At 63.8% G+C, this 57,119-nt stretch carries 45 protein-coding genes, 2 tRNA genes, 3 rRNA genes and 2 pseudogenes (2 of these 52 only partly in view); 22 read left to right on the top strand and 30 right to left on the bottom strand.

Translation table 11 applies throughout. The features are described 5' to 3' along the window. Positions 1 to 27, top strand: partial view of a hypothetical protein gene (locus POS17_RS03865; RefSeq protein ID WP_060837439.1) — the 3' portion only. Its footprint begins 432 nt before the window's first position; only the last 27 of its 459 coding nucleotides appear in the window; its start codon lies beyond the left edge, outside the window; its stop codon occupies positions 25 to 27. A gap of 42 nt (positions 28 to 69) precedes the next feature. On the opposite strand, the gene POS17_RS03860 is transcribed toward POS17_RS03865, so the two are convergent. Beyond that, on the bottom strand, positions 70 to 627 hold the full coding sequence (locus POS17_RS03860) for a pesticin C-terminus-like muramidase (RefSeq protein ID WP_060837438.1): 558 nt from the start codon (positions 625 to 627) through the stop codon (positions 70 to 72). A gap of 168 nt (positions 628 to 795) precedes the next feature. Here POS17_RS03860 and POS17_RS03855 point away from each other — a divergent pair, with 168 nt between their 5' ends. The 3 genes from POS17_RS03855 to POS17_RS03845 all read left to right on the top strand — a co-directional run bounded on the left by POS17_RS03855 (position 796) and on the right by POS17_RS03845 (position 2,586). Beyond that, positions 796 to 1,179 (top strand): hypothetical protein, encoded by a 384-nt coding sequence (locus POS17_RS03855; protein ID WP_016965010.1) that lies wholly within the window; start codon positions 796 to 798, stop codon positions 1,177 to 1,179. 82 nt (positions 1,180 to 1,261) lie between these two features. Then, the gene (locus POS17_RS03850; protein WP_047283839.1) at positions 1,262 to 1,921 is read left to right on the top strand and encodes a DUF2589 domain-containing protein; all 660 of its coding nucleotides are present in this window, start codon (positions 1,262 to 1,264) and stop codon (positions 1,919 to 1,921) included. 80 nt (positions 1,922 to 2,001) lie between these two features. Further along, positions 2,002 to 2,586, top strand: coding sequence for a DUF2589 domain-containing protein (locus POS17_RS03845; protein ID WP_060837437.1), 585 nt, complete (start codon positions 2,002 to 2,004; stop codon positions 2,584 to 2,586). Between the two features lie 46 nt (positions 2,587 to 2,632). Here POS17_RS03845 and POS17_RS03840 read toward each other — a convergent pair whose 3' ends face one another. Beyond that, positions 2,633 to 3,310, bottom strand: a complete 678-nt coding sequence (locus tag POS17_RS03840; RefSeq protein WP_060837436.1) for a histidine phosphatase family protein — start codon at positions 3,308 to 3,310, stop codon at positions 2,633 to 2,635. Between the two features lie 359 nt (positions 3,311 to 3,669). Here POS17_RS03840 and POS17_RS32600 point away from each other — a divergent pair. The 3 genes and pseudogenes from POS17_RS32600 to gliR all read left to right on the top strand — a co-directional run. Then, a pseudogene (locus tag POS17_RS32600) lies at positions 3,670 to 4,734 on the top strand (methyl-accepting chemotaxis protein); the annotation flags it as partial. Then, positions 4,729 to 5,592: a methyl-accepting chemotaxis protein gene (locus tag POS17_RS32595; protein WP_371920251.1), complete on the top strand. Its 864-nt coding sequence runs from the start codon at positions 4,729 to 4,731 to the stop codon at positions 5,590 to 5,592. The pseudogene POS17_RS32600 and the gene POS17_RS32595, both read left to right, overlap by 6 nt. A 628-nt stretch (positions 5,593 to 6,220) precedes the next feature. Beyond that, the gene (gene gliR, locus POS17_RS03830; protein ID WP_060837434.1) at positions 6,221 to 7,249 is read left to right on the top strand and encodes an AraC family transcriptional regulator GliR; all 1,029 of its coding nucleotides are present in this window, start codon (positions 6,221 to 6,223) and stop codon (positions 7,247 to 7,249) included. A 6-nt stretch (positions 7,250 to 7,255) separates the two neighbouring features. On the opposite strand, the gene POS17_RS03825 is transcribed toward gliR, so the two are convergent. The 8 genes from POS17_RS03825 to POS17_RS03790 all read right to left on the bottom strand — a co-directional run bounded on the left by POS17_RS03825 (position 7,256) and on the right by POS17_RS03790 (position 17,493). Further along, on the bottom strand, positions 7,256 to 7,624 hold the full coding sequence (locus tag POS17_RS03825) for a glyoxalase superfamily protein (RefSeq protein ID WP_060837433.1): 369 nt from the start codon (positions 7,622 to 7,624) through the stop codon (positions 7,256 to 7,258). A gap of 116 nt (positions 7,625 to 7,740) precedes the next feature. After that, entirely contained in the window at positions 7,741 to 9,207 is a 1,467-nt protein-coding gene (locus POS17_RS03820; RefSeq protein ID WP_060837432.1) for an N-acyl-D-amino-acid deacylase family protein, read from the bottom strand. Between the two features lies 1 nt (position 9,208). Continuing rightward, a complete protein-coding gene (locus POS17_RS03815; protein WP_060837431.1) occupies positions 9,209 to 10,069 on the bottom strand; it encodes a MurR/RpiR family transcriptional regulator in 861 nt (286 codons plus the stop codon). Beyond that, complete coding sequence (locus POS17_RS03810) at positions 10,070 to 11,419, bottom strand: GntT/GntP/DsdX family permease (protein ID WP_060837430.1); 1,350 nt, start codon at positions 11,417 to 11,419, stop codon at positions 10,070 to 10,072. Between the two features lie 215 nt (positions 11,420 to 11,634). Then, positions 11,635 to 13,080 carry a SulP family inorganic anion transporter gene (locus POS17_RS03805; protein WP_060837429.1) on the bottom strand — a complete coding sequence of 482 codons (1,446 nt, stop codon included), beginning with the start codon at positions 13,078 to 13,080 and terminating at the stop codon, positions 11,635 to 11,637. Between the two features lie 212 nt (positions 13,081 to 13,292). Further along, positions 13,293 to 14,960, bottom strand: coding sequence for a gamma-glutamyltransferase (ggt, locus tag POS17_RS03800; RefSeq protein WP_060837428.1), 1,668 nt, complete (start codon positions 14,958 to 14,960; stop codon positions 13,293 to 13,295). 955 nt (positions 14,961 to 15,915) lie between these two features. Next, positions 15,916 to 16,827, bottom strand: coding sequence for a LysR family transcriptional regulator (locus POS17_RS03795; RefSeq protein WP_060837427.1), 912 nt, complete (start codon positions 16,825 to 16,827; stop codon positions 15,916 to 15,918). A gap of 75 nt (positions 16,828 to 16,902) precedes the next feature. Further along, complete coding sequence (locus POS17_RS03790; RefSeq protein ID WP_060837426.1) at positions 16,903 to 17,493, bottom strand: NAD(P)H-dependent oxidoreductase; 591 nt, start codon at positions 17,491 to 17,493, stop codon at positions 16,903 to 16,905. 203 nt (positions 17,494 to 17,696) lie between these two features. Here POS17_RS03790 and POS17_RS03785 point away from each other — a divergent pair, with 203 nt between their 5' ends. Continuing rightward, positions 17,697 to 18,011 (top strand): putative quinol monooxygenase, encoded by a 315-nt coding sequence (locus tag POS17_RS03785; protein ID WP_060837425.1) that lies wholly within the window; start codon positions 17,697 to 17,699, stop codon positions 18,009 to 18,011. A 9-nt stretch (positions 18,012 to 18,020) separates the two neighbouring features. Here the strand turns inward: POS17_RS03785 and POS17_RS03780 are convergent, their stop codons facing one another. Further along, positions 18,021 to 18,785 carry a sulfite exporter TauE/SafE family protein gene (locus POS17_RS03780; RefSeq protein WP_060837424.1) on the bottom strand — a complete coding sequence of 255 codons (765 nt, stop codon included), beginning with the start codon at positions 18,783 to 18,785 and terminating at the stop codon, positions 18,021 to 18,023. Positions 18,786 to 19,000: 215 nt separating this feature from the next. On the opposite strand from POS17_RS03780, the gene POS17_RS03775 reads away from it, so the two are divergent. The 3 genes from POS17_RS03775 (at position 19,001) to POS17_RS03765 (ending at position 20,950) form a co-directional block, all read left to right on the top strand. Further along, positions 19,001 to 19,882 (top strand): LysR substrate-binding domain-containing protein, encoded by an 882-nt coding sequence (locus tag POS17_RS03775; RefSeq protein WP_060837423.1) that lies wholly within the window; start codon positions 19,001 to 19,003, stop codon positions 19,880 to 19,882. Between the two features lie 56 nt (positions 19,883 to 19,938). Continuing rightward, the gene (locus tag POS17_RS03770; RefSeq protein WP_060837422.1) at positions 19,939 to 20,514 is read left to right on the top strand and encodes an NAD(P)H-dependent oxidoreductase; all 576 of its coding nucleotides are present in this window, start codon (positions 19,939 to 19,941) and stop codon (positions 20,512 to 20,514) included. A 64-nt stretch (positions 20,515 to 20,578) separates the two neighbouring features. Further along, positions 20,579 to 20,950: a MerR family transcriptional regulator gene (locus tag POS17_RS03765; protein WP_060837421.1), complete on the top strand. Its 372-nt coding sequence runs from the start codon at positions 20,579 to 20,581 to the stop codon at positions 20,948 to 20,950. Here POS17_RS03765 and POS17_RS03760 read toward each other — a convergent pair. Then, positions 20,947 to 22,375, bottom strand: a pseudogene (locus POS17_RS03760) (amino acid permease). The gene POS17_RS03765 and the pseudogene POS17_RS03760 overlap by 4 nt on opposite strands. A 110-nt stretch (positions 22,376 to 22,485) precedes the next feature. Continuing rightward, positions 22,486 to 23,736 (bottom strand): kynureninase, encoded by a 1,251-nt coding sequence (kynU, locus tag POS17_RS03755; RefSeq protein WP_060837419.1) that lies wholly within the window; start codon positions 23,734 to 23,736, stop codon positions 22,486 to 22,488. 188 nt (positions 23,737 to 23,924) lie between these two features. Here kynU and POS17_RS03750 point away from each other — a divergent pair, with 188 nt between their 5' ends. Next, on the top strand, positions 23,925 to 24,398 hold the full coding sequence (locus tag POS17_RS03750) for an Lrp/AsnC family transcriptional regulator (RefSeq protein ID WP_016964416.1): 474 nt from the start codon (positions 23,925 to 23,927) through the stop codon (positions 24,396 to 24,398). A gap of 6 nt (positions 24,399 to 24,404) precedes the next feature. Here the strand turns inward: POS17_RS03750 and POS17_RS03745 are convergent, their stop codons facing one another. Beyond that, entirely contained in the window at positions 24,405 to 25,418 is a 1,014-nt protein-coding gene (locus POS17_RS03745) for an AraC family transcriptional regulator (RefSeq protein ID WP_060837418.1), read from the bottom strand. A gap of 338 nt (positions 25,419 to 25,756) precedes the next feature. On the opposite strand from POS17_RS03745, the gene antA reads away from it, so the two are divergent. The 5 genes from antA to POS17_RS03720 all read left to right on the top strand — a co-directional run bounded on the left by antA (position 25,757) and on the right by POS17_RS03720 (position 31,552). Continuing rightward, the gene (gene antA / locus POS17_RS03740; RefSeq protein WP_060837417.1) at positions 25,757 to 27,145 is read left to right on the top strand and encodes an anthranilate 1,2-dioxygenase large subunit; all 1,389 of its coding nucleotides are present in this window, start codon (positions 25,757 to 25,759) and stop codon (positions 27,143 to 27,145) included. Between the two features lie 2 nt (positions 27,146 to 27,147). Then, positions 27,148 to 27,639, top strand: coding sequence for an anthranilate 1,2-dioxygenase small subunit (gene antB / locus POS17_RS03735; RefSeq protein WP_060837416.1), 492 nt, complete (start codon positions 27,148 to 27,150; stop codon positions 27,637 to 27,639). An 18-nt stretch (positions 27,640 to 27,657) separates the two neighbouring features. Beyond that, positions 27,658 to 28,680 carry an anthranilate 1,2-dioxygenase electron transfer component AntC gene (gene antC / locus POS17_RS03730; protein WP_060837415.1) on the top strand — a complete coding sequence of 341 codons (1,023 nt, stop codon included), beginning with the start codon at positions 27,658 to 27,660 and terminating at the stop codon, positions 28,678 to 28,680. A gap of 79 nt (positions 28,681 to 28,759) precedes the next feature. Next, on the top strand, positions 28,760 to 30,160 hold the full coding sequence (locus POS17_RS03725) for an amino acid permease (RefSeq protein WP_060837414.1): 1,401 nt from the start codon (positions 28,760 to 28,762) through the stop codon (positions 30,158 to 30,160). Between the two features lie 183 nt (positions 30,161 to 30,343). Then, positions 30,344 to 31,552, top strand: coding sequence for a benzoate/H(+) symporter BenE family transporter (locus POS17_RS03720; protein WP_060837413.1), 1,209 nt, complete (start codon positions 30,344 to 30,346; stop codon positions 31,550 to 31,552). A gap of 14 nt (positions 31,553 to 31,566) precedes the next feature. Here the strand turns inward: POS17_RS03720 and pdxR are convergent, their stop codons facing one another. The 3 genes from pdxR to kynB all read right to left on the bottom strand — a co-directional run bounded on the left by pdxR (position 31,567) and on the right by kynB (position 34,980). Further along, complete coding sequence (gene pdxR / locus POS17_RS03715) at positions 31,567 to 33,066, bottom strand: MocR-like pyridoxine biosynthesis transcription factor PdxR (protein WP_060837412.1); 1,500 nt, start codon at positions 33,064 to 33,066, stop codon at positions 31,567 to 31,569. Between the two features lie 314 nt (positions 33,067 to 33,380). Next, on the bottom strand, positions 33,381 to 34,232 hold the full coding sequence (gene kynA, locus POS17_RS03710) for a tryptophan 2,3-dioxygenase (protein WP_060837411.1): 852 nt from the start codon (positions 34,230 to 34,232) through the stop codon (positions 33,381 to 33,383). A gap of 106 nt (positions 34,233 to 34,338) precedes the next feature. Then, on the bottom strand, positions 34,339 to 34,980 hold the full coding sequence (kynB, locus tag POS17_RS03705) for an arylformamidase (RefSeq protein ID WP_060837410.1): 642 nt from the start codon (positions 34,978 to 34,980) through the stop codon (positions 34,339 to 34,341). A gap of 296 nt (positions 34,981 to 35,276) precedes the next feature. On the opposite strand from kynB, the gene POS17_RS03700 reads away from it, so the two are divergent. The 3 genes from POS17_RS03700 to POS17_RS03690 all read left to right on the top strand — a co-directional run bounded on the left by POS17_RS03700 (position 35,277) and on the right by POS17_RS03690 (position 36,746). Beyond that, positions 35,277 to 35,621, top strand: a complete 345-nt coding sequence (locus POS17_RS03700; protein ID WP_060837409.1) for a cupin domain-containing protein — start codon at positions 35,277 to 35,279, stop codon at positions 35,619 to 35,621. A 124-nt stretch (positions 35,622 to 35,745) separates the two neighbouring features. Next, complete coding sequence (parS, locus tag POS17_RS03695; protein WP_060837408.1) at positions 35,746 to 36,231, top strand: type II RES/Xre toxin-antitoxin system antitoxin; 486 nt, start codon at positions 35,746 to 35,748, stop codon at positions 36,229 to 36,231. Next, positions 36,228 to 36,746 (top strand): RES family NAD+ phosphorylase, encoded by a 519-nt coding sequence (locus POS17_RS03690; protein ID WP_060837407.1) that lies wholly within the window; start codon positions 36,228 to 36,230, stop codon positions 36,744 to 36,746. Before parS ends, POS17_RS03690 begins: the two co-directional genes overlap by 4 nt. Positions 36,747 to 37,017: 271 nt before the next feature. Here POS17_RS03690 and mmsB read toward each other — a convergent pair whose 3' ends face one another. Both mmsB and POS17_RS03680 read right to left on the bottom strand, forming a co-directional pair. Next, positions 37,018 to 37,905 carry a 3-hydroxyisobutyrate dehydrogenase gene (mmsB, locus tag POS17_RS03685; RefSeq protein ID WP_060837406.1) on the bottom strand — a complete coding sequence of 296 codons (888 nt, stop codon included), beginning with the start codon at positions 37,903 to 37,905 and terminating at the stop codon, positions 37,018 to 37,020. 10 nt (positions 37,906 to 37,915) lie between these two features. Next, positions 37,916 to 39,442, bottom strand: a complete 1,527-nt coding sequence (locus POS17_RS03680; protein WP_060837405.1) for a CoA-acylating methylmalonate-semialdehyde dehydrogenase — start codon at positions 39,440 to 39,442, stop codon at positions 37,916 to 37,918. 148 nt (positions 39,443 to 39,590) lie between these two features. Here POS17_RS03680 and POS17_RS03675 point away from each other — a divergent pair, with 148 nt between their 5' ends. Beyond that, a complete protein-coding gene (locus POS17_RS03675) occupies positions 39,591 to 40,541 on the top strand; it encodes a LysR family transcriptional regulator (RefSeq protein WP_016965434.1) in 951 nt (316 codons plus the stop codon). Positions 40,542 to 40,579: 38 nt separating this feature from the next. Then, positions 40,580 to 41,017: a hypothetical protein gene (locus tag POS17_RS03670; protein ID WP_060837404.1), complete on the top strand. Its 438-nt coding sequence runs from the start codon at positions 40,580 to 40,582 to the stop codon at positions 41,015 to 41,017. Positions 41,018 to 41,054: 37 nt separating this feature from the next. Here the strand turns inward: POS17_RS03670 and POS17_RS03665 are convergent, their stop codons facing one another. The 11 genes from POS17_RS03665 to POS17_RS03615 all read right to left on the bottom strand — a co-directional run. Beyond that, positions 41,055 to 41,549: an OmpA family protein gene (locus tag POS17_RS03665; RefSeq protein WP_060841871.1), complete on the bottom strand. Its 495-nt coding sequence runs from the start codon at positions 41,547 to 41,549 to the stop codon at positions 41,055 to 41,057. 14 nt (positions 41,550 to 41,563) lie between these two features. After that, positions 41,564 to 42,832, bottom strand: coding sequence for a diguanylate cyclase domain-containing protein (locus tag POS17_RS03660; protein ID WP_060837403.1), 1,269 nt, complete (start codon positions 42,830 to 42,832; stop codon positions 41,564 to 41,566). Then, positions 42,829 to 43,410 carry a YfiR family protein gene (locus tag POS17_RS03655; protein WP_060841870.1) on the bottom strand — a complete coding sequence of 194 codons (582 nt, stop codon included), beginning with the start codon at positions 43,408 to 43,410 and terminating at the stop codon, positions 42,829 to 42,831. Before POS17_RS03655 ends, POS17_RS03660 begins: the two co-directional genes overlap by 4 nt. 116 nt (positions 43,411 to 43,526) lie before the next feature. After that, on the bottom strand, positions 43,527 to 45,608 hold the full coding sequence (gene recD / locus POS17_RS03650; RefSeq protein WP_060837402.1) for an exodeoxyribonuclease V subunit alpha: 2,082 nt from the start codon (positions 45,606 to 45,608) through the stop codon (positions 43,527 to 43,529). Then, positions 45,605 to 49,297, bottom strand: a complete 3,693-nt coding sequence (recB, locus tag POS17_RS03645) for an exodeoxyribonuclease V subunit beta (RefSeq protein WP_060837401.1) — start codon at positions 49,295 to 49,297, stop codon at positions 45,605 to 45,607. Before recB ends, recD begins: the two co-directional genes overlap by 4 nt. Then, positions 49,294 to 52,746: an exodeoxyribonuclease V subunit gamma gene (gene recC, locus POS17_RS03640; protein WP_060837400.1), complete on the bottom strand. Its 3,453-nt coding sequence runs from the start codon at positions 52,744 to 52,746 to the stop codon at positions 49,294 to 49,296. Before recC ends, recB begins: the two co-directional genes overlap by 4 nt. 165 nt (positions 52,747 to 52,911) lie before the next feature. Next, positions 52,912 to 53,027 (bottom strand): 5S ribosomal RNA (rrf, locus tag POS17_RS03635). A 138-nt stretch (positions 53,028 to 53,165) separates the two neighbouring features. Next, positions 53,166 to 56,057 (bottom strand): 23S ribosomal RNA (locus POS17_RS03630). A 221-nt stretch (positions 56,058 to 56,278) separates the two neighbouring features. Beyond that, positions 56,279 to 56,354, bottom strand: a tRNA-Ala gene (locus POS17_RS03625). Positions 56,355 to 56,364: 10 nt separating this feature from the next. Then, positions 56,365 to 56,441, bottom strand: a tRNA-Ile gene (locus POS17_RS03620). Between the two features lie 123 nt (positions 56,442 to 56,564). Continuing rightward, a 16S ribosomal RNA gene (locus POS17_RS03615) occupies positions 56,565 to 57,119 on the bottom strand (it continues 985 nt past the right edge of the window). The 16S, 23S and 5S rRNA genes sit together here with 2 tRNA genes alongside, the layout of an rRNA operon.

Here is a 57,119-nt window from a genome sequence, read left to right as displayed (position 1 = left end):
CTGCTGCACACCTACCCCTGCCCTTGAAACCGGCCAGCCGCCCAGGCCCGGGGCCTGGGCGGCAACCGCTCATGAGCCGAGCTGCGAGCCCAGCAGATCGGCCTCCTTGCGCCGCCGAGTGCCGTAGCTGTCGCCAAAATTGCGCAGGTTGGCCAGGGCACTCTTCCAGTCGCGAGCCACCACCTGGGCCCAGAACTTCGGCGTGCGGCTGGCCAGGCTGCCGTACTGAAAGGCCACCGAGGCGATCACGGTCTGCATCGGCGCCGGCAGCTGGGCGAAATCCACCCCGCTGGCCTGGGTGTAGGCCGCGGCCAGGCGATCGACGAAGGGCGCCTTGTACGCCTCATCGATCAGCTCGGCCTCGGCGCTGCTGATGCTCAGGGGCTGGTCAACCAGAAACTGCTTGGCCTTGAGTCCCGTCAGCCCCAGGTAGGGCGTCAGCCGCCGCACCAGATCCGCCGGCAGGTTGAGCGCCTGCAGATCCTGGACCCCGCGCTGCCCCAGGTCGAACCCGGTGCCCACCGTCACCCCGCTCTTGCTGTTGGCCGCATCGGGCACATAACCGCGAGTCATGGCACCGCCTTCGAGGGCGGCGATAAAACTGAAATCAATCGCATAACGTGACATGGATATTTCCTCCAACGGTTGAAGAAAATCCAGTGCACCACCCGCGACCGATACAACATCAGAATGTAATAGTTCCCTTTAATAGGGGGGAAATTTCCCACTGAACAACGGACGAGGCACCTCCTTAGGATCGAACCAGCGTTATCCATAATTCCAAGGAGGTACCAAATGGACGTGAAAGACCTCAGTCTCATTGATGTTCGCCAACTACCCCACTCGCTCCAGGCCCTCATCGACTGCATCGGCCTGGAGAACGCCTACCGCCTGACCCGGGAATACGGCGGCCGTCCCAAGTACATTCCCAAGCACGCCGAACGCACCTCGCTGGCCCTGATCCTGCCCCCCGACGCCCTCAACGCCCTGATCGAACGCTTTGCCGGCCTGGCCCTGGAAATCCCCAAGGCCGATCACTTCTGCCGGCAGATCCGCAACCAGCACATCCAGCTGGAAAGCCTGGGCGGCATCTCCCGCAGCGTGCTGGCGGACAAGTACGGCCTGAGCCTGCGGCAGATCGGCAATATCCGTCGCCTGGAAGCCAACACTCACCGGTAATCGATTCCCGCTGAATCGGCCGTCACGGCTTTCTTAAGGTGCAGGGGCGCATTTCGCGCAACGAAGAACAAGGAGCTAGACCATGGCAGATATTGATAAGGGCTTGATCGGCGGCGTGATTGCCGCGCTGCCCCTGGACAAGATGATCACCGGCCCACTGATGGCGATGATTCAGGCGCAGGTCGCCGCGAGCAAAGCCTATGCGGACTTCCTCATGGGCGTGTGCATCAAGGACGGCCAGGCGGTATCGGTGCAGTTCGACTACGACGAAACCCTGGTGGATGAACAGGGCGTCTACAAGGGCACGGTGAAGAAGTCGATGCGCATTCCGCTGCTGGCGGCCATCAGTCACCCCAACATCACCATCGAGGAAGGCTCCATCGAGTTCGAGCTGACCATCAGCCAGATGGCCGAGGACACCAGCTCCACCGAAGCCTCCGGCAGCTTCGAGGCGAAGCTGGGCTGGGGCCCGTTCAGTGTGTCGGTCAAGGGTGCGGCAAGCCACAAATCCACCCAGACCCGCAAGACCGACACCCGCGCGCGCTACGCCATCAGCACCAAGATCGTCCGCCAGGACCCACCGGAAGCCCTGATGCGCGTCATCGACTTCCTCACCGACGCCGCCACCAAGCCGGTGCGGCTGCCGAGCACTCAACCAACCGACCCGGACAAGCTGCCAACCGCTAATACGCTGGCAATGCCGGGCGCTGCGGCCGAGAAGAAAACCGGCACCGGCGGTTGATCCACGCGGCACCTTCGACCCAGTAACCCGCCCCGCCTTCACGGCGGGGCTCTCCAGCCACCGAACAAGGAGCGTGATCCATGGCATTCTTTTCCCGCCGCAAGGAGCCCATGTCGGCCAGCGACCTGAGCCACATCACCCGGGGCATGCACCAGGCCGCCGCCGCCACCCACAACCTGATCGCCCAGCAGTACATCAAGCTGTTCGACCAGTTCTTCGATTACAACGTCAACGACCTGGGCACGCCGATGAAGGCCAAGATGGTCGAGGTGGCGCTCAACGAGCAGCACATCATCAATGTGCCGCTGATCGCCCTGGTTTCGCCCAAGGGCCTGGCCCTGCACAAGATGACCGTCGACCTGTCGGTACGCATGCATGGCACCGAACTGCAGAAGGCTAGCCACGACCTGGAGAATGGCGAACTGCAAAGCGAGAAGTTCTTCGTCACCTTCGGCAGCGGCAAGCGCGAGGGCCAGGAACGCGACCCGGACGAAGTGCAGATCAGCATGGAGTTTCGCGACTGCGAGCCGCCGGAAGCGATCCAGCGCCTGATCGAAGAGTTCACCAACCTGATCAGTCCGCAACGGATCGAGGACGGCCCCGCGCCGACGGCGATCGCGCCCGCCGGCAGCCCGCCAGCCGATCCGGACCTGCTGGCCCCCTGAGCCCGGGGCGCGCCCGGCTGACCGCAGCGGTCAGCCCCGAGGCGCCTCAAGGCTTGAGGTTCACCGAACGCCAGTCGCTGGCCTCGATCATGCCAAGCATCTTCGGCGCGCCATTGAGGGTATCGGTGGTGATGAACAGGGAAGCGCCATAGCCCAGGGTCGGGGTCGCCAGCTTCAGTTCCTGTTCCAGTTCATCCATGCATTCACTGTGGGTCACCAGCACAAGATTGCGCCCGGCCACCTTGTGCGCCAGCACGTCGCGCAACAGATTGCCCTTGCAGTCGTACAGCCAGCCATCGCCACTGCTGACCTTGCTGAACATGTAGCCCGCAGTCTGCGCGGTACGGGTCATGGGGCTGTTGTAGAGGTCGGTGCGTTCCAGGCCCAACTGCTCGAATCGCGCGCCGATGGCTACCGCCACCTCCCGGGCACGATCGGTAATGCCATCGGCGGGCCCCAGGCAGGGCGCGCTGGAACGGTCGCAGCGCTCCACATGCCGCACCAGGACAATGGTGTCGCCCTTGGCCCAACTGCTGGTCACCGCCTTGATCCCGGCCACATTGCCGTGAGCCAGGTCGGGCACCGCCGTCGGCTGCAACAGCAGCAGGCCAAGGGGAATCAGCAAAAAGGCCGCCAGCAGCAACCCCAGGCGGTTCTTGTAACGCGTCAGGCCGCCCATCGCGAATGAGCGTTTGACCGGCGGCAAAGCGAGTCTTGTGGCCACTGTCCAACCGCCCCTCTGAGAATGATCCGATGTGTTGAGCGACGCGCCATCAGGCTAGCGCCTGCTGATGACAAACGAGCGCCGCCGAATGCCGGCGGCATCGACTCGTCGGACTCTAGGGCGGCAAGCGTGGGGCGCGGGTGAAATGAATGTGAAAAAAAGCTCAACGGACCGACGGTGATCCCGCAAAATGACCGTCCATCGCATCAAACATTGTCCTGGGACAATACCGACGAAATCGTTTCAGCTATGGAACGTCCCGCCGATACACCCCCTACAAAACACCTTGCTGGTCACCAACAACAACAATCTTCCAGCCAACTCAAGATCAAGAAGAGCTACGTTCCTGGAGGAATTCAATGAGTAGTTGGTTTGCCAACATCAGCGTCAACCTTAAGCTGGGCCTGGGTTTCGGCCTCGTCCTGGCCCTGACCACCGTCCTTGCACTGACCGGCTGGACCAGCCTGGGCAACCTGATCGACCGCAGCAACTGGATGAGCGACATCACCCAGCTCAACAGCGGCCTGACCAAACTGCGGGTCACCCGCCTGCAGTACATGCTGGCCAACGGCGACGAAACCGCCGCCCAGGGCGTGCAGAGCACCCTGGACGATTTCAGCGCGCAGCAGAAAAAGCTCCTGGCCTCGTTCCAGAGCCCGGACAACATCAAGCTCCTGCAAGGCCTGGGCACGACCATCAGCGCCTACCAGGACTCGCTGAACAAGATGCGCAATGCCTACCGCACCGGCGACGCCGCGCGCCAGGCGATGAACCAGAACGCCGAGCGCGCCAACGACCTGATCAACGCCATCAACGCCCGGGTCAAGCAGATGCCCCTGAGCGACGAGCGCTTCGAGCAGTTCCAGGCCATCACCCAGGCCAAGGACGCCTTCCAGCTGGCCCGCTATGAAGTGCGCGGCTACGTCACCACCACCAGCAACCCGGACACCGAACGGAAAGCCTTCAACGAGCTCAACGCGTCGATTGCCGAAATGGGTCAGCTCAAGAGCCATTTCAGCAGCACCCAAGGTGATGCCCTGCAACAGCTGGATACGGCCCTGAATGGCTACCGCGACTCGCTGCAGGCATTCAAGCTGGCCTACGCCGACGCCGTGCAGGCGCGCAAGGAAATGACCGACCAGGGCGCCGACATCGTCAGCCGCAGCGACGCCCTGTACCAGATCCAGCTGGACCGTCGCGATATCGAAAGCGCCCAGGCCCGCAGCCTGCAGTTGATCAGCACCCTGCTGGCGCTGCTGGTGGGCGTACTGGCCGCCGTGATCATCACCCGGCAGATCACCCGCCCGCTGCAGGAAACCCTGGCCGTGGTCGAGCGCATCGCTTCCGGCGATCTCACCGAAAACCTGCGGGTCACCCGTCGCGATGAACTGGGCGTGCTGCAACAGGGCATCGCCCGCATGGGCGTGACCCTGCGCGAGCTGATCGGCGGCATCCGCGACGGCGTGACCCAGATCGCCAGCGCCGCCGAAGAACTGTCGGCCGTGACCGAGGAAACCAGCGCTGGGGTCAACAGCCAGAAAGTCGAGACCGACCAAGTGGCCACCGCCATGCACGAGATGACCGCCACCGTGCAGGAAGTCGCACGCAACGCCGAAGAGGCCTCCCAGGCCGCGGCCGCCGCCGACGGCGAAGCCCGCCAGGGTGACAAGGTGGTGGCCCAGGCTATCGAACAGATCGAGCGCCTGGCCAGCGAAGTGGTGCGCTCCACCGACGCCATGACCGTGCTGCAACAGGAAAGCGACAAGATCGGCAGCGTCATGGACGTGATCAAGGCCGTGGCCGAACAGACCAACCTGCTGGCGCTGAACGCCGCCATCGAAGCGGCCCGGGCCGGTGAAGCCGGGCGTGGTTTTGCCGTGGTCGCCGACGAAGTGCGGGCCCTGGCCCAGCGCACCCAGAAGTCCACCGAAGAGATCGAGGAACTGGTGGCCGGCCTGCAGAACGGCACCCAGCAAGTGGCCACGGTGATGAACAACAGCCGCAGCCTGACCGACAGCAGCGTCGAGCTGACCCGCAAGGCCGGTGCCTCGCTGGAAAGCATCACCCGCACCGTGTCCAACATCCAATCGATGAACCAGCAGATCGCCGCGGCCGCCGAGCAGCAGAGCGCCGTGGCCGAAGAGATCAGCCGCAGTATCATCAACGTGCGCGACGTGTCCGAACAGACCGCCGCCGCCAGCGATGAAACCGCGGCCTCCAGTGTTGAACTGGCGCGCCTGGGCGGCCAGTTGCAGATGATGGTCAGCCACTTCCGCGTTTGATTTGCGCCCCGTCGCCGCCCCCCTTGAACCAGGGTGGCGGCCACACGCGGGTTGGTAGACCGGTACTCCAGACAACCGGCGCACGCAAGGTGCCCCGCGCATGGACGCCCTACCTCTGTAGCCGCTGCCGCAGGCTCAGCGGCTGCTTTTTATGAAAGCCGCCAGCATCACTTGCAGATGATGGGGGCGGCGACGTGCGAGCCTGCAAGACCGGGAAGAAGCAAACCCGGTAGACCCGAAGATCTCCCGCACGCCGCCACCATAAATCGAACTGAACAATCAGTAATCCTGAGTGGACGCAGACTAGCCCCGGACAAATGGAAGGTTCAAGCCACTCGGACGGCTGAAATGTAGCGGGAGAATTCTCGCGAAATCGCCCTACAAACCAAAACGAAAATCCGCCATCAGCGCTGGAAGTAATCCCGATGTAGCCGCTGCCGCAGGCTGCGACAAGGCCCGCAGGGCCTTCCTGGGCCCTCAAGAGCGGCGTCCCCTTCGGGGCCGGTCGCAGCCTGCGGCAGCGGCTACAAGAAGCGGGGCGCCGGCCATTTACAGCACTTGGGGTTTGCCCTTACCTTTCCCGGTCTTCGTCCTGCTGTCCTAGGGATTAGTCACCAGGAACCCGTACATGCCCAGCCTCGGTTTTACTTCGGTCCCGCCCCTGCTGAAATACCTGCTCTATGCCGAGCAACTGGGTATTGCCACCGAGCCGGCGCTGGCGGCGGCCGGGCTGCAAGCCGCGCAGTTGAACGACACCAGCCTGCGCCTGCCCATGGAGGTGCATGAACGGCTGCTGGATTATTTCTGCCAGCACTCGGGCGATCCGCTGTTCGGGCTCAATTCGGCGCGCTTCGTCAAACCCAGCTCCTGGAACGTGCTGGGCTACATCACCATGAACTGCGCGACCCTGGGCGAAGCCATGGGCCGCATCATGCCGTTCGAAAAACTGGTGGGGGACATGGGCACCAGTCGCGCCGAGGCGGCAGGCGATCAGGTGCGGCTGATCTGGAATTGCCGCCATCAGCGCCCGGACATTCGCCGGCACCTGGTGGAAAACGTCCTGGCCTCCTGGCTGTTGTACGCGCGCTGGATCGCCGACTCGCAGTTGTCGCCCAGCGCGGTGTGGTTCGAGCACGCCCTGCCGGACCAGGCCGAGACGGCGCAGTACGAGGCGTTGTTCGGCTGCCCGGTGCTGTTCCAGCAACCCTGCTCGGCGCTGGTGGCGCCACTGGACTACCTGCAGTTGCCCCTGCGCCAGGCCGACGCACGCCTGCTCAAGACCCTGGAAGAACATGCCCAGGCGATGATGGCGTCCCTGGGCGATGCGCCCCTGGCGTTGCAGGTGCAGAACCTGTTGCGCCAGTTGCTCAAGGACGGTCTGCCGCGCAAGGAGCAGGTGGCGGAGCAGTTGCAGATGTCGGAACGCACCCTGCAGCGCCAGCTGCAACAGGCCGGCACCTCCTACCAGCAGATTCTCGATGACTTGCGCCAGGAGTTGGCCGAGCACCACTTGCGCCACAGCGCCCTGTCGATCCAGGACATCGCCGATTGCCTGGGCTACAGCGAATCCCGTTCCTTTCACCGCAGCTTCAAGAACCGCACCGGGCTGACCCCGGGGCAATTCCGTCAGGCCACGCTGAGCACCGGCAAGGCCTGAGCCCCCTCAGACGCAAATGGCGTTGGTGAACACCAGTCGATTGCCGAATGGATCGCTGACGGTCATGTCCTGGCTGCCCCAGGGCATGGCCTGGATCTGCGGATGGGAGAAACGGTAGTTCTTGGCCAGCAATTGCTGCTGGAAGGCTTCCAGCTCGTCGGTCTCGATCCGCAGCGCCGCACCCGGGGTGCTATCGCCGTGATGCTCGGACAGATGCAGCACGCATTCGCCCCGGGACACCTGCATGTACAGCGGAAAGTCATCCTCGAAACGATGCTGCCAATCCAGGTTGAACCCCAGGAAGTCGAGGTAAAACTCCCGGGCCTTGGCTTCATCGAAGATCCGCAGGATGGGGGTGGTTTTGCCAAAGCTCATTGCACGACTCCCTGACCGAAATAAGCCGCCTGTACCGACGGCGGTTCCCAGCACTTCGGCGCCACTCAGGGATTCTTTAATAGCACCGCGCCATCACTGTGACGAAGATCAAAGAATCAGCCCGCGGTACGAAAGCCCCGGCACAAATCCCCCTCCCGCGGCAGGAAGCGCCCGGCGCGCTGAGCGTTGGCCCGGCCCTGGGCATAACTGCACACCCCGTTGACCCAAACCCCGTCGATCCCTTGCGCCGCTTGCTGCGGGTGCTTGAAGTCGGCCACGTCGCGCACCCGCGCCGGGTCGAACAGCACCAGATCCGCCCAGTGCCCTTCGCGGATCTCGCCGCGCTGCTGCAGGCCGAAGCGCGCGGCGGAAAGCCCGGTCATCTTGTGCACCGCGGTGTGCAGCGGGAACAGGCCCAGATCGCGACTGAAGTGCCCGAGCACCCGGGGAAAGGCGCCCCACAGGCGCGGATGGGGGAAGGGATCGTCCGGCAGGCCATCGGAGCCGATCATCGACAGCGGATGGGCGAGGATGCGCCGCACATCGCTTTCATCCATGCCGTAGTACACCGCCCCCGCCGGTTGCAGGCGCTCGGCGGCGGCCAGCAGGCTGACGCCCCACTCGTCGGCAATCTCGTTCAGATCACGACCGCCCTGTTCGGGGTGCGGCGTGGACCAGGTGATGGTGATGCGGTACGCATCGGTGACCTGCTTGAGATCCAGGGTCGAAGAGCTGGCGGCGTAGGGATAACAATCGCAGCCCACCGGATGATCCTGGGCCGCCCGCTCCAGGGCCGCCAGCAGTTGCGGGCTGCGTCCCCAGTTGCCGGCCCCGGCGCATTTGAGGTGGGAGACGATCACCGGCGCCCGGGCCGCGCGACCAATGAGGAAGGCCTCGTCCATGGCCTCCAGCACCGGCTCGAACTCACTGCGCAGGTGGGTGGTGTACACCGCGCCGAATGCCGTCAGTTCCTGGGCCAGTTGCAGCACTTCATCGGTGTCGGCGCTAAACGCGCTGGCGTAGGCCAGCCCGCTGGACAGGCCCAGGGCCCCCTGCTCAAGGCTCTCGCGCAACTGCCCGCGCATGGCCGCGATCTGATCGGCGCTGGCGCTGCGGTACAGGTCCGGCAGGTGGTTGCTGCGCAGCGCCGTGTGCCCCACCAGGGCCGCGACATTCACCGCTGGCTGCGCCTGGTCCACCGCCGCGCGGTAGTCGCAAAACCGCGGGTAGACAAACATGCCGCGCTCGCCCAGCAGGTTCATCGGGTCCGGCGGGTCGCCCTTGAGGCTCACCGGCGCGGCGCTGATCCCGCAGTTGCCGACAATCACCGTGGTCACGCCCTGACTGAGCTTGGGCAACATCTGCGGCTGGCGGATCACCACCGTGTCGTCGTGGGTGTGCACGTCGATGAAACCCGGGGCCAGCACACGCCCGGCGGCATCGATATCGACCTCGGCCGTGGCCGTGGACAGATCGCCAATACAGGCGATGCGGCCGTCGCCGATCGCCAGGTCGGCGGGGTAACCCGGGCGGTCGCTGCCGTCGATGATCAGGGCGTTGCGGATCAGCGTGTCGTAGCGCATGTCAGTCTCCCAGGGGCAGGCAGTCTTCGCCGCCACGGTAATGGTCCAGGGCCAGCTTGATCCGCCGCAGGCGCTCCTGGTTGTCGTCCGGCTGGGCCAGGGCCAGCTCGGTGGCCAGCACGTCGATGGCCAGGAGCATGCCGTAGCGGGCGGCGGTGGGCTTGTAGATGAACGGGGTTTCGGCGCTGTGCAGGGGCAGCAGCACATCCGCCAGTTGCGCCAGGGGCGAGTCGGGCAAGGTGATGGCCAGGATCCCCGCGCCGTAGGTGCGCGCCAGGGTCACCGCCTCCAGCAGCTCGGGGGTGATGCCGGTCAGGGAACAGGCGATCACCGCGTTTTGCGGCCCCAGGGCGGCGGCGGTGACCCGCATCATCACCGGGTCGTGACAGGCGGCGATGGGGTAGCCCAGGCGCACCAGGCGCACCTGCAGTTCATCGCTGCACAGGGTCGAACAGCCGCCGCTGCCGAAGGCGTGAATCATCCGCGCGCGCCCCAGCAAGCGCACCGCGTCGGCGAACTGCGCCTGGGTGAAACCGGCCAGGTGCCGATGCAGCACAGACTCGATGTCGCCGACGATCTGCCGGTAGAAACCGGACTGCTCGGGCGTACTGCCCGGGTCGAGAAAGCGGCTGCCGACGCCGCTGGCCTGGGCCAGTTGCAGGCGCAGTTGACGCAGGTCGCGGCACCCGACGCTGCGGGCAAACCGCGACAGGGTGGCGGCGCTGACTTCGGCGCGTCGGGCCAGTTCGTCGAGGCTGGCGGAGGCGCCAAAGCCGACGTCGTCCAGCAGCAGACGGGCGATCCGCTGCTCCCCGGCGCTGAAGTCGTTCAGCCCCGAACGGATCTTGTAAAGAATGTCCATCTACAGCAGCTCCGCGAGACCCAGGGTCAGGCCGAAGGCGATCAGCGAGATCAGCGTCTCCAGCACGGTCCAGGTCTTGAAGGTTTGAGTGACGGTCATATTGAAGTATTCCTTCACCAGCCAGAAGCCACCGTCGTTGACGTGGGACAGAATCACCGAGCCGGCGCCGGTGGCGATCACCAGCAGTTCCGGGTGCGGGTAGCCCAGGCCGACGGCCACCGGCGCCACCACCCCCGAGGCGGTGGTCAGGGCCACGGTGGCGGAGCCGGTAGCGACCCGCATCAGCACCGCGAACAGCCAGCCCATCCACAGCGGCGACAGCTGGAACTCATGGGCCAGGCCGACGATCTGCTCGGTGACCCCGGAGTCGATCAGAATCCGGTTCAGGCCGCCCCCGGCCCCCACCAGCAGGGTGATGCTGGCCGTGGGCGCCAGGCACTCGTTGGTGAACTTGAGGATCGATTCACGGTTGATGCCCTGGGCCAGCCCCAGGGTCCAGAAACTCACCAGGGTCGCCACCAGCAGAGCGATCACCGAGTTGCCGATAAACAGCAGGAACTGATTGAGCCCGGTGCCGGGCTCGGCCAGCAGGTTGGCCCAGCCGCCGATCAGCATCAGCACCACCGGCAGCAGGATGGTGAACATGGTCAGGCCAAAGCTGGGCAGGCGCGCCCGGGGTTCGCGAGCAATGAACTGACGCTCCAGGGGGTTCTCGGCCGGCAGATGGATGTGCGGCACGATGAACCGGGCATACACCGGACCGGCGATGATCGCCGTGGGCACGCCGATCAGGATCGCGTACAGCAGGGTCTGCCCCACCGACGCCTGATAGGCCTGCACCGCCAGCATCGCCCCCGGGTGCGGCGGCACCAGGGCGTGGACCACCGACAGCCCGGCGACCATGGGCAGGCCCACCATCAGCAGCGACACCCCCACCCGCCGTGCCACGGTGAAGGCAATGGGGATGAGCAGTACAAAACCCACTTCGAAAAACAGCGGCAGCCCCACCAGAAAGGCGATACAGACCATGGCCCAATGGGCGTTGCGCTCGCCGAAGCGGTCGATCAAGGTCCGCGCCACTTGTTCGGCGCCGCCGGATTCGGCCATCAGCTTGCCGAGCATGGTGCCCAGGGCCACCACCAGGGCGATATGGCCCAGGGTCTTGCCGACCCCGGCTTCATAGGCACCCACCACGCCGGACGGCGGCATGCCGGCCATCAGCGCCAGGCCGACGGACACCAGGGTGATGACGATAAAGGGATTGAGCCGGTAGCGGGCGATCAACACGATCAACGCAATGATGGCGACTGCGGCGTAGCCCAGCAGCCAAAAACCCGATGCAGGAGCCATGGGACCCTCCTTGAAGACAGCGTCACTTCGAATGGTTGTGAAACGCTTTAATCACTTAAGGAGGAGGGTTTCAAACCCAGTGAAACTAATTTTCGTAAAGAGGCAGGCCTTGTCGCGAACAGCTAAGTAAAACGCCGCTCGATGAAAATCGGCAGTGGATATTTTCACTCCACGGCCCTGACAAACCGCCGAGCGGAACGACTCGCCCGAGGGCTTCAGTCGGGCTGCACCCGAGCCCGTTTCAGCAACTGCCTGCAACGTTCGGACAGGTGCAGCACCTGCAGGTGCTTGCCGGCCTTGGCATAACGCTCGCGCAGGGTTTTCAGGGCGGCGATGGCCGAGTAATCCACGAAGCTCAGGTGGCGACAGTCGATGGTGACGTGCTGCGGATCGCCCGCCGGGTCGAACTGGTTGAGAAACGGCGTGGTGGAGGCGAAGAACAAAGTGCCGTGCAACTGATAGCGCTTGCTGCCGTCGGCCTCCAGGTGAGCGTCGGCATACAGTTCCCGGGCCTGCTGCCAGGCGAAGTTGAGGGCGGCGATGACAATGCCGCAGAACACCGCCATGGCCAGGTCGGTGAACACCGTGATCACGCTCACCGCCAAGATCACCAGCACATCGTTCAGCGGCACCTTGCGGATCACCCGCAACGAGGCCCAGGCAAAGGTCTGCTGTGACACCACGAACATCACCCCCACCAGCGCCGCCAGGGGAATGCCTTCGATCAGCGGCGCCGCAAACAGCACGAACAGCAGGATCAGGCCACCGGCCACCACCCCGGACAAGCGCCCGCGGCCGCCGGAACTGAGGTTGATCACGGTCTGCCCGATCATCGCGCAGCCACCCATGCCGCCGAACATCCCCGAGACCATGTTGGCCGCCCCCAGGGCCACGCATTCACGGTCCGGATGGCCACGGCTCTCGGTGATTTCATCGGTGAGGTTGAGGGTCAGCAGGGTTTCCAGCAGGCCGACCATGGCCATCAGCAGCGCGTAGGGCGCGACGATCGACAGCGTCTCCAGGTTCCACGGCACCTGGGGCACGGCCAGGCCCGGCAGGCTGCCGGCGATGTGCGCCATGTCGCCCAGGGTGCGGGTCGGCAGGTCCAGCAGATACACCAGCAAACCGACGCCGAGGATCGCCACCAGGGCCGGCGGCACGGCGCGGGTCAGGCGCGGCAGCAGATAGACGATGGCCATGGTCAGCGCCACCAGGCCGCCCATCAGGTACAGCGGCCGGCCGCTGAGCCAGTGTTCGCCGCTCTTGAAATGCTCCAGCTGGGCCAGGGCAATCACGATCGCCAGGCCGTTGACGAAGCCCAGCATCACCGGGTACGGCACCATGCGCACCAGCTTGCCCAGGCGCAGCAGGCCGAAGGCGACCATCACCAACCCGCCCAGCAACACCGTGGCCAGCAGGTACTGCACCCCGTGCTGCACCACCAGGGCGACGATCACCACCGCCATGGAACCGGCAGCACCGGAGATCATCCCGGGGCGACCGCCGAACAGCGCGGTCAGGGTGCAGATGAAGAAGGCGCCGTACAGGCCCATCAACGGGTTGAGGTGAGCCACCAGGGCGAAGGCGATGCATTCGGGGAGCAAGGCAAAGGACGTGGTGAGTCCGGCCAGGACATCGGCGCGCAGACGTTTTGCTTTCATGGTTGACCTGATCGACGGACCGGCGGACGCGGTCCTGGGGGAGAGCGGAAAAAGGCGCGCAATGGTACGGAATTGAAGCGCCGCCGAACAGCCGCTCGTCGGCGCGTGAACAACAAAGGTAGGAGCTGGCTTGCCAGCGAAGCGGCGCTCGATCGGGCGCCAGGCTGACGGGCCCGTTCGCCGGCAAGCCGGCTCCTACAGAGGTTCAGCGGTTATTTGACGACCTTGCCGACGCCGCGACCACGGGGGTCGGAAGCGGTTTCAAGCGCGGTGCCGTTGACCCGGATCGCCTGGATGTCGCCCATCTCCCAGCCCTGGTCTTCCAGGGTGTAGCCCATGGCTTTGAGCTCGTCGGCGACCTTGCCGGTGAGCGGCGCGTAGGCGTCGTAGTAGATCGTGTCCTTGGGCAGCAACTGGTGATGCACGCGCTGCGCGGCCACGGCCTTCTCCAGGGGCAGGTGGTAGTCGTAGAGGTTGTTCAGCACCTGGAAGATCGAGGTGAAGATCCGCGAACCACCGGGGGTGCCCAGCACCAGGGTGACCTTGCCGTCACGGGTCACCAGGCTCGGGCTCATGGACGACAGCATGCGCTTGCCGGGAGCAATGGCGTTGGCGTCACCGCCGACCACGCCAAAGGCGTTGGCGACGCCGGGCTTGGCGCTGAAGTCGTCCATTTCGTCGTTGAGCAAAAAGCCCGCGCCCTTGACCACCACGCCGCTGCCGTAATCCCAGTTCAGGGTGTAGGTGTTGCTCACCGCGTTGCCCTGGGCATCGACGATGGAGAAGTGGGTGGTCTGGTGCCGCTCAAGCCCGGGACGCACCTTCTCGGTGGCCGAGATGGCATTCGGGTTGACTTCGGCGGCGCGTTTTTTCAGGTACGCCGGGTCGGTCAGCTGCTTGACCGGCACCTCGGAAAACGCCGGGTCGCCCAGGTAGTCGGCGCGGTCGGCGAATACGCGTTTCTCGATTTCCGCCAGCAGGTGGATGTACTTGGCCGAGTTCAGCTCGACGCCCTTGAAGTCCGCGGCGCGCTCTTCCTTGAGGCTGATCAGCTGCGCCAGGGCGACCCCGCCGGAGCTGGGCGGCGGCGCGGTGTACAGGGTGTTGCCCCGGAAGGTCACCTGCAGCGGCTGGCGCCACTGGACCTTGTAGTCCTGCAGGTCCTGCTTGGTGATCAGGCCCTTGTCGGCCTGCATCTGGGCCACCAGCAAGTCGGCGGTCTTGCCGCTGTAGAACTCCTTGGCGCCCTGGTCGGCGATGCGCTCCAGGGTCGCGGCCAGCTCCGGCTGACGGAAGGTTTCACCGGGTTTCATGCTGCCGAAGTAGTCGCCGAAGTTGGTGCTGCCGTTGAACAGCTTCAGCGCATCTTCGCGGTACTGGTACTGCTTGTCCGCCACCTTGAAACCGTTTTTCGCGTAGCCCACGGCCGGGGTGATCAGCTCGCTCCACGGCAACTTGCCGAACTTCTGGTGGGCTTCCCACAGGCCCATCACGGTGCCCGGCACCCCGGCGGCGCGGGCGCCCACCAGGCTCAGGTTCTCGATCACCTCGCCCTTTTCATTCAGGTACATGTCCCGGGTCGCGGCCTTGGGCGCGGTTTCCCGGTAGTCGAGGAAGTAGGGCTTGCCGTCGATGTACATCGTCATGAACCCGCCGCCGCCGATATTGCCGGCCTCGGGATAGGTCACCGCCAGGGTGAACGCGGTGGCCACCGCCGCATCCACCGCGTTGCCGCCCTTCTTCAGGATCTGTGCCGCGACATCGGCGCCGTACTGGTTGGGCGCCGCTACCGCGCCACCTTCCAGGGTCACGGCAAAGGCCGAACCGCTGGCGGCGATGGCGGCCGTCAGGGCCAGGGACTTGAACAACAGAATGCGCATAAAGTCCTTCCTTTTCTTGTTTTTGAACGGCAAGAACCTTAGGCCCGAGACGGGGGGTTGAGCAATCGCCAATCGTGGCACGAACGTCCCAAGCCTCAGCCATGGATCACCGTAGGAGCTGGCTTGCCAGCGAAGGCGATCTCGGGACTGGCGCCAAATCCGCTGGCCCCTTCGCCGGCAAGCCGGCTCCTACAAGGGATCGATTGCCGGACAGACCCGATACACACAGCCACCGTAGGAGCTGGCTTGCCAGCGAAAGCGATTTCAAGACTCGCGCAAAACCTGGGGGCCTCTTCGCCGGCAAGCCGGCTCCTACAAGGGATCGATTGCCGGATAGACACGATGCACACAGCCACCGTAGGAGCTGGCTTGCCAGCGAAAGCGATCTCGGGACTGGCGCCAATCCGGTGGCCCCTTCGCCGGCAAGCCGGCTCCTACAAGGGATCGATTGCCGGACAGACCCGATACACACAGCCACCGTAGGAGCTGGCTTGCCAGCGAAAGCGATTTCAAGACGTGCGCAAAACCTGGGGGGCCCTTCGCCGGCAAGCCGGCTCCTACAAAGGATCGATTGCCGGATAGACACGATGCACACAGCCACCGTAGGAGCGGGCTTGCCAGCGAAGGCGATTTCAAGACTTGCGCAAAACCTGGGGGCCCCTTCGCCGGCAAGCCGGCTCCTACAAGGGATCGATTGCCGGATAGACCCGATGCACACAGCCACCGTAGGAGCTGGCTTGCCAGCGAAAGCGATTTCAAGACGTGCGCAAAACCTGGGGGCCTCTTCGCCGGCAAGCCGGCTCCTACAAGGGATCGATTGCCGGACAGGCCCGATACACACAGCCACCGTAGGAGCTGGCTTGCCAGCGAAAGCGATTTCAAGACTCGCGCAAAACCTGGGGGTCTCTTCGCCGGCAAGCCGGCTCCTACGGCTGATAGGCGGGGAACGGGGCTTTCAGCCCTGGAACTCGGGGTGGGCGTAATCGGCCAGCTTGCCCTGGATGAAATCCAGGAAGCACTGGATGCGCAGGGCCAGTTGCGAGTTGCGGTAGTACACCGCGTTGATCGGCTGGCGATAGCCGCTGTTGAACGCGGCCAGCAGCGGTTGCAGGCGCCCGGCGCGAATGTCGTCGACGGTCATGAAATGCGACAGGCAGGCAATGCCCTGCCCTTCCAGCGCCAGGTGGCGCAAGGTCTCGCCGCTGGAGGCGCTGATGTCCGGCTGGATCTGCCAGCGGTCGCCATGCACATGGCGCAACGGCCAGTGGTTGAGGGTCTCGGTCTGGGTGAACCCGAGCAAGGTGTGCCCGGTCAGTTCCGCCACGCTCTGCGGGGTGCCGTGGCGGGCCAGGTAATCGGGGCTGGCAAGAATGTGCAACGGGCTGCAGCCCAGGGAGCGGGCATGCAGGGTCGAATCCGCCAGCACGCCGATGCGGATGGCAATGTCGGTGCTTTGCTCCAGCAGGTCGATGATCAGGTCGTTGCTGTTGAGCTCCAGCTGGATATCCGGGTACAGGCGGCGGAACTCGGCCACATGGGGAACGATGGCGTGCAGCATGAAGGGCGACGCGGCGTTGATCCGCAAACGCCCGGACGGGGTGCGCTGGCGCGACGACAGGCGCTCTTCGAGCTCGTCCATCTGATCGAGAATGCGCTTGGCCTGTTCGAAGAAGTAGCGCCCTTCTTCGGTCAGGTCCATGCGTCGAGTGGTGCGGTTGATCAGCGTGGTCTCGAGCTTGGCCTCCAGCCGCGACAAGCTGCGGCTGACCGCCGAAGGGGTCTGGGCCAATTGCTCGGCCGCGGCGGAAATCGAACCGCACTCGATGACGCAAACCAAGACTTGCAACTCGTCGGATCGGGCTTTCACAGGAGTCCTTTATCGGCGCTGGTGGGCCCTGGATAAACCGCAGGCCCGCTTCAAGGCGCTCAATAGTAGCCGGATTCAGCCCTGGAGATTGAACACCGCCTTGAGGTGCTGCGCATAACGCTGCACATCGCCTTCGATGTTCGGGCGCTTCATCACGTCGACACAGAGGAAGGTTGGCAAACCGCTCATGCCGAGGAACTGGTTGGCCTTGTGGAACGGGAAGTAGACCGCGTCCACGCCCTTGGCTTCGAAGAAGTCGGTCGGGTCGTCGAAGGCCTGCTGCGGCGCGTTCCAGGTCAGCGAGAGCATGTACTGCTTGCCCTGGATCAGGCCGCCGCTGCCGTACTTCTGCGAGGCGTCGGAGCGGGTCCGGCCATCGCTGGCGTAGAGGCTGCCGTGGCCTTCGGTGAAGACTTCGTCGATGTACTTCTTGACGATCCACGGCGCGCCCATCCACCAGCCGGGCATCTGGTAGATGATCACGTCGGCCCAGAGAAACTTCGCCACTTCTTCCTGGATGTCATAGCCCTCGTCGATATGGGTGACCTTGACCTCCAGGCCACCGCGATCCAGCACCGCCAGGGCGGTGTCGTGCAGGGTGGCGTTGTAACGGCCATCGGAGTGGGCGAACTGTTTGGCGCCATTGAGCAGCAGTACTTTTTTCATGATCCGGCCTCATCGGGGACAACCCATCGCGCATTGGCAGCGGCGGGCTGTGAAGGTTGCAAACGATGGCGGCAGGTTAATCAGGCAGGGCGCGGAGAATAAGCCCGGGTTGCTCAAAATACATTTGACCAAAATGCACGAATCGACAGCCGATCTTTGCCTTAGGATTCTCAGCACCTTTCCCGTCAATGAGTGCTTTGTGCATGTCCACGCCCCAGGCCTTTATCCTCCACGCCAAGACCCGCGCCGAACGCGCCGACGCCTTCGAGGCGTTTTTCCTGAGCCATGTCGCCGCCAGCCGCGCTGAAGCCGGCTGCATCGAGTACCACATGCTGCGGGACCGGGAAGACCCAAGCCTGTTCATCTTCTACGAGGTCTGGGCCTCCCAGGAGGCGCTGGATAGCCACTCGGGCCTGCCGCACATGCAGCAGTTTCTCGCCGCGCGCATGGACTACCTGGAGCGCGATTTCGAGATCCGCGCCATCGACATGCTCAGCCCGGCCTCGGCTGGCCGCTGAGCACAAGCTCTAGCCACTGATCAGCAAGTGCCCGCCCAGCAGCCCGAGGCCGATGAAGAACACCCGCTTGAACAGCACGGCGCTGATGTGCTGGCGCAACCATTGCCCCAACCACATGCCCAGCAGCGCCGGAGCCAGGGTCAGCACGGACGCCCCCAGTTCGGCGCCGCCCAGGGCGCCACGCCACAGCAGGCCGCCGGCCAGGGCCAGGGTCGAGACGGTGAACGACAGGCCCAGGGCCTGCACCAGTGAGTCCCTGTTCAAGCCCAGGGCCTGTAGATAAGGCACCGCCGGGATCACGAACACCCCGGTAGCAGAGGTGATCACCCCGGTGACCAGCCCGCACAGCGGCGCCAGCCAGCGCTCCCGGGCCGCCGACACCCGCAAGGTCGGCAGCAACAGGCCGCTCAGGGCATACAGCAGCAGCGCCGCGCCCAACCCGCGCACCACCCAATGCCCGCCCTCGATGCCCAGCCACAGGGAACCGCCGACGGTGCCGACGAAGATCGCCAGCAACATCGGCCACAGACGCTTGAGCAACGCCGGCAGGTGCCCGCCAAAGGCCAGTTGCCAGAGATTGGTCAGGGTCGCCGGAATGATCAGCAAGGCCGCAGCCTGCGCCGGAGCCATAGCCAGCCCCAATAGCCCCATGGCAATGGTGGGCAGCCCGAGACCGATCACGCCCTTGACCATGCCGGCCAGCAAGAATGTGCCGATGACCAGCAGTGAAAGGGCCATTCCGAGATGCTGATAAAACGCGAGTGAGCTGTTCATGGGCCAATCCTGCACCCGCAGCGGCGTGCTGAAAATCTGCCATATACTGAGCCAGCCTCTTGCCCAGCAAGAGGCACATGCCAAAACCTATTGCCCGCCACCGCCGTAGGAGCTGGCTTGCCAGCGAAGGCGCGCTCAAGCCCGATGCAAAATCCGAAGGCCTCTTCGCCGGCAAGCCGGCTCCTACAGAGATGATGTTCGCCGAGGGATGTCCCATGCACTTCGATCTGATCGACCTGCGCCTGTACCTGAATATTCTGGAGGCCGGCAACATTACCGCCGGGGCCGCTCGCAGCCATCTGTCCCTGGCCGCCGCCAGCGCTCGAATCCGCGCCATGGAAGCCTCCCTGGGCATCGAGTTTCTCGAACGCGGGCGTCGCGGCATCCGTCCGACGGCCGCCGGCAAGGCCCTGGCCCAGCACGCGCGAACGCTGCTGCTGTACGCCGAGCACCTGCAACAGGACCTCGGTGAGTACGCCAGGGGGGTCAAGGGCCAGGTGCGTCTGTTGTGCAACACCACCGCCCTCAGCGAGTACTTGCCGGAGTTGCTGGCGGACTTCCTGCACAGCCATCCACAGGTCGATATCGAGCTGCAGGAACTGCCCAGCCAGCGCATCACCCACGCCCTGCGCCAGGGCGCCGCGGACCTGGGGATCGTCTCCGATGCGGTCGACACCCAGGGCCTGATGACCCGGGCATTTCACGACGATCCACTGGTGCTGGCGATGCCCCCGGACCACCCCTTGAGCGCCCAGCCGGCCCCCAGCTTCAGCGACAGCCTGGCCTACGACTATGTCGGCCTGGCCAGCCACAGCGCCCTGGCGGTGTACCTGGAGGAACAGGCCCTGCACCTGGGCCGGCGCATGCCATTGCGCATCCGCGCCGAGGGTTTCGACGCGCTGCTGCGCATGGTCGCCCGTGGCGCCGGGCTGGCCCTGGTGCCCCTGGCCGCCCTGCAGCGCAACCCGCATCTGCAACTGCACAGCCGCCCCCTGGAGGAGGCCTGGGCACGGCGCCGGCTGTTGCTGTGCGCCCGCGACTTCGAGGCCCTGCCGCTGTACGCACAGGGTTTGTGTCGCGCGCTGCTGGAACCTTGACTCTCCCCCTAGGGGCAGACTTTAGCCTTGGGGTTTATTCCTCAAGGACCACGGTAATGAGCAAACGCATCCTGGTGATTCTCGGCCACCCCTCGCGCCACAGCCTGTGCGCGGCATTGAGCGAGCGCTACGTGAAGGCGGCGCAGGAGGCCGGGCATGAGGTGCGCCAGCTCAGGCTCGGCGACCTGCACTTCGACCCGGTCCTGCATGAAGGCTACCGGCAGATCCAGCCCCTGGAAGAGGACCTGCGCCAAGCCCAGGCCGACATCCTCTGGGCCGAGCACCTGACCTGGGTCTTCCCCATCTGGTGGGGCGGAATTCCGGCGCTGATGAAAGGTTTTCTCGACCGCGTGCTGCTGCCGGGCTTCGCCTTCAAGTACCGCCCCGGCAAGGCCTTTCCCGAGCAACTGCTCAAGGGCCGCACCGCCCACCTGATGGTGACCATGGACACCCCGCCCTGGTATTTCCGCTGGTTCTACCGCATGCCCGGCTTGCAGCAGATGCGCCGCACCACCCTGGATTTCTGCGGCATCAAGCCGTTGCGCACCCTGACCTTTGGCCCGGTGCTGGACGCCAGCGAAGAACGCAAGGCGGATTGGCTGATGCAGGCGCAGTACCTTGCCAGGCAGTGAAAGCGCCGGATAATGCGCAACGCCGTCCACCGCCGGACGGCCCGGTACTGGAAAAGGAGCCTTCATGTACATCGGCCAAGCCGCGCAACTGTCCGGAACCACGGTCAAGAGCATCCGTCACTACGAAGCCATCGGCCTGTTGCCCGCAGCTCCGCGCCAGGGTCGCTACCGCCTGTATGACGCGCAGAGCGTCGAGCAGTTGATGTTCATCAAGTGCGCGCAGCAGTTGGGTTTCAAGCTCAAGGAGTTGCAGCAGGTGTTCGCCACGCACCAGGGTCAGGCCTTTCCCTGGGACCGCGCGCAGGCCGCCCTGGCGCAAAAGAGGCGCGAGCTGCAACGGCAGATCGATGATTTGCAACAGTTGCAGGGCCGGCTCGAAATTTTCGAGACCAGCCTGCAACAGGCTCGCGAGGAGTGCCCCCTGGGCAGCCTCTAGGGCGACCCGGGAGGCGTGGCCTCAGACCTCGGACAACCCGGCGACCGTCCTCGGCTTACGGAAGCACAGGAAGTAGACCAGGGTCAGCAACAGCAGGAACGGCACGCCGAACACCAGGGTCATCTTGAACGCCTCGGTGAAGAAGGTGGTGATCATCACCGCCCCCATCAGCACCAGCCCCAGCAGGGTGCTGTAGGGAAACAGGCGCATGCGGAACGACAGCTGCTGCTCGCCATGGCGCTGGTGATAGCGGCGGAAGCAGTAGTGGGTGAGGAAGATCATGAACCAGGTGAAGATCGCGCCAAACATCGAGATCGCCATCATCAGGGTGAACGAGCTTTCCGGGTACAGCACGTTGACCAGGGTCGCCAGGGCGATGCCGGAGCTGGACAGCAACAGGGCATTGAGCGGAATCCCGCTCTTGCTCAAGGCCCCCATGGACTTGGGGGCGTAGCCGGCGCGGGACAGGCTGAACATCATCCGCGTGGTGATGTAGAGCTGGCTGTTCATCGCCGACAGCGCGGCGATCAGGATCACGAAGTTCATCACCCCGGTGGCCCCGGGAATACCGATGGTCTGCATCACCGTGACGAACGGGCTCTGGGCCTTGCCGGCCTGGACCCAGGGCACGATGGCCAGCATCAGCGCCAGGGTCAGCAGGTAGAACACCACCAGGCGCACGATGGTCGCGCGAAAGGCCTGCTTCACCGCCCGCTGCGGGTCCTTGGCCTCCCCCGCCGCCACCGCGATCATCTCCACGCTCAGGTAGCTGAAGATCGACACGATCACCGCGATCCACATGCCCTCGAAACCGTTGGGGAAGAAGCCGCCGTGGGCGCTGTAGTTGTGCAGCCCGTAGTCGGGGTTGCCGGAACCGAACACCACGTACACCGCAAGGATGATGAAGCCGACGATGGCGGCGATCTTGATGGTGGAGAACCAGTATTCGAAGTTGCCGAAGGTTTTCACGCTGATGGCGTTGAGCAGGATCAGCACGCTGGAGAAGGAGATGATCCACACCCATTCCGGAACGTTGGCGAACCAGTACTTCATGTACATGGCGATGGCCGTGACTTCGGCGCCCACCGCCAGGACGATGGCCGCCCAGTAGGCGTAGCGCACCAGGAAACCGGCCAGCGGGCTGACGTAGAACTCGGCATAGGCGCCGAAGGAGCCGGAGGTGGAGTGGGCCACGGTCATTTCCGCCAGGCAGCCCATCAGGATCAGGGTGATCAAGGCCCCGATGGCGTAGCTCAGCAGCACGCTGGGGCCGGCATAGCCGATGGCATAGGCGCTGCCCATGAACAGGCCGGTGCCGATGGCCCCGCCGATGGCGATCATGCTCATCTGGCCGGCGGTCAGTTGGCGCCTGAGGCCGTGCTCGCGATTGGAGATCGCTTCGAAACCCTTGTTGGAGGTGGTCACTTTGAGTGCCTCTTTATTGTTGTGTGCACGTATGAATCGTTGTGACGGCCCGTCCTTGTGCCGCTTGCCTGGTCGCCGCGAGCGGCGGCGACCAGGGGATGAAGCGCGCCTTAGGTCACGCTGTGACGTACCTGGAACTGCGCCTGGGCCCAGGTTTTCTGATCGAGGATTTCACCGAGGATCTGCACCGCGTCCCAGACTTCGCTGAAGCGGGTGTACAGCGGAGTGAAGCCGAAACGCATGATCCGCGGTTCGCGGTAGTCGCCGATCACGCCACGGGCGATCAGGGCCTGGATCACCGCGTAGCCTTCGGGGTGCTCGAAGCTCACGTGGCTGCCACGCTTGGCGTGGTCACGCGGGGTCACCAGCTTCAGGTCGTGGCCGGCGCAACGCTGTTCCACCAGCTCGATGAACAGGTCGGTGAGGGCCAGGGACTTGCGCCGCAGGCTCTGCATGTCGGTCTGCTCGAAGACTTCCAGGCCGCACTCGACCATGGCCAGGGAGGTGATCGGCTGGGTGCCGCACAGGTAGCGGGCGATACCGCTGGCGGGTTCGTACTGGGTGGCCATGTCGAACTGCCGGGCATGGCCGAACCAGCCGGACAACGGCTGGGTCACCAGGTTGCACAGGGCCGGGGCGACCCAGGCGAAGGCTTGCGAACCCGGGCCGCCATTGAGGTACTTGTAGGTGCAGCCGATGGCGTAGTCGGCGCCGCTGCGAGTCAGCTCCACCGGCACCGCGCCGGCCGAGTGGGCCAGGTCCCAGATGCTCAGGGCGCCGGCTTCGTGGATCAACCCGGTGACGGCCTGCATGTCGTGCATGTAGCCAGTCTTGTAGTTGACGTGGGTGAGCATCACCACCGCCACGTCCTGGTCGATCGCCGCCGGCAGTTGGTCCGGGCTGCCCACCAGGCGCAGGGAATAGCCCTGCTCAAGCATCCGGGTCAGGCCCTCGGCAATGTACAGGTCGGTGGGAAAGTTGCTGCTCTCGGAAACGATCACCCGCCGCTCGGGGGCGCGCCCGGCCTGCACCTGCAGGGCGGCGCTGAGCACCTTGAACAGGTTGATGGACGTGGTGTCGGTGATCACCACTTCGCCGCTGCCGGCGCCGATCAGCGGGGCCAGGCGGTCCCCCAGGCGCTGGGACAGGTCACGCCAGCCGGCGCTGTTCCAACTGCGGATCAGGCCGTCGCCCCACTCCTGCTCGATCACTTGCCGGGCCCGCTCCAGGGCCGCCACGGGGCGGGCACCCAGGGAGTTGCCATCGAGGTAGATCACCCCCTCGGGCAGGGCAAACTGTTGGCGCAGCGGCGCCAGTGGGTCCTGTTCATCGAGACGCAGGCAGTGGTTTTTATCGATCATTGGAAGTCCTGTCTTGGTCAAGGTCATGCCCGCCTGGAACAGGCCGGGCACGGGGTCTGGACGACCCGCAAACTCAGGAAATAATGGACGAAGCCAGCTAGAATTTTCGTGCAAAGTGCAGCGCGTTACCGTACTAATCTCGAATAAAATTCTAATCCTCCAATAAAAAACGCGGATTTATGCCAGCCATGACCCTCGACTCCACCGACCTGCGCATCCTCTACTTCCTGCAACAGGATGGACGTATCAGCAACCAGGAACTGGCGGAGAAAGTGGCCCTTTCACCCTCGGCCTGCCTGCGCCGCCTGCGCATGCTCGAAGGCGACGGGATCATCAGCGGCTACCGCGCCCAGCTCAATGCCGAGCGCCTGGGCATCGAGCTGGAAGCCATCGTCCACGTGTCCCTGCGCCAGGACGTGGAAGGCTGGCACGAGACGTTCATCGGCAAGGTCCAGCAGTGGCCGGAAGTGGTGGCCGCCTACGTGATCACCGGCGCCAGCAACTACGTGCTGCGGGTGCAGGCGCGCAACCTCAAGCACTTCTCGGATTTCATCGTCAATCACCTGAATCGCGCGTCGGGGGTCACCGACATCCGCTCGGAGATCGTCCTGCAGAAGATCAAGGAGCAGGACGGCCTGCTGGACCTGGTACTGCGCAAGTAGTCCGCCCTAGAACCCCACCGGGCGCCGTGCCGGATGGCGCTGCGCGGTGGCGCTGGGCGCCTCGTCGAACAGCTTGCGGTACTCGGCGGAAAAACGCCCCAGGTGAGTGAAACCCCAGCCCAGGGCGATCTCGGAAATATTGCGCGCTGCGCCGTGTTCGAGAATGTCCTGACGCACACCGTTGAGCCGATGGCGCTTGAGATAGGCCATGGGCGACAGGGCGAAGTATTTGCGAAAGGCCTCGAACAGCTTGAAGCGCGAGACACCGGCGGCGGCTTCCAGGTCCTCCAGGTGCACCGCTTCACGGGCATGCTCATGCAGGTACTGGCGGGCTCGCACCAGGTAATGCGGCAGCTTGACCCCGAGCATGGCCCGCAGCTCGCTGGAGTAGTTGTTGGGCTGGGCCAGGATCAGGCCCTTGATCAGCGAGCTTTCGATTTCCCGGGTGAAGGCCAGTTGTTCATAGAGCTCGTTGCCCTGGGTCAGCTCGCCGATGAAGTGCTGGGCCATGCGCCACCAGGCTGCGGTGGCCCCCTGCCGCGCGTCCATCGCCGGTTCGAAGCGCAGCGGCTGCTCGACCGGGCGTTGCAGCAGGGTCTCCAGGGCTTCGCTCATGGCCGGCCGGGAAATCACCACCTGCAGCTTGCGGCAGTCGCCAGAGATGGCCAGCACCTGGCTTTCGTTGGGGGCAACGATCACCCCCTGGTCGCGGTCCGAACGCAGCAGCCGACCGTCCTTGCTCAGTTCCTGTTCGCCGCACAGGGGCAGGCTCAGGCTGTAGCTGCTGAAGCGCTCGGTGTCCTCGATATCGACGGTCACATCGGTGCCGTACTCGATGATGCCCAGGGTCGTGGAGCGTGACCTGAGCACGTTGGCACTGTGGTGAAAACGGATCCGTTCGGGGGTCGCGGTTTCCAGGCGATGCGGCCCACAGATGCCCGACATCCAGCTCCTGGCCCCTTCAAGGTCATAGCGATCGATACGAATCTCGCGAAACAGCCCATCAGCCTTGCTATTCATCACGGCGCACCCACGGCAATTGTTATTCAGCGCGCTCTGACGGCGCGTCTTGTGTGACAGGGCAAGTTTTGCGCCAGCCGGCAACGCTGCCAACCCAGTGGATAGCAATCGCCGACTAAGTGGATAACCCGACCCCATCGTCCTCATCTGGCCGGGCTCACAGTAGCCGATCGGCGCCCCGGGATGCAGCCGTCGATCGCTTATCCGCTCGAAGGTGGGTCGCAACTACCCAGGCAATTTTATGGATGGCCTTGGCCGACTAAGCGGATAGCCACCGGCGCCCCGCACTCTCTCTAATGACGGCACCCGATTGACCTGAATAAAAAAGGTACCGACTCATGAGTGGTGCAAGAAGCGTCGAGCAGTGGCAGGACTTCATCCACGGCTGCCTGGATTTTCGCCCCGCGGACGGAGTGTTCCGTATCGCCCGGGAGATGTTCACCGAGCCCGAGCTGTTCGATCTGGAGATGGAGCTGATCTTCGAGAAGAACTGGATCTACGCCTGTCACGAAAGCGAACTGCCCAACAATCACGACTTCATCACCCTGCGCGCCGGGCGCCAGCCGATGATCATCACCCGCGACGGCGAGGGCCGCCTCAATGCCCTGATCAACGCCTGCCAGCACCGCGGCACCACCCTGACCCGGGTCGGCAAGGGCAACCAGTCGACCTTCACCTGCCCGTTCCACGCCTGGTGCTACAAGAGCGACGGGCGCCTGGTGAAGGTCAAGGCCCCGGGGGAATACGACGAGGGCTTCGACAAGGCCACCCGCGGCCTGAAGAAGGCCCGCATCGACAGCTACAAGGGCTTTGTCTTCATCAGCCTGGACGTGGCCGCCGACAACAGCCTGGAAGACTTCCTGGGCGACGCGCGGATCTTCTTCGACATGATGGTCGCCCAGTCCCCCAACGGTGAGCTGGAGGTGCTGCCGGGCAAGTCCGCCTACACCTACGACGGCAACTGGAAGCTGCAGAACGAGAACGGCCTGGACGGTTATCACGTCAGCACCGTGCACTACAACTACGTGGCCACGGTGCAGCACCGCCAGCAGGTCAACCGCGACAACGGCAGCGGCAGCAGCGCCACCCTGGACTACAGCAAGCTCGGCGCCGGCGACGCCAGCACCGACGATGGCTGGTTCGCCTTCAACAACGGCCACAGCGTGCTGTTCAGCGAAATGCCCAACCCGGCGGTGCGCTCCGGCTACGCCAGCATCATGCCGCGCCTGGTGCAAGAGCACGGCCAGGCCAAGGCCGAGTGGATGATGCACCGCCTGCGCAACCTGAACATCTACCCCAGCCTGTTCTTTCTCGACCAGATCAGCTCGCAGCTGCGGATCATCCGCCCCATCGCCTGGAACAAGACCGAGATCATCAGCCAGTGCATCGGGGTCAAGGGCGAGAGCGATGCCGACCGGGAAAACCGCATCCGCCAGTTCGAGGATTTCTTCAACGTCTCGGGCATGGGCACGCCGGATGACCTGGTGGAGTTTCGCGAGGCCCAGCGCGGCTTCCAGGGGCGCCTGGAGCGCTGGAGCGATGTCTCGCGCGGCCATCACCGCTGGGCCACCGGCCCCACCGCCAACAGCGAGAACCTGGGCATCCAGCCGGCCATGACCGGCACCGAGATCACCCATGAAGGGCTGTACGTCAACCAGCACCGCAACTGGCAGAAATTCCTCCTCGACGGCCTGCAGCGCCAGCCCCTGAAACTGCGTGAGGTATGAACATGAATGCGCAATTGCAGTACCAGATCGAGCAATTCTTCTATCGCAAGTCCGAGCTCTGCGACGCCCAGGACTGGGACGCCTACCTGCAGCTGTTCGCCGTGGACAGCGAGTTCCACCTGCCGCAATGGGACTCGGAACACGTCTACACCCGGGACCCGAAGCGCGAGATGTCGCTGATCTACTACGCCAACCGTTCGGGGCTGGAAGACCGGGTGTTCCGCCTGCGCACCGGCAAGGCGGCGTCGACCATTCCCATGCCGCGCACCCTGCACATGGTCAGCAACCTGCGCATCAGCGAGGGCGCCAACGGGCTGCTGCAGGTGCGCCTGAACTGGCACACGCTGTTCTATCGCCTGGCCACCTCCGAGGACTTCTACGGTCACGCCACCTACGACCTCAAGCCCCATGGCGACAGCTGGCTGATCCAGCGCAAGCACGTGCTGCTGCTCAACGACACGATCAACTCGGTGCTCGACTTCTACCACCTCTGACTCGACGGACATCCCTTCATGACGCACAAGGTCGCGTTCAGCTTTGCCGATGGCAAGACCCTGTTCTTCCCGATCAAGGCCAATGAAATACTGCTCGACGCTGCCCTGCGCAACGGCATCAAGATTCCCCTGGACTGCCGCGAAGGCGTCTGCGGCACCTGCCAGGGTCGTTGCGAATCGGGCCAGTACAGCCAGGACTACGTGGACGAGGAAGCCCTCTCGCCCCAGGACCTGGAGCAACGCAAGATGCTCACCTGCCAGACCCGGGTGCAGTCCGACGCGGCGTTCTATTTCGACTTCGATTCCAGCCTGTGCCACAACGCCGATCCGGTGCGACGCACCGGCTCGGTGATCGATGTGCGCCAGGTGTCGGACAGCACCGCGATCCTGCACCTGGACCTGGGCCGCAGCGAGGCGCCGCTGGAGTTTCTCCCCGGTCAGTACGCCCGCCTGCGGATTCCCGGCACCGACAGCAGCCGGGCCTACTCCTTCGCCAACCGGCCGGGGGCGGACAACCAGTTGCTGTTCCTGATCCGCCTGCTGCCCGACGGGGTGATGAGCAACTACATTCGCGAGCGCTGCCTGGTGGGCGACAGCATCGAGCTGGAGGCGCCGCTGGGGGCTTTCTACCTGCGCCAGATCAGCCGGCCGCTGCTGCTGGTGGCCGGCGGCACCGGGCTGTCGGCGCTGCTGGCGATGCTCGAACAGGTCGTCGAGCAGGGCTGCCAGCAACCGGTACACCTGTACTACGGGGTGCGCCAGAGTGCCGATCTGTGCGAACTGGCGCGCATCCAGGCCTTGGGCGAACGCTTGCCGGCATTCCGCTTCACCCCGGTGATCAGCGACGCCGACCCGCAGTGGTCGGGCAAGCGCGGCTACATCACCGAGCACTTGGACAGCAGCGAGCTGCGCGACCACGACAGCGACCTGTATGTCTGTGGACCGCCACCGATGGTCGATTCGATCCGAATCTGGCTGCAAGAACAGCAACTTAACCGCGTTCAGCTGTATTACGAGCGGTTTACCGAGAGTAATATCTGATCCCGTCAGCATTCAGCCGCGATCGCTCCCATTCACCCTGGGATCGGTCCTGATAACAACTAGAAGAGAGCGCAAGTTAGTGGATCAAACCTTGAAGCAAGGTGAACTCAAGCGTGGCTTGAAGAATCGCCATATTCAGTTGATCGCCCTGGGCGGGGCGATCGGCACCGGACTCTTCCTCGGCTCGGCCGGGGTTCTCAAGTCCGCCGGCCCCTCGATGATCCTCGGCTATGCGATTGCCGGATTCATTGCCTTCCTGATCATGCGCCAGCTGGGGGAGATGATCGTCGAAGAACCCGTGGCCGGCTCCTTCAGCCACTTCGCCCACAAGTACTGGGGCGGCTACTTCGGCTTTCTCGCCGGCTGGAACTACTGGGTGCTGTATGTCCTGGTAGGCATGGCCGAACTCACCGCAGTGGGCAAATACGTGCAGTTCTGGTGGCCGGAGATCCCCACCTGGGTCAGTGCGGCGGTGTTCTTCGTACTGGTCAACCTGATCAACATGATGAACGTGAAGTTCTTCGGCGAGGCCGAGTTCTGGTTCGCCATCATCAAGGTGGTGGCCATCGTCGGCATGATCGTTCTGGGCTGCTACATGCTGTTCAGCGGCAGCGGCGGCAGCCAGGCGTCGGTGAGCAACCTCTGGTCCCACGGCGGCTTCTTCCCCAACGGCGGCACCGGCCTGCTGATGGCCATGGCCTTCATCATGTTCTCCTTCGGCGGCCTGGAACTGGTGGGCATCACTGCCGCCGAAGCCGCCGAGCCGCGCAAGGTGATCCCCAAGGCGATCAACCAGGTGGTCTACCGGGTGCTGATCTTCTACGTCGGCGCCCTGGCCGTGCTGCTGTCGCTGTACCCGTGGGACGAACTGCTGGTGAGTCTGAATGCTGGCGGCGACGCCTACAGCAGCAGCCCCTTCGTGAAGATCTTTTCGCTGATCGGCAGTGATGCGGCGGCGCAGATCCTCAACTTCGTGGTCCTGACCGCGGCGCTGTCGGTGTACAACAGCGGCGTGTACTGCAACAGCCGCATGCTCTTCGGCCTGGCCGAACAGGGCGACGCGCCCAAGGCGCTGATGAAGCTCAACAAGCAAGGCGTGCCGATCCTGGCCCTGGGCATCTCCGCCCTCATCACCCTGCTCTGCGTACTGGTCAACTACCTGGCGCCCCATGAAGCGCTGGAGCTGCTGTTCGCCCTGGTGGTGGCCGCGCTGATGATCAACTGGGCACTGATCAGCCTGACCCACCTGCGCTTTCGCAAGGCCATGGCCGAGCGTGGCGTGGTGCCGTCGTTCAAGGCCTTCTGGTCGCCCTTGAGCAACTACCTGTGCCTGGCCTTCATGCTGATGATCGTCGGCGTGATGTGGATGATCCCGGGCATCCGCGCCTCGGTGTATGCGATTCCGGTATGGGTCCTGGTGATCTGGGGCTTCTACCGCCTGAGCCATGCGCGCAAGGCCGGGCAGCCCGCCCTGCACTAAGCCGCACGGTTGCAACACCCCAAAGCCCGGCCTGAATCAAGGCCGGGCTTTTTTGTCGGCGCTCGCAAAGCGGTCTGCCAGTAATGGTAAATGCGGCCTGAAACAACAGTCCACCCGTTCCCTAGAATCAACTCCCTCCCGGCACCCGAGCCTGGGAGCCTGTTTCTGGATGGAGAGCGGCTGATGAACAGAACGGCGACAAGCCTGCGCTGGAGCGATGTTTTCTCACCCACCGTGGCGGCGCTGATTTCAGTGCTGGTGAACTACGGCGGAACCTTTGTCCTGGTGTTCCAGGCCGCCGAACTGGCGCGCCTGTCAGCGGCCCAGACCGCGTCCTGGGTCTGGGCGGTGTCGGTGGGCGTGGGGCTTTCCGGCCTGTGGCTGAGCCTGCGTTACAAGGCGCCGATCATCACGGCCTGGTCCACACCCGGCGCGGCCTTCCTGGCCACGGTGATGCCATTCACGCCCTACGCCGAGGTGATCGGTGCCTATCTGATCTCGGCTCTGGGGTTCATGCTGCTGGGCGCATCAGGGGCCTTCGACAAACTGGTGCGGATGATCCCCAAGGGCATTGCCGCCGGCCTGCTGGCGGGCATTCTGTTGCAGTTCGGGATCAATGCCTTTGGCGGTGCCAGCGCCGACCCGCTGCTGGTGATCGTGCTGCTGGTGTCCTACGCCTTGCTGCGGCGTTTCACCTCGCGCTTTGCCGTGGTGGGCATCCTGGTCATCGGCCTGGGGCTGCTCATCGCTCAGCAGCGGATCGACTTTTCTGCAGTGCACTTGAGCCTGGCCGTGCCGGTATTCACCGCGCCGCAGTTCTCCCTGCAGGCCTTGCTCGGAGTGGCCTTGCCGCTGTTCGTCATCACCCTCACCGGCCAGTACATGCCCGGCATGCTGGTGTTGCGCAATGACGGCTACGGCACCAGCGCCAATCCCGTGCTCACGGTCACCGGCCTGGGTTCGCTGCTGATGGCACCGTTCGGCGCCCATGCCTTCAATGTGGCGGCGATTACCGCGGCGATCTGTACCGGCAAGGACGCCCATCCTGACCCGAAAAAACGCTACATCGCCGGTATCGCCTGCGGGCTGTTCTACATCCTGGTGGGCACCTTCGGCGTGACCCTGGCCAGCCTGTTCATGGTGCTGCCCAAGACCTTTGTCAGCACCCTCGCGGGCCTGGCGCTATTGGGGGCGATCGGCGGCAGCCTGACCAATGCCATGGCCGACGCGGCCACCCGGGAAACCGCGCTGATCACCTTCCTCGCCACCGCAGCCAACGTCACCCTGCTCGGGGTCGGCGGCGCCTTCTGGGGGCTGGTGGCCGGCTTGACCGCACACCTGCTGATTCACGGCCGGGCCAATGCCCTCGCCGGCCGTGCCGCCAACCCCTGAAGGCCGGCGTTGAGCTAGGCCTTTCGCAGGGCCAGGGACAGGCGAGCCATGGTGGTTTCGATTTCATGGGCGCTCAGTGAGGCGTAGCCGAGCAACCAGCCCTGCCGCTTCGGCTCGGTGGCATAGAGCCGGCTGAGCCCCGGCAGCTGGATGCCGGCCCGGGCGGCCCGTTGCTGGGTCAGTTCCTCGCTCCAGCCGGGCTCCAGCAGGCAAGGAATCTGCAACCCGCCCGGTGGCGGCAAGGCCACGGCAATGCCCTGCAAATGCCGCCCGATGGCATCGAGCATGGCTTGCCGGCGACCGGCGTAGAGCTTGCGCATGGCCCGCACATGGGCATTGTAGTGGCCCTCCTCCATGAACCGCGCCAGGGTCAACTGGAGGATCTGCGGCGTGTGGCCATCCATGATGCTGCGGGCCGCGCTGAAGGCGCCCACCAGTTCATCGGGCAAGGCCATGTAGCCCATGCGCAGGCCGGGGTAGAGGGTCTTGCTGAAGGTGCCGACGTAGAGCGTGCGCTGATAGGGGTCCAGACCCTGGACACAGGCGGTGGGCAGGCCGTCGTAATGGAACTCGCTGTCGTAGTCGTCCTCGATGATCCACTTGCCGTGCTCGGCGGCCCAGCGGGTCAGCTCCAGGCGACGCTCCAGGGACAGGGTCACACCGCTGGGGTACTGGTGCGACGGCGTCACGTAGACGCATTGACCGCCACTGCGATCGGCCCGCAGCAGGTCGGTGCGAATGCCCTGGTCGTCGACATCGATGGGATTGATCCAGGCCTCGGCGGCCTCGAAGGCCTTGCGAGCACCGAAGTAGCCGGGGTTCTCCATCAGGATCGGCTTGCCGGCATCCACCAGCAATTGGGCACAGAGGTACAGCGCCTGCCGGGTACTGCTCAGCACCAGGATCTGCTCGGCACGCACCTTGGCCCCGCGCTCCAGGTTCAGGTAGGCGGCGATGGCCTGGCGCAGCGGCTCGGCGCCTTGCGGATCGCCGTGCAGCAAGACGTTGCCGCGATAGGCCTTGAGCACCTGGCGTTGCAGGCGCTCCCAGACATCAAGGGGAAAGCTGCGGGTTTCCGGCAAGCCCGTGGCAAATGCACTCACCGCCTGCTGGTCGGTGACACCGCCGCGCTCGACCAGCATCCGGCCCCGGCGGCTCAGCCCCGAGCCCGGCTCCCGGGCGCTGTGGGGCTGCTCCTGCAAACGCAGGCGACGCCGGGCGGCTCCGCGCAACTGGGCGCCGATGCTTTCGCAGACGTAGCTCCCCGAACCTTCGCGGCGCACGATGAAGCCGTCGCGCTGCAACTGCACATAGGCGTTCTCCACCGTATCCCGGGACACCGCGAGCGACTTGGCCAGACCCCGGGTGGCCGGCAGTTTCACCCCAGGGCCCAGAGCACCGTCGAGGATCAGCCCGCGCAAGGCCCGCTGGATGCGCTGATGCAGGTCCAGGGGCGCGAACTGCGGATCGTTGAGGCGCATGTTGAGGGTTTCAAGCTCGAAGGTCCGGGCCACGTGGTCTGCCTGATCAAATGAAAATAACGCACAAGGGGCGACCACTTTAGCCGCACAACGGCCCCACGTCAGCTGTTGCAACCGTCGCTGATGGTGAACGAGGAATGTGGCGGGGGAGCCTGCTCCCGTTCGATTGCGCAGCAATCGCAAAGCCTGCTGGCGCGGGATGCCTGAAACGCTTACAGGCCGTAGATGGGGTGCTGCGCCCCTCAGCGGGAGCAAGCTCCCTCGCCACAGGGCAATCGGCAAGCTCTACAAAAACGGCGCGTCCCCAAGGTGAGGACGCGCCGTTTCTTGTTGAGCGAACAGGGCGATCAGAGCGAGGATCGCACTCGCCACAATTCGGGGAACAGCACGGTGTCGAGCATCTTGCGCAGGTAGCCGACGCCTTCGGTGCCACCGGTGCCGGGCTGGAAGCCGATGATGCGCTCCACGGTGGTCACGTGGCGGAAGCGCCACTGGCGGAACGAGTCTTCCAGGTCGATGAATTTTTCCGCCAGCTGATACAGGTCCCAATAGGCCGAAGGGTTGGCGTACACCTCGCGCCAGGCGGCTTCCACCGACGGGTCGTGCCGGGTCGTGGTGGTGCTCTTCAACGCCAGGCGCTCGGGATCGATGCTCAAGCCGCTGCGGGCCATCAGGGCGATTGCTTCGTCATACATGGACGGGGTGGCAATCGACTCTTCCAGGGATTGCAGCAACTCGGGGCGGTGAGCATGGGGCCGCAGCAGGGCCGCGCTCTTGTTGCCGAGGATGAATTCGATTTCCCGGTACTGGAACGACTGGAAGCCCGAGGACTGGCCCAGGTACGGGCGGATCGACTTGTACTCGGACGGCGTCATGGTCGCCAGTACGGCCCAGGCGTGCACCAGTTGGTCGAAGATCCGCGAGACCCGCGCCAGCATCTTGAACGCCGGGGGCAACTGGCCCTGGCGCACTTGCTCGCGGGCGGCCTTGAGCTCGTGGAGCATCAGCTTCATCCACAGCTCCGAGGTCTGGTGCTGGATGATGAACAGCATCTCGTTGTGGTCCGGCGACAGCGGGTGCTGGGCACTGAGGATGCGCCCCAGGTCCAGGTAGTCGCCGTAGCTCATGGAGTCGGAGAAATTCAGCTCGGCGTTATGCCATTCATCCGGTGGGTTGCTTGAAAAAGGACATTGACTCATGGCGTGGGCTCCTCGCCTCAGGCAGCGGTTGCCGCCCGCAGGCTGCGCAACCCGGACTCGGGCTGCACAACGGCGCGGACGGCCAGCTGTGTATTTATTGTAGGAATCAATCGGCCAGGGGGCGCAGGATCGCCCGCACCGGACTGGCGTCCAGGTGAGCGAAGCGCAGTGGCAGGGCAATCAGTTCGTAGTCGCCTTCGGCCACTTCATCCAGGACGATCCCCTCAAGGATCGCCATGCCGTGGCGGGCCACCTTGTTGTGGGCCTCCATGGTCTTGGACTGCTGAGGGTCCAGAGACGGCGTGTCGATGCCGATCAGGCGCACGCCGAGACTGGCCAGCAGCTCGACAGTGGCCGGGGCGACCGCGGTGAAGTCCGGGTCCCAGGTGCTCAGCGGCGCCTGTGGATAAGTGCGCAGCAAGACGCGCGGGGGCAGGTTGTCCAGGCGCCCGAGCAAGGCTTCGGGCTGCACCAGGGCGCCGCTGTCCAGGCAATGCAGGACCCGGCACGGGCCCATGTAGACATCCAGCGGTACCTCGCCGATGGGCAGGCCATCCGGCCGGTAATGCAGGGGCGCGTCGACATGGGCGCCGGTGTGGGGCGACAGGGTCACCCGCCCGACATTTACCGGGCACTCGGGCCCGAACTGCCAGACGCGCTCCTCCTGGAACGGTGTATCTCCCGGCCAGGTCGGGGTCGCGGTACTCAAGGGCGGGCTGATATCCCACCAGCGTGGTGTATTTTCCATTCGTGCGGCTCTCGGTCACTCCGGACTGAATGATACGAGCGATACCGCTGAAGTTTCTTGCGAAATAACTCGGTACTCGTCAGATATTTCGCAAATCCTGCTAATAAAGCGCGCTTCATCAACCGAATCTTGCAACCCCTCAAACCCCTTTCGGGCCGCCCCGGCAGCGCCCCGCCCAACAGCCGCCACAGAGCGCGGCAGCGCTTCTGGATACCCCGAGGTCGAGCACAGACATCCCCCGCAACGCCGGGCGCTATAGGGTGCGTCTTCAGTTCTCTGCCCGCTAGGAGCACAGCATGTCGCAACCCATTACCGTTCTGCGCGATACCCATCCGCTGCCCGTTCTTGATGCCTGCAAGTGGGAAAAGCTCGCAGGCGACCCACACACCGTCAACCTCAACGCCTACACCAGCGAGGACGGCAGCAAGATCATGGGCACCTGGATCTGCACCCCGGGCAAGTGGCGGGTGGCCTACGAAAAGTGGGAGTACTGCCATTTCCAGGAAGGCTACTGCGTGATCACCCCGGACGGCCACGATCCCATCCACCTGCGTGCCGGCGATATCTTCGTGGTGGAACCCGGAATGAAAGGCACCTGGGAAGTGCTGGAAACCGTGCGCAAGTACTTCGTGTTCGCCTGATCCCTGAACACCCGTCGGGAGCCCGCGCCATCCGGGCTCCTCCGGCATGGCGGCCATTCAACTCAACGCACCCTGCCAAATGTCTATATAATCACTGCCAAATGGCAAAGGCAGGAGTAGACCCATGGTTGCGCTGACAGACACCGGCCTCACCCCCAAGCGGCGGGGCAAGCTGGTATTGAAAGAACAGTCTTCGGACATCCTCCTGGGTGGCCGGGCACGCTTTGACGACCGCATCTCGATCTATCGGCTGACCGAGGAAGGCATCCCGCTGACGGCGATCATCAAGTTCGTCTCCTCGGTGCCCATGCTCAAGGACGAACAGGTCCTGGCCAAGATCATCGGCCTCTCCGAACGCACCCTGCACCGCCGCCTGAAAACCCCGGACGAGCCCTTGAATCCGGAGCAGAGCGCCCGCGCAGTGCGCTTTGCCCAGGTGCTGGCCAAAGCCCAGGAGATCTTCGGCAGCAGTGAAGAGGCACAGGACTGGATGGCCAAGCCGGTAATGGGCCTCGATGGCCACAAACCGGTGGACCTGCTGACCAACCCCATCGGCTTCGAACTGGTGGACGAGTTTCTCACCCGCCTGGAATACGGGGTCTATCAGTGATCAGCGCCCCCGGCAGCAGTGCGATTCACTTCTGGCGACTGGACGCCGCCCGACACGCCGACAGCTGGGACAGTGGCATCGGCGCCGAGCTGTGCGGCGGTCGCTGGAACTCCAAAGGGGTCAAGGCCGTGTATGGCAGCGCCGACCCGGCCACGGCGATTCTGGAAGTGGCGGTGCACAAGGGCTTTGCCGCCCTGGACAGCGTGCCCCATGTGCTCACCGGCGCCCTGATCCAGGACCCGTCGGCCATCTACCGGATCGATGAACAGAGCATTCCCAATCCCAACTGGCTGGTGCCGGGCATACCCAGCGCCGGCCAGCAGAAGTTCGCCGACCAGTTGCTGGCCGACCATCCATTCGTGCTGGTGCCCTCATCGGTGTCGCGCCACAGCTGGAACATTCTGATCAATCCGTTGCTGGCCAAAGGGCTGTACCAGGTGGTGGTCCAGGAACGCTTCGGCCTCGACACACGCCTCAATCCTCCCCCTCGCACCGTGGCCGGCCGCCCGAACTGAGGCGGCAAAAAAAGCGGGAACCTGCCCGACGCAGGTTCCCGCAAATGCCCCGGCTGAAGGGGCCGCGTTCAATACCAAGCTTCGCCAGAGGTGAAATCGCTGCGGCCCTTCGGGCCGTTCGCAGCCTGCGGCAGCGGCTACACCTATCCTTGTAACCGCTGCTGAGCTCGCGAAGCTGCGAAAAGGACCGCAGGGCCTTGCCTGACGCTATCCAGCCTTGAGATCGCTGCGTCCGTTCGCAGCCTGCGGCAGCGGCTATACAGTCTTTGCCTTACTGCGGCTTGCGGTAGCTGTTGACGATGGCCGAGAAGTCCTTGCCACCCTCCCCCCGCAGGCTCATGGCCTGGTACAGCTGCTGGGCCACGGCGCCGAGCACCACCGGCTGATGCGCCTGGCGAGCGGCCTCGGTGGCCAGCCCCAGGTCCTTGAGCATCAGCTCGGCCCCAAAGCCGCCGGTGTAGCCGCGGGATGCCGGAGCGGTTTCAATCACTCCCGGCCACGGGTTGTAGGTATCGGAACTCCAGCAACGGCCGGTGGAGCTGTTGATGATCCCCGCCAGCACCTGGGTGTCGATGCCCAGGGCATCGCCCAGGGCCATGGCTTCACTGACGCCGATCATCGAAATCCCCAGCAGCAGGTTGTTGCAGATCTTGGCGATCTGCCCGGTGCCCACTTCGCCGCAATGCACGATGTTGCGCCCCATCTGCGCCAGCACCGGTTGCAGGGTGGCGAACAGCTCGGCACTGGCGCCGACCATGAAGGTCAGGGTGCCGGCCTGGGCGCCACCGGTGCCGCCAGACACCGGCGCATCGGCCATGGCCACGCCTTGCCTGGCGGCAGCGGCGGCCACTTCGCGGGCGGTCTGCGGGTCGATGGTGCTGCAGTCCACTGCCGGCACGCCGCTGGCGATCCCCGCCAGCACCCCGTCTTCACCCAGCCACACACTGCGCACATGGGCCGCGGCGGGGAGCATGGTGATCACCAGCTCGGCGCCTTCGGCGGCGGCCTTGGGCGAGGCGCTGATGCGCCCGCCCAGTTGCGCCAGCTCCGCCAGCACGCTCTGGTTGAGGTCGAACAGGTTCAGCTGATGCCCGGCCTTGATCAGGTTGCGGGCCATGGGCGCGCCCATGTTGCCCAGGCCGATAAATGCAATGTTCATGTCAGGCTCCTCAACGCAGGCTGATGGTGGTGTTCACACCGTCGTTGACGCTGTCGTCGTCGAACCAGCGGGCGGTGACGGTCTTGGTCTGAGTGTAGAACTGCACCACTTGCTTGCCGTACGGGCCCAGGTCGCCGAGCTTGGAACCGCGGGAACCGGTGAAGCTGAAGAACGGCACCGGCACCGGAATCGGGATGTTGATGCCGACCTGGCCGACATCGATTTCGCTCTGGAACTTGCGCGCCGCCGCCCCGCTTTGGGTGAACAGGCCGGTGCCGTTGCCGAAGGGGTTGGCGTTGACCAGGGCAATGGCCTGATCCAGGGTGTCGACCTCCAGCACCACCAGCACCGGGCCGAAGATTTCCTGGGTGTAGATCTGCATATCGGTGGTTACCCCGGAGAACAGGGTCGGACCGATGAAGTTGCCCTGCTCGTAGCCCGGGACCTTGATGCCGCGGCCATCGAGTTCCAGCTTGGCGCCTTCTTTCACGCCGCTTTCGATCAGCTCCAGAATCCGCGCCTTGGCGCGCTTGGACACGACCGGACCCACATCGGTGCCCGGCTCGCTGCCGGCGTTGACCTTGAGCTTCTGCGCCAGGGCCTTGAGGTCTGGCAGCCATTGTTTCGAAGCGCCCACCAGCACCACCACCGAGGTGGCCATGCACCGCTGACCGGCCGCGCCGAAGCCGGCGCCCACCAGGGCATTGAGGGTCTGTTCGCGGTTGGCGTCGGGCAGGACCACGGCGTGGTTCTTCGCGCCCATCATCGATTGCACGCGCTTGCCGTGCTTGCCCGCCAGGTCATAGACGTGAGTGCCGACCGCGGTCGAACCGACGAAGGACACCGCCTTGATGTCCTTGTGGGTGCACAGCGCATCCACCACGTCCTTGCCACCGTGCACCACGTTGAGCACGCCGGCCGGCACCCCGGCTTCCACCGCCAGCTCCACCAGCAGCATGGTGGACAGCGGGTCCTGCTCGGAAGGCTTGAGGACGAAGGTGTTGCCACAGGCGATGGCCATCGGGAACATCCACAGCGGAATCATCGCCGGGAAGTTGAACGGGGTGATCCCGGCGCACACGCCGATCGGCTGGCGCAGGGTGTAGGTGTCGACACCGCCGGCAACGTTCTCGGCGAATTCGCCCATCTGCAGGGTGCCAATGGAGCAGGCGTGTTCCACCACTTCCAGGCCGCGGAAGATGTCGCCCTCGGCGTCGGCGAGGGTCTTGCCCTGCTCGGCGCTGAGGACTGCGGCAATGCGTTTGGAATGCTCGCGGATCAGGGCCTGGAGCTTGAGCATGATGCGCATCCGCGCGCCGATCGGGGTCAGTTTCCAGGTCTGGAAGGCGCGCTGGGCGGCGGCAATCGCGGCGTCGACTTCAGCGGCGGTGGCAAAGGGCACCTTGGCCAGCACTTCCTGGGTCGCCGGGTTGACGATGTCATGCCATTCCTGGCTCTGGGACTGGACCCATTCACCGTCGATCAGCAATTTGACCTGTTGCAGGGTGGTGCCGTCGGGCTTGAGGGATGCGTTCATGAGGTCTCCTGACTTCTTGAGTTCTTATGCAGGGAACCAAGGCGGGCAAGCGCCTTGAAAGAGGGGCTGTCGCGAGTTGGTGTCGGACGGTTTTTGGAGTATAGATGTGCAAATTCCTAATAAGAACGCACATAAAATCCGGTCCAACATGCAAAAAAACATCACCTCGCTGAGCACCCTGAACTGGGACGACCTGAAGTTTTTCCTCGAAGTGGCGCGCACCCGCAAGGCCAGCAGCGCGGCCAAGCGCCTGGCGGTGGACTACACCACGGTGTCGCGGCGCATCGGTTCGCTGGAAACCGCCCTGGGCACCCTGCTGTTCGAAAAGTCCCGCACCAACGGCTTCGTCCTCACCGCCGAAGGTCAGCGCCTGCTGGGTTATGCCGAGTCGATCGAGAGCACCCTGCACATGGCCTGCGAGCAGGTCTCGGGTTCCGGGGTGGCGTTGTCCGGGCATGTGCGCATGGGCTGCACCGAAGGCTTCGGCAGCTTCTTCGTCACCCCGCAACTGAGCCATTTCCTCGACGCCTACCCGGCGATCTCGGTGGATATCCTGCCGCTGCCGCACTTCATCAGCCTGTCCAAGCGTGAGGCGGACATCGTCATTGCCCTGGAGCGCCCGGAGCACGGACCTTACGTGTGCTGCAAGCTGTGCGACTACCGCCTGCAGCTGTACGCCACCCAGGAATACCTCGACCGTCACCCGCCGATCCGCCGCCCCAGCGACCTGGGGGAACATCAATTCATCAGCTACGTGGACGACCTGGCGTTCAGTTCCGAGCTGCTGTACCTGGCCAATGTGGTGCCCGGGGCCAGCGCCAACCTGCGCAGCACCAGCGTCATCGCCCAATACGTGGCGGCGCAGCAGGGCCGCTCGCTGGCGATCCTGCCGTGCTTCCTGGCGGCCCAGGACCCGCGGCTGCTGCCCGTACTGCCCAAGGAGATCAACCTGACCCGGCAATTCTGGATGTACTGCCGTGAAGACCTGCGCAAATTGAAGCGCATCACCCTGTTGTGGGATTACATCCGCGAGGTAACCGAGCAGAATCGGCCGCTGCTCATGGGGGACAGTCGCAGCATGCTGTTCGCCGCCCCCTGACGCTTTACCTGCTCATGGATCGATCTGGATACCCGAAGATGAACAAACTCAGCCGGCGCGGCTCGCTCACCCTTGGCGCAGTAGTTCTCGGCGCCTCGCTGTGGCCCGCTTCGCAATGGTGGGAAAAGGGCCTGGCGACGGCCCGCGGCGCCCCCCGCATCAGCCCCAACGGGTGCTACAGGGTTCAGGTATTCAGGCCGTTCTGGGTCCTGCCCGGCAGATTCCACACCCAGTACCACCCGGACCCGGAGCAGGCTCCCAACGAGAACCCGCACTGGGAACTGCCGGCGTTTTTCCGTTTGTATGACCAGCGCAATGGCCAATGGCTTGGCGACAGCCAGATCTATGACCTGGTCGTCGACGGGGGGCCCTTGCAGTGGGGCATGAAAGGGGACCCGCGGGTGTCCGCGGCCATGATCGACATCGGCCCCAACGTGCCGGATTGCATCGGCGACCAGCCGGCCAAAGGGCGCTAACGGCTGCCGGGGGTAGCCGCCAGCCGGGCAATGCCGATCAGTCGGCGATCACCACGATCGACACCCGGCGGTTCTCGGTGCGTCCGGCTGCGGTGCTGTTGGAGGCCACCGGCTCGCTGCTGCCCAGGCCGCGCAACTGGATATTCTCTTCACGCATGCCGACCTGGGTCAGCACCTTGACCACGCTCTTGGCCCGGCGCACCGACAGCTGCACGTTGTAGGCCTCCTTGCCCGAAGCGTCGGTGTGGCCGTCGACCCGGACCTTCTGGATATCGACGCTGAGCAGGGCCTTGCCGATGCGCTGGACGATCTCGGTGCTGGCCTGGTTCAAGGTTTCCACATCGCTGCCAAACAGCACCTTGCCCGACAGGCCGAAGGCCCAGCCTTCATCCGTCAGTTCGAAGCCCTCCTGTTTCAGTACCGCGATCTGTTTCGGGGTCAGACCTTTGGGCGGCACGCTCTGGCAGCCAGCCAGGGCCAACAGGGCCATGAACACCAGGGTGCTGAACAGTCGAACCGAACGTTGCGTCATCGAGAACAAGGGAATTAGCTCCTGTTTTGAACCTGAACGATTGGGGGCTCCGCCCCCACGGTGTGTTGCCCGCCTCGCGAACCGCGCTTGGCTTGGTACATGGCCTCATCGGCAGCATTCAACAGGCTGCCGGGGGTCAGGCCATGATCCGGGTACACGGCAATGCCGATGCTCAGCGACGTCATGATCGACAGATTGCCGGGCAGCTGGATCGGCATTTCCATGCTGTTGATGATTTTGTCAGCAATGCGCTGGGCGTCTTCGACCCGGTGCAGCGGCGTCAGCAGCACGGCGAATTCATCCCCGCCCAGGCGCGCGACCAGGTCTTCCTCACGCAGTTGCGCGCGAATCCGCGTGGCCACCGCCACCAGCACCGCATCGCCGGCGGCATGGCCGAAGTTGTCGTTGATCTCCTTGAAGCGGTCGCTGTCGAGAAACAGCACCGCCATGCGCTCGTTGAGCTTGCTGGCGCTGCGCAGCGCACGGATCAGCCGGCCCTCGAAAAACGCCCGGTTGGGCAGACCGGTCAGGCTGTCGTGGCTGGCCTGGTGCGCCAGGGTTTCATTCTCGCTTTGCAGATGGGTCTGCCAGGCTTCCAGCTCATCGAGCAGGGCATTGAAGTCGTTGCCCAGGTTGTCCAGCTCGGCGATTTGTGCAGGCGGCACCCGCTGGTCGAACGCGCGCTCGCGCCGGGCCGCGTGAGCCACTTCCGCCAGGCTGCGCAGGGGGCCGGTGATGCCCCGCAGTTGCCGGCGCGCCAGGTACAGCGACACCCAGGCACTCAGCGCGGTGCACAGCACGATGCCCACCAGACCGCTGAACAGGAAGCGCAAGAGGCTGCCGCCATGGCCGGTGACATTGACCGTGCCGACTTCGCGGTTCTGATGCAGGATCGGCAAGCTGATGGGCTTTTCCAGGAACGCGCTGGCGACGTGCATTTCCAGATTGGTCAGCAGGCCGCTCTCCGGACGTTGCCAACTGGCCAGCAGGCGGCCCTGGGTGTCGTAGACCTTGGCATCGGCCACCTCTTCGGTGGAGGCGATCAGGGCCAGGGCCTCGGTGGCCACCACCGTGTCGTTGAACACCACCGCGGCTTCCACGGTGTAGCTGATGGACCGGGCGATCAGGTGCAGGTTGTGATCGGCATAGACCCGCAACGCCAGGACCCCGAGAAAGGTCAGGGACAGGCTGGCCATGCAGATCGCCAGCAGCGCGACGATCAGGTGGCCACGACCGATGACCGACCGCAGGGTGGGGCGGGCCTTGGACTTGAACCCTTTCATGGGGCCGCCGGACGACGACGAGACAATTGCAGCACGCTGGGATGAATCTTCACCCCACTGCGGGCCACCGAGTCCAGATTGACCTCGAACGACACCTGGTTGTCGCTGACCCGCAGGCAGAACAGGCTGCCCACGGTGCACTGGTCGCCGCCCTCGCTGATGCTCAGTACGGGCTGGCCGATCAGCGAGTTGAACAGCCGGTTACGCTCTTCAGTGCTCAATTTGCCGACGTACACCGAGTCGCACTCGCTGGCCAGGGCCGGACTGCTGGCCAGCAACCGGCGCACCAGCACCGGGCGGCCGGTGGCCTGTGTCGTGCCCTTGAGCAGGTCATCGGTGTATTCGGTGGGCCCCACCACGCACAAGCGCAGCTCCGCGGGCTCCACCGGCCATCGCGCGTAGCTGAGGATCCCCAGCACCACTTGCGTCACCGCCTTGGCCCGCTGCTCGGCCAGGCTGGTCGGGGTTGAAGGCTCTGACTGCGCCACGGCGCACAGACTGAACAGGCAAAGAATGGTCGACAGTGCAAACTGTCTCCACCGCAAACTGCGCTCTGTCCTCAAGACAGCCACGTCCATGCAGGGATTCTCGTTGAATTTCACGGAAATGATGCCGCAACGATAGCACAGCCCGGGAAAATGCCGCGAGGCCAGCGCCCCGAAACGGTGCCGGGCACCAGACTCAAACATCGGCGTCAGTCCAGCTCCAGCATCAACCCGCTGAGGCGCTTGACCTTGCGCCGCACCGCCTCTTCGAAGACCCCGGCGCGGGGCTCGATCAGGCTGAACCAGTCCTTGGCCCGAGTGATGCCGGTGTAGATCAACTCCTTGGTCAGCACCGGGTTCAGGGCATCGGGCAGGATCAGCGCCGTATGGGCGAACTCCGAGCCCTGGGACTTGTGCACCGTCATGGCATAGACCGTCTCCACGTCGTTGAGCCGGCTCGGCAGCACCAGGCGCACCCCGCCCTGGCCATCGTTCCGCGGGAAGGCAACCCGCAGCACCTGGCGCCCCGGCTCCTGGCCCTGCGCCTCCGGCAGTTTCAGGGCGATGCCGATATCGCCGTTCATCAGCCCCAGGCCATAGTCGTTGCGGGTCATCAGCACCGGACGGCCTTCGTACCACAGCTGGTCGCTGTCGATCAGCCGGGCCTTGAACAGTGCCTGGGTAATGCGCAGGTTCAGGCCTTCGACGCCCCAGGGCCCCTTGCGCACCGCGCAGAGCAACTGGAAACGGTCAAAGGCCAGCAGCACATTGCGCGCCCACTCGGTCCAACACCGGTCGTCCAGAGGCGTGTCGGCGGCGGGACGCTGACTGCGCAGCACATTCAGGTAATGCCGGTAGCCTTGCGGTCCCTCGCCATGGCCTTCCAGCAGCAGGCGCTCCAGCGCCCGATCCTGCTCGCCCTTGAGGCTCAGGCCATACAGGTCGGCATGGCTGCGGGCCGCCAGCAGGCGCCGGGCCTCGTCGGCCTGTTGCTGATTGACCCAACGCGCCAGCTGGCCAATGCCGCTGCCTTCGCCGAAACGCCGGGAGTGACGCAGCATCACCACCTGCTGCGCCAGGGGATGCTGGTGCCCGCTGTCCTCCTGCAGGCCGCTGGCACCCAGGTGTTCGCCACTGACCGCTTCCAGCCAGGCACGGGTCTGCGGGTTGTACCAGCCGGCCTCGGCATCGCGGCACAGGTCCCCGAGCACGGCCCCAGCCTCCACCGAGGCCAACTGGTCCTTGTCCCCCAGCAGCACCAGACGCGCATGGATGGGCAAGGCGTCCAGCAGATTGGCCATCATTTCCAGGTCGATCATCGAGGCTTCGTCCACCACCAGCACATCCAGAGGCAGGCGGTTGCCGGCGTGATGGCGGAAATGCCGGGTGCCCGGACGATTGCCCAGCAAACGGTGCACCGTGGTCACTTCACTGGGGATCTTCTCGCGCACTTCGTCGGCCACCGACAGCGAGCGCACCTGCAAGCTGATGGACTCGGTGAGACGCGCCGCGGCCTTGCCGGTGGGCGCCGCCAGACGAATGCGCAGCGGTTTGCGGGCTTCCACCGCCGGGCCCTGGAGCAGGGCCAGCAGGCGCACCACAGTGGTGGTCTTACCGGTGCCGGGGCCGCCGGTGATGATGCTGAAGGCACCGCGGGTGGCCAGGGCGCAGGCCAGTTTCTGCCAGTCGATGGGGCCACTGGCCCGGGCCACACCGAACAGCCCGTCGAGGCGCTGGGACAGGTTTTCCGGGGTGGCCTCGGTGACCGCCAGGCGTTGACGCAGGGCATTGTCGATGCGCCGTTCATAGGCCCAGTAGCGCCGCAGGTACAGGCGCTTGCCGGACAGCACCAACGGCCGCTGGCGGGACGCATCACCCTGATCCGCCGCCAGGGCCACCAGCCGACTGCCGGCCAGGACCTTGCACCACTGGGCGCCTTCCAGCCCCGCCAGGACCTGGGACGGCAGCACCGGGGCACCGCTTTGCGAATCCCCTTCCGGGGGCAGGGACAGGGCGAAATCCGGCTCCTTGAGGGTTTCGAACAGGTCCAGGCAGACATGCCCATGCCCCAGCTGGTGACTGGTCAGGGCCGCGGCCATCAGCACCAGCGGATCGCAGCCCGGGTCCAGTTCATGGAGAAAACCGACAAAGGCCTTGTCCAGGGAACGCAGCCAGCCGCGCTCGACCCAGCGCTCGAGCAACAGCAGCAGGTCCTCGGCACGGGCCAGGGGGGCCAGGTCGAACGGCACCTCCGGCGTTTCGGTCGAGGAGTCGAACAGATCCGGGGTCATAGCAGCACTCCCTGCTCCCAGGCGGGCTCGGCCCTGGGCGGCTCGGGCTGGCCCTGGAACATGCGGTCGAGACTCTCGATCAACTGCCGTGGCGGCCGGGCGAAATACGCGCCCTGGCTCGCCGAACGACTGCCGCGCAGGAACAGGTACAGGGCGCCGCCGACGTGCCGGTCGTAGTCGTAGTCCGCCAGCCGGGCCTTGAGCTGGCGATGCAGGGCCAGCAGGTACAGCACATATTGCAGGTCGTAGCGGTTGTCGAGAATCGATTGTTCCATGGCCTGCTCGGTGTAGGCGGCGTCGTCCACGCCCAGCCAGTTGGATTTGTAGTCGGCCACGTAATAGCGGCCCCGGTGTTCGAACGTCAGGTCGATAAAGCCCTTGAACATGCCGTTGAGCAGCACCGGCTCGGCGGTGACCCGCGCCGCGCCCTGGTGGGTCTGCTGACGCACCCGTTGGTCCAGCTTGAGTACGTCGACCTTGTGGCTGGCGAACCAGAACTCCATTTCGACCCGGTACTGGGTCAGCTGCCCCAGCACCACCGGCGGCTGTCCGTCCCCCACCGGCAAGGGGGCTTGCAGCAGGTGCTGCAGCCAGTCGCTGAGGGTCGGGATCCAGCCCTGCCAGCCGCGGCGATTGCAACGGCGGGCGATGGCGTCGCCGATCTGCTCCGGGGTTGCGGCAAAGCCCTCCTCCCCGGCCCACTCCAGCAGACCATGCAGGAAGGTGCCGGGGTTCGGGCCCCGGGGAAAACGATGGATATCGCCACCACTGGCGGCGACTTCACGCGGGGCTTCAGGGTCCAGCCGCTCATCATCGAAGAGTTTCTGCGCCTGGGGGTTTTCCGGGGCTTCGCTGCTGCCCGCGCCCAGGGTGTCGCTGATGCGCAGGGCGCTGTAGGAAGCGATCCACCAGTTCTCCGCCGCACGACGAACCGGGATCAGCGGCTCCAGGAGGCTGGCGTCATTGCGTGGCGGATGAAAGCGCTGCTCATCGGCGGCCGGCAGCTCGCCAACGCCGATGGCGTCACAGCCTTGCTGCAAATCCAGCAGCCAGCGCAGCAGCCCCTTGGACTCGTCGAGCCGGGCACCACCGCCCAGCAGGTAGCCCAGGGCCGAGAGGTGCAGCACCGAGCTGTTGTGATTGCCGCGCTTGAGGTCGGCCACACCCAGCCAGCAGGCATGCTGGGCCCGGGTCAGGGCCACGTAGAGCAGCCGCAGGTCCTCCGCCAGGCGTTCTTCGTCCGCTTGCGCGATCAGCTCCGGGGTCGGTCGCAGGCTGACCTGAGGCTTGCCTGCGCCATCGTGGTAATGCAGGGGCAGGCGGCTGCCATCCACCGGTTTGGTGGAGCAGATAAAGGGCAGGAACACCAAGGGATACTCCAGGCCCTTGGACTTGTGGATGGTCACCACCTTGACCAGTTGCTCGTCGCTTTCCAGGCGCAGGATCTGCTCCTCCGCGGCCTGCCCGGACAGCGCCAGATGCTCGGCCAGATGACGGATCAGGGCTTGCTCGCCGTCCAGTTCCGCGGCGTTCTGTTGCAGCAGCTCGGACAGGTGCAACAGGTTGGTCAGCACCCGCTCGCCATCGCTGCGGGCCATCAGCGCCTGGGGCAGCTGGAAGTCGTGAAGCAGGCGGCGCAGCATCGGCAGCACGCCCTGGCTGCGCCAGATCGCCCGATATCCGCGAAACTGCATGACCCGGGCCTCCCAGGCCAGCTCGTCCTGGTTCAGCCGCTCCAGTTCCACCAGGGACAGGTTCAGGGTCAAGGAAGCCAGGGCGGCCCGCAGCGGGCGCTCCACATCCGGCTCGGCACAGGCCTTGAGCCACACCAGCAGGTCCCGGGCTTCCTGGGCGGCGAACACCGAGTCCTTGTCCGACAGGTACACGCTGCGCACCCCGCGGGCGGCCAGTTCAGCGCGGACCGCCTGGGCCTCCTTGCCATCGCGGACCAGGATGGCGATATCCGCCGGCAACAGCCCCTTGAGGGGTTGCTGCTCGCGGACAAAACCGCTGCGGCCCTGCTGGCCGCCATTGAGCATCTGGACGATCGCACTGGCACAGGCCGCCGCCTGCTGCTGACGATACTGGGCCCCGGACAGTGGCTGCTCGGCCGGCAGATGCCAGAAGTTCAGCGCCGGCACCCCTTGCCCCTCGACCTGCAGATGCTCCTTGCGCCCCTGGGCCGCCACCGCCAGGAACGGCACCGGGTTCTGGCCGTCGTCTTCGCGAAACAGAAAGGCCCCGCGCCCCTGCGGACGCTGTTCGGCCTGCAGGAACACATGGTTGACCGCGCTGACCATGGCCTGGCTGGAACGGAAGTTGGTGCCCAACGTGTGCAGGCGCCCGGTGGTGGCCTGGCGGGCCCGCAGGTAGGTGTAGATATCGGCGCCACGGAAGGCGTAGATCGCCTGCTTGGGGTCGCCGATCAGAAACAATCCGGTCTCGGGATCGTTGGCCTCGATGCGGTAGATGCTTTCGAAGATCCGGTACTGCACCGGGTCGGTGTCCTGGAACTCGTCGATCAGGGCCACCGGGAACTGCTCGCGGATCAGGGTCGCCAGGCGCTCGCCGCCATCGCTGTGCAGGGCGCTGTCCAGACGCAGCAGCATGTCGTCGAAGCCCATCTCGGCACGGCGACGTTTCTCTTCTTCAAAGCGCTCACCGACCCACTGCGCGGCGTGCTGCAGGACCGCGGCGTCAGGGCTGGGCAAAGCCTCGAGGCTGGCCTTGAGCCCGGCCATGGCTTCAAGCGCCGGGTGCTGCGGCGCCTCTCCCTTCCAGGCTTCGCTCATGCCGTCCGGGGTCAGGCGGGTGAAGCCGGTGCCGATGTCCAACTGTTCAACGGACTCGTCCTCGGCCCAGGCGCTGATCTTTTCAAACCAGGGCTCGAAGAAGCGCGCCTGCAGCTTGCGGCCATCGACGCTCTTGCTGGCCACGCCTTGCAGGCAGATATCCCGCAACTCCCCGGCCCATAGCCGCCAGGGTGCCTTGAGTTGCACCAGGGCTTCCCGGCGCTCCTGCAGGCAAGCCTCGATCAACTCGGCGGGCGTCTGCGCCGAGGGCTTGCGATGCTCGCTGCCAAACAGCGCGCGAACCCGCGGCAGCAACTGGGCCGGGCCGACCCAGTGGGCGCGTACCCAGTTCAGCGCATCGCCCTGCATCGGGTAGCAGAACAGCCGCCAGTAATCGCGCAGCACCTGTCCCAGCAGGTCGCTGTGGTCGGTTTCCAGGGTCTGGGTGAACAGACTGCCGCTGTCGAAGGCGTGCTCGCGCAGCATCCGCTGACACCAGCTGTGGATGGTGGAGACGGCGGCCTCGTCCATCCATTGCGCGGCGATGTCCAGGCGATTGGCGCAGGCGGCCCACTGTTCGGCAGGGTATTGCTCGCGCAACTCGAGAATCAGGCTGTCGGGGGCATTGATCTCGTCACGGAAGAAACGCGCGGCCTCCGCCAGACGGGTACGGATGCGCTCGCGCAACTCCTTGGTCGCGGCGTCGGTGAAGGTCACCACCAGAATCTGCGGCGGCAGCAGTTCGCGGCCAAAACCTGCGGACTCGCCACCGTGCCCCAGCACCAGGCGCAGGTACAGCGCGGAGATGGTGAAGGTCTTGCCGGTGCCGGCGCTGGCTTCGATCAGCTGGCTGCCGCGCAGGGGAAAGGCCAGGGCCAGGGGGGCTTGTTGACTCATTGCGCGGCCTCCTCGCCGAGGGCGGAACGCCAGGGGGCGTCCAGCAGGGGACGATAGAGCGTTTCGGCCCAGCCGCTGAAGGTCTCATCGGCGATCAGTGCGTTGTAATCGGCAAATTGCCGGGCCAGGGCCGGAGTCTCCCGGCGCTCGCCCTCGCTGTTCTGGCCGTCGCCATCGTAAGTCTTGCGGGCGGCGGCGCCGGCTTTGTCCGGATCGCTCTGCCCGAGCCAGGCAAAGGCGGTCTTGACCGCCACCGGCAGCGGCTGGCGCATGCCCGCCTGCCAGGCCAGCAGCAGGTTGCCGAGAATCGTCCGCGCCTGTTGCTGCTCCAGCGGCGCGAGCAACAGGCTGTCATCGCTGGCCACCAGCGCGGTGGTCAGGGAGTAGCCGCTGGCGCAGGCCAGCAGGTGATTGATCCAGGGTTTGATCAGGCGGTGCCATTTGCGGGTCTTGATCGAGCCGATGCCATTGGCAATGGTGGTCACCGCCAACAGCCCGCCATCTGCCCGCTGATGCAGGCTGCTCAACCAGCCTTCCACACGCACGCCCTGGAGCTCCAGGCTGACCGGCAAGGCGCTGGTCAGCGGTGTCGGCCACAGGTCCAGCAGTTGCCGGTAGCGCTGCAGCAGGTCCGGCAACGGCTCCATGAGCTCACGTTGCAGGCACTCGCCAAACCCGGCCATGGGCAGCAGGCCGCTGGCTTGCAGCCGCTGCGCCTGGGCCTGCAGGGCCTGCTCCGGATGCGCGGCATCGCTCAAGGCCGCTTCCAGCAAACTGTCGCTCAGGCTGTAGCGTTGCAGGGCATCGAGGACGAAGGGCTCCTCGTCCGCCAGGGGCGCGTCCATGGCCTCGAAGAACACCTTGAGCCGCTGGCTGAAAAAGTGCCGTACCGGGTGCCGCAGAAAGTCCTGCAACTGAGCCAGGCTCAGGGGTTCATCCTGGACATAGGGTTCAAGGGGCTGGACGGCCATGGCGGGCTCGTGGGCCTGGTGCAGGACCTGCCATTCCCGGGCATAGCTGAACAGTGTGTCGCTGTCGTGGAAGTAGCGGGCACTGAAGGGCTGCAGCGGGTGCTCCTGGGTCAGGGCGTCGAGCAACGATGCCTGTTCGTCCACCAGCCGCCAGCCGCCGGCCAGATGATCGCGCAGCTGGCCGATCAGTACCGAGGCGGGCCGTTCGCTGTTGTCGCGAATACTGCGGCCAACCCAACTGATGTACAGCTGGTCCCGGGCCGAGAGCAGGGCTTCGAGCAGCAGGTAGCGGTCATCCTCACGCCGTGAACGGTCGCCGGGACGGTAGTCGCTGCCCATCAGGTCGAAGTCCAGGGGCGGCTGGGCGCGCGGGTAATCGCCGTCGTTCATGCCCAAAAGACACACCAGCTTGAAGGGGATGGCACGCATCGGCATCAGGGTGCAGAAGTTCACGGCGCCGGCGAGAAAGCGCTGGGACAGGCGGCCCTGATCCAGGCCGGCGAGCCAGGCTTCGCGCACCACCGTCAGGGGCAACCGATCTTGCAGGCCGACGGATTCGCAGGTTTCCAGCCAGGTTTCCCGCAGGTCCTCAAGCTGGCCCAACAGGTAGTCGTCGTGCTCGGTAGCGGCCAGGAAGAACAGCTGCAGCAACTGCTGCAGGCGCTCGCCCCACTGGGCGGGCACCGCCGGTTCGATGAGTTGCTGGTAGGCCATCTGCAAGGCATCCAGCAGAGCCACCAAGGGACCGATCAGCGCTGCGTCCAGGCCGCCAATCTCGTCATAGGGCTCAATGCCGTCGCAGGCAGAGGAGCGGCCGACGGCGTACCCCAGGAGCATGCGCCGCAGACCGAAACGCCAGCTGTTTTGCTCAAGCTCCTGGGGCAGCCCCAGTTCGGCCCGTTGCTCGGCGTTCATGCCCCAACGGATACCGGCCCCCTCGATCCAGCGATGCAAGGTCGGCAGGTCGGCTTCGTCGACACCAAAACGGGCGCGCAACGCAGGCACATCAAGCAGGTCGAGGATCTCGCTGACCGGAAAGCGGCTGTCCGGCAGTTTCAGCAGGTGCTCGACGGCAATCAGCAGCGGGTCGCGGCCACGCTGGCCCTGGTCGGTGAGGGTGAAGGGGATAAAGCGGCGGTCATCTCGTTCCAACTGGCCAAATACCGCCCGGATGTGCGGGGCGTAGCTGTCGATGTCCGGCACCATGACGATCACATCCCGGGGGCGCAGCTCGGGTTCGGCACTGAAGCGCGCCAGTAGCTGGTCATGGAGAATTTCCACTTCCCGTTGCGCACTGTGGGCAATGTGAAAACGGATCGATTGATCCTGCTGCAAATCGACGGCGGGCCAGCGTTCGCGGGTTTCGTTGAGGGGGCGCAGTTCGAGGATGTCGTCCTGCAACTGCTGGAGCATGGAGCGCGGTTCGCTCTCGCTGAACAGGTCGATGCGACCGTCGCGAAAAGCCGCGCGGTAGCTGTTGGGATCGTCGTAGCTGTCCAGCAGATTGATGTAGTCCCGTCCCTGTTTTCCCCAGGCTGCCAGCAGCGGATGGGCGTGCTGGTGCAGGGTTTGCGGATCCAGGGCCAGGGGCATGCCGGCTTTGCGCGCCTGACGTTTGTACTGGTGGCGCAGCAGATCCTTGTCGGCAACGATATCCGCCCAATGGTGACGGCAGGGGTTGTGCACACAGAGCAGGACCTGGCTGAAACGCGCCAGTCCGGCCAAGGCTTCGAGGGCTTGGGCCGGCAATGAGGAAATGCCGAAAACGATCACCCGGGATGGCAAGCCGGCGGGGGGCTGGTCCAGGCTGTTGATCCGCTCGATAAAGCGTTGGTGGACTCCGGCTCGACTCTGGGCCATGCCCTCAGTGCCGACATCCACCAGCAGGGCTCGCCACAGTTCGGCTTGCCAGCAGTTGGCTGGGGTCAGGGCCTTGGCTTCGCCGCGAACGTTGCGCAATTGATGGCGCCCTGCCGACCAGTCTTCCAGCCAGTCGGCTCGATAGACCTGATATTGGTCGAACAGGTCCGCCAGGCGCTCAGCCAGTTGGTAGCGTTTACGTAGATCGCTGTCGTGGGTCAGGAAGCGTTGCAGGGGCTCGAAATGGGGCTCGTCGATCAGTTCCGGCAGCAGGCGCATCAGACGCCAGGTCAGCGGGGCTTTATCCAGCAAGGATTTGGGCGGGATTTCATCACGCCCCAGTACCAGACGGTAGAGCTGCCACATGAAGCTACCGGGCAACTGCACATCGATCGCCGCGGCGATCCCGCAGCCGCCGGAGTCATCCTCCTCGGGGTCTTCGGCCAGGGCCAGCTTCAACCATTGGGCTATGCCATTGCTCTGCACCAGGGCGATTTCATTTTCCAGGGGAGCCAGCGGGTAACGCCGCATCCAGCTGACCACCAGACTGCGCAACTCGTCCAGGCGGTTACCGTGAACCACCATAAAACCGGGGGTGAGGGACGAGGCGTCCGGCATAAAGGCTTCCTTGGAGAATGCAAAAAGCTAGGCCGGAACCTTAGCACTGTCGCGGGGTGCTGGCAGCCGTAGCCGAGCGGTCATGGTCGGCCGCAGCAGCGCAACTTTTCTGCAGCGCAAAAACAAAACCCCAACTGCTTTCGCAATTGGGGTTTCGGAATTTAATCTTGACGATGACCTACTCTCACATGGGGAAACCCCACACTACCATCGGCGATGCATCGTTTCACTTCTGAGTTCGGGATGGGATCAGGTGGTTCCAACGCTCTATGGTCGTCAAGAAATTCGGTAGCCAGTCCGTTGCTTGTGCAACGTGCCAGCGAATGGGTATGTAATAGGTTTGTGTGTTTGCAAACTTTCGGTTTGTTTCGTCTTCACACACCGCAACTCGCTTCTTAAGCAAATTGCTTGGGTGTTATATGGTCAAGCCTCACGGGCAATTAGTATTGGTTAGCTCAACGCCTCACAGCGCTTACACACCCAACCTATCAACGTCGTAGTCTTCGACGGCCCTTTAGGGGATTCAAGATCCCAGTGAGATCTCATCTTGAGGCAAGTTTCCCGCTTAGATGCTTTCAGCGGTTATCTTTTCCGAACATAGCTACCCGGCAATGCCACTGGCGTGACAACCGGAACACCAGAGGTTCGTCCACTCCGGTCCTCTCGTACTAGGAGCAGCCCCTCTCAAATCTCAAACGTCCACGGCAGATAGGGACCGAACTGTCTCACGACGTTCTAAACCCAGCTCGCGTACCACTTTAAATGGCGAACAGCCATACCCTTGGGACCGGCTTCAGCCCCAGGATGTGATGAGCCGACATCGAGGTGCCAAACACCGCCGTCGATATGAACTCTTGGGCGGTATCAGCCTGTTATCCCCGGAGTACCTTTTATCCGTTGAGCGATGGCCCTTCCATACAGAACCACCGGATCACTAAGACCTACTTTCGTACCTGCTCGACGTGTCTGTCTCGCAGTCAAGCGCGCTTTTGCCTTTATACTCTACGACCGATTTCCGACCGGTCTGAGCGCACCTTCGTACTCCTCCGTTACTCTTTAGGAGGAGACCGCCCCAGTCAAACTACCCACCATACACTGTCCTCGATCCGGATAACGGACCTGAGTTAGAACCTCAAAGTTGCCAGGGTGGTATTTCAAGGATGGCTCCACGCAAACTGGCGTTCACGCTTCAAAGCCTCCCACCTATCCTACACAAGCAAATTCAAAGTCCAGTGCAAAGCTATAGTAAAGGTTCACGGGGTCTTTCCGTCTAGCCGCGGATACACTGCATCTTCACAGCGATTTCAATTTCACTGAGTCTCGGGTGGAGACAGCGCCGCCATCGTTACGCCATTCGTGCAGGTCGGAACTTACCCGACAAGGAATTTCGCTACCTTAGGACCGTTATAGTTACGGCCGCCGTTTACCGGGGCTTCGATCAAGAGCTTCGCGTTAGCTAACCCCATCAATTAACCTTCCGGCACCGGGCAGGCGTCACACCCTATACGTCCACTTTCGTGTTTGCAGAGTGCTGTGTTTTTAATAAACAGTCGCAGCGGCCTGGTATCTTCGACCGGCATGAGCTTACGGAGCAAGTCCTTCACCCTCACCGGCGCACCTTCTCCCGAAGTTACGGTGCCATTTTGCCTAGTTCCTTCACCCGAGTTCTCTCAAGCGCCTTGGTATTCTCTACCCAACCACCTGTGTCGGTTTGGGGTACGGTTCCTAGTTATCTGAAGCTTAGAAGCTTTTCTTGGAAGCATGGCATCAACCACTTCGTCACCTAAAAGGTAACTCGTCATCAGCTCTCGGCCTTAGAACCCCGGATTTACCTAAGATTCCAGCCTACCACCTTAAACTTGGACAACCAACGCCAAGCTGGCCTAGCCTTCTCCGTCCCTCCATCGCAATAACTAGAAGTACAGGAATATTAACCTGTTTTCCATCGACTACGCTTTTCAGCCTCGCCTTAGGGACCGACTAACCCTGCGTCGATTAACGTTGCGCAGGAAACCTTGGTCTTTCGGCGTGGGTGTTTTTCACACCCATTGTCGTTACTCATGTCAGCATTCGCACTTCTGATACCTCCAGCAAGCTTCTCAACTCACCTTCACAGGCTTACAGAACGCTCCTCTACCGCATCACTTACGTGATACCCGTAGCTTCGGTGTATGGTTTGAGCCCCGTTACATCTTCCGCGCAGGCCGACTCGACTAGTGAGCTATTACGCTTTCTTTAAAGGGTGGCTGCTTCTAAGCCAACCTCCTAGCTGTCTAAGCCTTCCCACATCGTTTCCCACTTAACCATAACTTTGGGACCTTAGCTGACGGTCTGGGTTGTTTCCCTTTTCACGACGGACGTTAGCACCCGCCGTGTGTCTCCCATGCTCGGCACTTGTAGGTATTCGGAGTTTGCATCGGTTTGGTAAGTCGGGATGACCCCCTAGCCGAAACAGTGCTCTACCCCCTACAGTGATACATGAGGCGCTACCTAAATAGCTTTCGAGGAGAACCAGCTATCTCCGAGCTTGATTAGCCTTTCACTCCGATCCACAGGTCATCCGCTAACTTTTCAACGGTAGTCGGTTCGGTCCTCCAGTCAGTGTTACCTAACCTTCAACCTGCCCATGGATAGATCGCCCGGTTTCGGGTCTATTCCCAGCGACTAGACGCCCTATTAAGACTCGCTTTCGCTACGCCTCCCCTATTCGGTTAAGCTCGCCACTGAAAATAAGTCGCTGACCCATTATACAAAAGGTACGCAGTCACAGAACAAAGTCTGCTCCCACTGCTTGTACGCATACGGTTTCAGGATCTATTTCACTCCCCTCTCCGGGGTTCTTTTCGCCTTTCCCTCACGGTACTAGTTCACTATCGGTCAGTCAGTAGTATTTAGCCTTGGAGGATGGTCCCCCCATATTCAGACAAGGTTTCTCGTGCCCCGTCCTACTCGATTTCATGACTAAGAGATTTTCGCGTACAGGGCTATCACCCACTATGGCCGCACTTTCCAGAGCGTTCCGCTAATCTCAAAGCCACTAAGGGCTAGTCCCCTGTTCGCTCGCCACTACTAAGGGAATCTCGGTTGATTTCTTTTCCTCAGGGTACTTAGATGTTTCAGTTCCCCTGGTTCGCCTCTTGCACCTATGTATTCAGTACAAGATAACCATCTTATGATGGCTGGGTTCCCCCATTCAGAGATCTCCGGATCAAAGTCTGTTTGCCGACTCCCCGAAGCTTATCGCAGGCTACCACGTCTTTCATCGCCTCTGACTGCCAAGGCATCCACCGTATGCGCTTCTTCACTTGACCATATAACCCCAAGCAATCTGGTTATACTATGAAGACGACATTCGCCGAAAATTTGCAATTTAACTCACAAATTTTACCTTAGCCTGATCCGTTACCAGTGAAAGTAACGTTCAGTCTATCTTTCTATCACATACCCGAATTTTTAAAGAACGATCTAATCAAAAGACTAGAAATCAACATTCAATGTGAATGCTCATTTCTAAGCTTTCAGAGGCAGTTTATGGTGGAGCCAAGCGGGATCGAACCGCTGACCTCCTGCGTGCAAGGCAGGCGCTCTCCCAGCTGAGCTATGGCCCCATAACAAAATTGGTGGGTCTGGGCAGATTCGAACTGCCGACCTCACCCTTATCAGGGGTGCGCTCTAACCAACTGAGCTACAGACCCAATTTCGAGCTTGTAACTGTTAGCTTGGAGCTATCAGCTTGGAGCTTAAAGCTGCTTCTATCGTCTTCTTCAATGAATCAAGCAATTCGTGTGGGAGCTTATGAAGCAGCTGATGTCGTCGATTAAGGAGGTGATCCAGCCGCAGGTTCCCCTACGGCTACCTTGTTACGACTTCACCCCAGTCATGAATCACACCGTGGTAACCGTCCCCCCGAAGGTTAGACTAGCTACTTCTGGTGCAACCCACTCCCATGGTGTGACGGGCGGTGTGTACAAGGCCCGGGGAACGTATTCACCGCGACATTCTGATTCGCGATTACTAGCGATTCCGACTTCACGCAGTCGAGTTGCAGACTGCGATCCGGACTACGATCGGTTTTATGGGATTAGCTCCACCTCGCGGCTTGGCAACCCTTTGTACCGACCATTGTAGCACGTGTGTAGCCCAGGCCGTAAGGGCCATGATGACTTGACGTCATCCCCACCTTCCTCCGGTTTGTCACCGGCAGTCTCCTTAGAGTGCCCACCATAATGTGCTGGTAACTAAGGACAAGGGTTGCGCTCGTTACGGGACTTAACCCAACATCTCACGACACGAGCTGACGACAGCCATGCAGCACCTGTCTCAATGTTCCCGAAGGCACCAATCCATCTCTGGAAAGTTCATTGGATGTCAAG

Origin of the sequence: Pseudomonas sp. Os17 (genome assembly GCF_001547895.1) — a bacterium.
Lineage (GTDB): Bacteria > Pseudomonadota > Gammaproteobacteria > Pseudomonadales > Pseudomonadaceae > Aquipseudomonas.
The sequence above is the reverse complement of the archived record's forward strand: the minus strand, read 5'-3'. Positions and strand labels throughout refer to the sequence as shown.

What these genes read in the sequence shown, in the direction of transcription:
- POS17_RS03860 (WP_060837438.1), bottom strand. Translation starts at nt 627, where the DNA reads ATGTCACGTTATGCGATTGATTTCAGTTTTATCGCCGCCCTCGAAGGC.
- POS17_RS03855 (WP_016965010.1), top strand. Translation starts at nt 796, where the DNA reads ATGGACGTGAAAGACCTCAGTCTCATTGATGTTCGCCAACTACCCCAC.
- POS17_RS03850 (WP_047283839.1), top strand. Translation starts at nt 1,262, where the DNA reads ATGGCAGATATTGATAAGGGCTTGATCGGCGGCGTGATTGCCGCGCTG.
- POS17_RS03845 (WP_060837437.1), top strand. Translation starts at nt 2,002, where the DNA reads ATGGCATTCTTTTCCCGCCGCAAGGAGCCCATGTCGGCCAGCGACCTG.
- POS17_RS32595 (WP_371920251.1), top strand. Translation starts at nt 4,729, where the DNA reads ATGGGCGTGACCCTGCGCGAGCTGATCGGCGGCATCCGCGACGGCGTG.
- gliR (WP_060837434.1), top strand. Translation starts at nt 6,221, where the DNA reads ATGCCCAGCCTCGGTTTTACTTCGGTCCCGCCCCTGCTGAAATACCTG.
- POS17_RS03825 (WP_060837433.1), bottom strand. Translation starts at nt 7,624, where the DNA reads ATGAGCTTTGGCAAAACCACCCCCATCCTGCGGATCTTCGATGAAGCC.
- POS17_RS03820 (WP_060837432.1), bottom strand. Translation starts at nt 9,207, where the DNA reads ATGCGCTACGACACGCTGATCCGCAACGCCCTGATCATCGACGGCAGC.
- POS17_RS03815 (WP_060837431.1), bottom strand. Translation starts at nt 10,069, where the DNA reads ATGGACATTCTTTACAAGATCCGTTCGGGGCTGAACGACTTCAGCGCC.
- POS17_RS03810 (WP_060837430.1), bottom strand. Translation starts at nt 11,419, where the DNA reads ATGGCTCCTGCATCGGGTTTTTGGCTGCTGGGCTACGCCGCAGTCGCC.
- POS17_RS03805 (WP_060837429.1), bottom strand. Translation starts at nt 13,080, where the DNA reads ATGAAAGCAAAACGTCTGCGCGCCGATGTCCTGGCCGGACTCACCACG.
- ggt (WP_060837428.1), bottom strand. Translation starts at nt 14,960, where the DNA reads ATGCGCATTCTGTTGTTCAAGTCCCTGGCCCTGACGGCCGCCATCGCC.
- POS17_RS03790 (WP_060837426.1), bottom strand. Translation starts at nt 17,493, where the DNA reads ATGAAAAAAGTACTGCTGCTCAATGGCGCCAAACAGTTCGCCCACTCC.
- POS17_RS03785 (WP_060837425.1), top strand. Translation starts at nt 17,697, where the DNA reads ATGTCCACGCCCCAGGCCTTTATCCTCCACGCCAAGACCCGCGCCGAA.
- POS17_RS03780 (WP_060837424.1), bottom strand. Translation starts at nt 18,785, where the DNA reads ATGAACAGCTCACTCGCGTTTTATCAGCATCTCGGAATGGCCCTTTCA.
- POS17_RS03775 (WP_060837423.1), top strand. Translation starts at nt 19,001, where the DNA reads ATGCACTTCGATCTGATCGACCTGCGCCTGTACCTGAATATTCTGGAG.
- POS17_RS03770 (WP_060837422.1), top strand. Translation starts at nt 19,939, where the DNA reads ATGAGCAAACGCATCCTGGTGATTCTCGGCCACCCCTCGCGCCACAGC.
- POS17_RS03765 (WP_060837421.1), top strand. Translation starts at nt 20,579, where the DNA reads ATGTACATCGGCCAAGCCGCGCAACTGTCCGGAACCACGGTCAAGAGC.
- kynU (WP_060837419.1), bottom strand. Translation starts at nt 23,736, where the DNA reads ATGATCGATAAAAACCACTGCCTGCGTCTCGATGAACAGGACCCACTG.
- POS17_RS03750 (WP_016964416.1), top strand. Translation starts at nt 23,925, where the DNA reads ATGACCCTCGACTCCACCGACCTGCGCATCCTCTACTTCCTGCAACAG.
- POS17_RS03745 (WP_060837418.1), bottom strand. Translation starts at nt 25,418, where the DNA reads ATGAATAGCAAGGCTGATGGGCTGTTTCGCGAGATTCGTATCGATCGC.
- antA (WP_060837417.1), top strand. Translation starts at nt 25,757, where the DNA reads ATGAGTGGTGCAAGAAGCGTCGAGCAGTGGCAGGACTTCATCCACGGC.
- antB (WP_060837416.1), top strand. Translation starts at nt 27,148, where the DNA reads ATGAATGCGCAATTGCAGTACCAGATCGAGCAATTCTTCTATCGCAAG.
- antC (WP_060837415.1), top strand. Translation starts at nt 27,658, where the DNA reads ATGACGCACAAGGTCGCGTTCAGCTTTGCCGATGGCAAGACCCTGTTC.
- POS17_RS03720 (WP_060837413.1), top strand. Translation starts at nt 30,344, where the DNA reads ATGAACAGAACGGCGACAAGCCTGCGCTGGAGCGATGTTTTCTCACCC.
- kynA (WP_060837411.1), bottom strand. Translation starts at nt 34,232, where the DNA reads ATGAGTCAATGTCCTTTTTCAAGCAACCCACCGGATGAATGGCATAAC.
- kynB (WP_060837410.1), bottom strand. Translation starts at nt 34,980, where the DNA reads ATGGAAAATACACCACGCTGGTGGGATATCAGCCCGCCCTTGAGTACC.
- POS17_RS03700 (WP_060837409.1), top strand. Translation starts at nt 35,277, where the DNA reads ATGTCGCAACCCATTACCGTTCTGCGCGATACCCATCCGCTGCCCGTT.
- parS (WP_060837408.1), top strand. Translation starts at nt 35,746, where the DNA reads ATGGTTGCGCTGACAGACACCGGCCTCACCCCCAAGCGGCGGGGCAAG.
- mmsB (WP_060837406.1), bottom strand. Translation starts at nt 37,905, where the DNA reads ATGAACATTGCATTTATCGGCCTGGGCAACATGGGCGCGCCCATGGCC.
- POS17_RS03680 (WP_060837405.1), bottom strand. Translation starts at nt 39,442, where the DNA reads ATGAACGCATCCCTCAAGCCCGACGGCACCACCCTGCAACAGGTCAAA.
- POS17_RS03675 (WP_016965434.1), top strand. Translation starts at nt 39,591, where the DNA reads ATGCAAAAAAACATCACCTCGCTGAGCACCCTGAACTGGGACGACCTG.
- POS17_RS03670 (WP_060837404.1), top strand. Translation starts at nt 40,580, where the DNA reads ATGAACAAACTCAGCCGGCGCGGCTCGCTCACCCTTGGCGCAGTAGTT.
- POS17_RS03665 (WP_060841871.1), bottom strand. Translation starts at nt 41,549, where the DNA reads ATGACGCAACGTTCGGTTCGACTGTTCAGCACCCTGGTGTTCATGGCC.
- POS17_RS03660 (WP_060837403.1), bottom strand. Translation starts at nt 42,832, where the DNA reads ATGAAAGGGTTCAAGTCCAAGGCCCGCCCCACCCTGCGGTCGGTCATC.
- POS17_RS03655 (WP_060841870.1), bottom strand. Translation starts at nt 43,410, where the DNA reads ATGGACGTGGCTGTCTTGAGGACAGAGCGCAGTTTGCGGTGGAGACAG.
- recD (WP_060837402.1), bottom strand. Translation starts at nt 45,608, where the DNA reads ATGACCCCGGATCTGTTCGACTCCTCGACCGAAACGCCGGAGGTGCCG.
- recB (WP_060837401.1), bottom strand. Translation starts at nt 49,297, where the DNA reads ATGAGTCAACAAGCCCCCCTGGCCCTGGCCTTTCCCCTGCGCGGCAGC.
- recC (WP_060837400.1), bottom strand. Translation starts at nt 52,746, where the DNA reads ATGCCGGACGCCTCGTCCCTCACCCCCGGTTTTATGGTGGTTCACGGT.